Annotated in this window: 46 protein-coding genes and 1 pseudogene (1 of these 47 cut by a window edge); 16 read left to right on the top strand and 31 right to left on the bottom strand. The window is 70.6% G+C overall.

Annotated elements, in window-relative coordinates:
- From ACCP09_RS05855 to ACCP09_RS05870, 4 genes are all read right to left on the bottom strand, one after another.
- Positions 1-1,081 carry the 5' portion of an FtsX-like permease family protein gene (locus ACCP09_RS05855; RefSeq protein ID WP_433743660.1) on the bottom strand. It extends 1,154 nt beyond the left edge of the window, so the window shows 1,081 of its 2,235 coding nt (coding positions 1-1,081); it begins with the start codon at positions 1,079-1,081; the stop codon falls past the left edge of the window.
- Complete coding sequence (locus ACCP09_RS05860) at positions 1,078-1,752, bottom strand: ABC transporter ATP-binding protein (RefSeq protein ID WP_378333797.1); 675 nt, start codon at positions 1,750-1,752, stop codon at positions 1,078-1,080. Before ACCP09_RS05860 ends, ACCP09_RS05855 begins: the two co-directional genes overlap by 4 nt.
- Positions 1,749-2,273, bottom strand: a complete 525-nt coding sequence (locus tag ACCP09_RS05865) for a PadR family transcriptional regulator (protein ID WP_027932819.1) — start codon at positions 2,271-2,273, stop codon at positions 1,749-1,751. The genes ACCP09_RS05860 and ACCP09_RS05865 overlap by 4 nt, the downstream gene beginning before the upstream one ends.
- 250 nt (positions 2,274-2,523) lie before the next feature.
- Entirely contained in the window at positions 2,524-2,883 is a 360-nt protein-coding gene (locus tag ACCP09_RS05870) for a VOC family protein (RefSeq protein WP_027932820.1), read from the bottom strand.
- 104 nt (positions 2,884-2,987) lie between these two features.
- Here ACCP09_RS05870 and ACCP09_RS05875 point away from each other — a divergent pair, with 104 nt between their 5' ends.
- Entirely contained in the window at positions 2,988-3,443 is a 456-nt protein-coding gene (locus ACCP09_RS05875; protein WP_123684131.1) for a CGNR zinc finger domain-containing protein, read from the top strand.
- 251 nt (positions 3,444-3,694) lie between these two features.
- Here the strand turns inward: ACCP09_RS05875 and ACCP09_RS05880 are convergent, their stop codons facing one another.
- Positions 3,695-4,981 carry a DUF445 domain-containing protein gene (locus ACCP09_RS05880; RefSeq protein WP_433743666.1) on the bottom strand — a complete coding sequence of 429 codons (1,287 nt, stop codon included), beginning with the start codon at positions 4,979-4,981 and terminating at the stop codon, positions 3,695-3,697.
- Positions 4,982-5,010: 29 nt separating this feature from the next.
- Between ACCP09_RS05880 and ACCP09_RS05885 the strand changes: the two genes are divergently transcribed.
- On the top strand, positions 5,011-6,177 hold the full coding sequence (locus tag ACCP09_RS05885) for a pyridoxal phosphate-dependent aminotransferase (RefSeq protein WP_433743669.1): 1,167 nt from the start codon (positions 5,011-5,013) through the stop codon (positions 6,175-6,177).
- A 1,225-nt stretch (positions 6,178-7,402) separates the two neighbouring features.
- Here the strand turns inward: ACCP09_RS05885 and ACCP09_RS05890 are convergent.
- The gene (locus ACCP09_RS05890) at positions 7,403-7,945 is read right to left on the bottom strand and encodes an RNA polymerase sigma factor (protein WP_027932824.1); all 543 of its coding nucleotides are present in this window, start codon (positions 7,943-7,945) and stop codon (positions 7,403-7,405) included.
- A gap of 288 nt (positions 7,946-8,233) precedes the next feature.
- On the opposite strand from ACCP09_RS05890, the gene ACCP09_RS05895 reads away from it, so the two are divergent.
- Complete coding sequence (locus ACCP09_RS05895; protein WP_433743672.1) at positions 8,234-9,028, top strand: hypothetical protein; 795 nt, start codon at positions 8,234-8,236, stop codon at positions 9,026-9,028.
- A 411-nt stretch (positions 9,029-9,439) separates the two neighbouring features.
- Here ACCP09_RS05895 and ACCP09_RS05900 read toward each other — a convergent pair whose 3' ends face one another.
- A complete protein-coding gene (locus ACCP09_RS05900) occupies positions 9,440-10,861 on the bottom strand; it encodes a PLP-dependent aminotransferase family protein (protein ID WP_433743675.1) in 1,422 nt (473 codons plus the stop codon).
- Between the two features lie 62 nt (positions 10,862-10,923).
- Here ACCP09_RS05900 and ACCP09_RS05905 point away from each other — a divergent pair, with 62 nt between their 5' ends.
- On the top strand, positions 10,924-11,547 hold the full coding sequence (locus ACCP09_RS05905) for a YczE/YyaS/YitT family protein (RefSeq protein WP_167499040.1): 624 nt from the start codon (positions 10,924-10,926) through the stop codon (positions 11,545-11,547).
- Here ACCP09_RS05905 and ACCP09_RS05910 read toward each other — a convergent pair.
- Together ACCP09_RS05910 and ACCP09_RS05915 are read right to left on the bottom strand one after the other, a co-directional pair.
- Positions 11,539-12,066 (bottom strand): Clp protease N-terminal domain-containing protein, encoded by a 528-nt coding sequence (locus ACCP09_RS05910; RefSeq protein ID WP_017986344.1) that lies wholly within the window; start codon positions 12,064-12,066, stop codon positions 11,539-11,541. The two genes, ACCP09_RS05905 and ACCP09_RS05910, sit on opposite strands and share 9 nt — an antisense overlap.
- Entirely contained in the window at positions 12,066-12,275 is a 210-nt protein-coding gene (locus ACCP09_RS05915; RefSeq protein ID WP_020419540.1) for a helix-turn-helix domain-containing protein, read from the bottom strand. Before ACCP09_RS05915 ends, ACCP09_RS05910 begins: the two co-directional genes overlap by 1 nt.
- A gap of 62 nt (positions 12,276-12,337) precedes the next feature.
- Between ACCP09_RS05915 and ACCP09_RS05920 the strand changes: the two genes are divergently transcribed.
- From ACCP09_RS05920 to ACCP09_RS05930, 3 genes are all read left to right on the top strand, one after another.
- Positions 12,338-13,084 (top strand): hypothetical protein, encoded by a 747-nt coding sequence (locus ACCP09_RS05920; RefSeq protein ID WP_433743680.1) that lies wholly within the window; start codon positions 12,338-12,340, stop codon positions 13,082-13,084.
- Between the two features lie 59 nt (positions 13,085-13,143).
- Positions 13,144-13,770 (top strand): DUF998 domain-containing protein, encoded by a 627-nt coding sequence (locus tag ACCP09_RS05925; protein WP_378362591.1) that lies wholly within the window; start codon positions 13,144-13,146, stop codon positions 13,768-13,770.
- Positions 13,771-13,845: 75 nt separating this feature from the next.
- Complete coding sequence (locus ACCP09_RS05930) at positions 13,846-15,705, top strand: multicopper oxidase family protein (protein WP_433743683.1); 1,860 nt, start codon at positions 13,846-13,848, stop codon at positions 15,703-15,705.
- A 50-nt stretch (positions 15,706-15,755) separates the two neighbouring features.
- Here ACCP09_RS05930 and ACCP09_RS05935 read toward each other — a convergent pair.
- Together ACCP09_RS05935 and ACCP09_RS05940 are read right to left on the bottom strand one after the other, a co-directional pair.
- Positions 15,756-16,507: pseudogene (locus ACCP09_RS05935) on the bottom strand (SDR family NAD(P)-dependent oxidoreductase).
- Between the two features lie 56 nt (positions 16,508-16,563).
- A complete protein-coding gene (locus ACCP09_RS05940; protein WP_378333786.1) occupies positions 16,564-17,109 on the bottom strand; it encodes a CGNR zinc finger domain-containing protein in 546 nt (181 codons plus the stop codon).
- A 44-nt stretch (positions 17,110-17,153) separates the two neighbouring features.
- Here ACCP09_RS05940 and ACCP09_RS05945 point away from each other — a divergent pair, with 44 nt between their 5' ends.
- A complete protein-coding gene (locus ACCP09_RS05945; protein ID WP_433743687.1) occupies positions 17,154-17,990 on the top strand; it encodes an alpha/beta fold hydrolase in 837 nt (278 codons plus the stop codon).
- Here ACCP09_RS05945 and ACCP09_RS05950 read toward each other — a convergent pair.
- On the bottom strand, positions 17,974-18,417 hold the full coding sequence (locus tag ACCP09_RS05950; RefSeq protein WP_027932832.1) for a nitroreductase family deazaflavin-dependent oxidoreductase: 444 nt from the start codon (positions 18,415-18,417) through the stop codon (positions 17,974-17,976). The genes ACCP09_RS05945 and ACCP09_RS05950 overlap by 17 nt on opposite strands.
- A gap of 124 nt (positions 18,418-18,541) precedes the next feature.
- Here ACCP09_RS05950 and ACCP09_RS05955 point away from each other — a divergent pair, with 124 nt between their 5' ends.
- Entirely contained in the window at positions 18,542-19,222 is a 681-nt protein-coding gene (locus ACCP09_RS05955) for a TetR/AcrR family transcriptional regulator (RefSeq protein ID WP_433743691.1), read from the top strand.
- A 30-nt stretch (positions 19,223-19,252) separates the two neighbouring features.
- Positions 19,253-20,095 (top strand): SAM-dependent methyltransferase, encoded by an 843-nt coding sequence (locus ACCP09_RS05960; protein ID WP_433743694.1) that lies wholly within the window; start codon positions 19,253-19,255, stop codon positions 20,093-20,095.
- Here ACCP09_RS05960 and ACCP09_RS05965 read toward each other — a convergent pair.
- The 3 genes from ACCP09_RS05965 to ACCP09_RS05975 are packed head-to-tail and all read right to left on the bottom strand — an operon-like array spanning position 20,092 to position 21,663.
- Positions 20,092-20,709, bottom strand: coding sequence for a dienelactone hydrolase family protein (locus tag ACCP09_RS05965; protein ID WP_433743697.1), 618 nt, complete (start codon positions 20,707-20,709; stop codon positions 20,092-20,094). The two genes, ACCP09_RS05960 and ACCP09_RS05965, sit on opposite strands and share 4 nt — an antisense overlap.
- Positions 20,706-21,347 (bottom strand): phosphoribosyltransferase, encoded by a 642-nt coding sequence (locus tag ACCP09_RS05970; protein ID WP_378362585.1) that lies wholly within the window; start codon positions 21,345-21,347, stop codon positions 20,706-20,708. Before ACCP09_RS05970 ends, ACCP09_RS05965 begins: the two co-directional genes overlap by 4 nt.
- Before the next feature lie 28 nt (positions 21,348-21,375).
- Positions 21,376-21,663 carry a DUF6343 family protein gene (locus tag ACCP09_RS05975; RefSeq protein WP_433743701.1) on the bottom strand — a complete coding sequence of 96 codons (288 nt, stop codon included), beginning with the start codon at positions 21,661-21,663 and terminating at the stop codon, positions 21,376-21,378.
- 138 nt (positions 21,664-21,801) lie between these two features.
- Between ACCP09_RS05975 and ACCP09_RS05980 the strand changes: the two genes are divergently transcribed.
- Positions 21,802-22,965, top strand: coding sequence for a glycoside hydrolase family 3 N-terminal domain-containing protein (locus ACCP09_RS05980; RefSeq protein ID WP_378333778.1), 1,164 nt, complete (start codon positions 21,802-21,804; stop codon positions 22,963-22,965).
- Between the two features lie 143 nt (positions 22,966-23,108).
- On the opposite strand, the gene tsrT is transcribed toward ACCP09_RS05980, so the two are convergent.
- From tsrT to ACCP09_RS06000, 4 genes are all read right to left on the bottom strand, one after another.
- On the bottom strand, positions 23,109-24,761 hold the full coding sequence (gene tsrT / locus ACCP09_RS05985; protein WP_433743705.1) for a tryptophan 2-C-methyltransferase: 1,653 nt from the start codon (positions 24,759-24,761) through the stop codon (positions 23,109-23,111).
- An 85-nt stretch (positions 24,762-24,846) separates the two neighbouring features.
- Positions 24,847-25,131: a helix-turn-helix domain-containing protein gene (locus tag ACCP09_RS05990; RefSeq protein WP_020419524.1), complete on the bottom strand. Its 285-nt coding sequence runs from the start codon at positions 25,129-25,131 to the stop codon at positions 24,847-24,849.
- 63 nt (positions 25,132-25,194) lie between these two features.
- Positions 25,195-26,211, bottom strand: a complete 1,017-nt coding sequence (locus ACCP09_RS05995) for an AraC family transcriptional regulator (protein ID WP_037322696.1) — start codon at positions 26,209-26,211, stop codon at positions 25,195-25,197.
- 164 nt (positions 26,212-26,375) lie between these two features.
- Positions 26,376-27,746 (bottom strand): tryptophanase, encoded by a 1,371-nt coding sequence (locus ACCP09_RS06000; RefSeq protein WP_378362611.1) that lies wholly within the window; start codon positions 27,744-27,746, stop codon positions 26,376-26,378.
- 153 nt (positions 27,747-27,899) lie between these two features.
- Between ACCP09_RS06000 and ACCP09_RS06005 the strand changes: the two genes are divergently transcribed.
- From ACCP09_RS06005 to ACCP09_RS06015, 3 genes are all read left to right on the top strand, one after another.
- Entirely contained in the window at positions 27,900-29,594 is a 1,695-nt protein-coding gene (locus ACCP09_RS06005; RefSeq protein ID WP_123684149.1) for a GGDEF domain-containing protein, read from the top strand.
- A 199-nt stretch (positions 29,595-29,793) separates the two neighbouring features.
- Positions 29,794-30,069: a winged helix-turn-helix domain-containing protein gene (locus ACCP09_RS06010; protein ID WP_433743711.1), complete on the top strand. Its 276-nt coding sequence runs from the start codon at positions 29,794-29,796 to the stop codon at positions 30,067-30,069.
- 150 nt (positions 30,070-30,219) lie between these two features.
- Positions 30,220-30,870: a hypothetical protein gene (locus ACCP09_RS06015; protein ID WP_027932844.1), complete on the top strand. Its 651-nt coding sequence runs from the start codon at positions 30,220-30,222 to the stop codon at positions 30,868-30,870.
- Positions 30,871-30,873: 3 nt separating this feature from the next.
- Here ACCP09_RS06015 and ACCP09_RS06020 read toward each other — a convergent pair whose 3' ends face one another.
- The 9 genes from ACCP09_RS06020 to ACCP09_RS06060 all read right to left on the bottom strand — a co-directional run bounded on the left by ACCP09_RS06020 (position 30,874) and on the right by ACCP09_RS06060 (position 40,662).
- Positions 30,874-32,136, bottom strand: a complete 1,263-nt coding sequence (locus tag ACCP09_RS06020) for an amino acid deaminase (RefSeq protein ID WP_433743714.1) — start codon at positions 32,134-32,136, stop codon at positions 30,874-30,876.
- 3 nt (positions 32,137-32,139) lie between these two features.
- Positions 32,140-33,090 carry a helix-turn-helix domain-containing protein gene (locus ACCP09_RS06025; RefSeq protein WP_433743717.1) on the bottom strand — a complete coding sequence of 317 codons (951 nt, stop codon included), beginning with the start codon at positions 33,088-33,090 and terminating at the stop codon, positions 32,140-32,142.
- 37 nt (positions 33,091-33,127) lie between these two features.
- Positions 33,128-34,102: a helix-turn-helix domain-containing protein gene (locus ACCP09_RS06030; protein ID WP_433743720.1), complete on the bottom strand. Its 975-nt coding sequence runs from the start codon at positions 34,100-34,102 to the stop codon at positions 33,128-33,130.
- Between the two features lie 104 nt (positions 34,103-34,206).
- Positions 34,207-35,301 carry a (Fe-S)-binding protein gene (locus ACCP09_RS06035; RefSeq protein WP_433743723.1) on the bottom strand — a complete coding sequence of 365 codons (1,095 nt, stop codon included), beginning with the start codon at positions 35,299-35,301 and terminating at the stop codon, positions 34,207-34,209.
- Positions 35,298-36,680 carry an FAD-binding oxidoreductase gene (locus ACCP09_RS06040; RefSeq protein WP_433743726.1) on the bottom strand — a complete coding sequence of 461 codons (1,383 nt, stop codon included), beginning with the start codon at positions 36,678-36,680 and terminating at the stop codon, positions 35,298-35,300. The genes ACCP09_RS06035 and ACCP09_RS06040 overlap by 4 nt, the downstream gene beginning before the upstream one ends.
- A complete protein-coding gene (locus ACCP09_RS06045; protein WP_433743728.1) occupies positions 36,680-37,528 on the bottom strand; it encodes a fumarylacetoacetate hydrolase family protein in 849 nt (282 codons plus the stop codon). The genes ACCP09_RS06040 and ACCP09_RS06045 overlap by 1 nt, the downstream gene beginning before the upstream one ends.
- Positions 37,529-37,532: 4 nt before the next feature.
- Positions 37,533-39,017, bottom strand: a complete 1,485-nt coding sequence (locus ACCP09_RS06050) for a M81 family metallopeptidase (protein ID WP_433743731.1) — start codon at positions 39,015-39,017, stop codon at positions 37,533-37,535.
- The gene (locus ACCP09_RS06055; RefSeq protein WP_433743734.1) at positions 39,014-39,385 is read right to left on the bottom strand and encodes a RidA family protein; all 372 of its coding nucleotides are present in this window, start codon (positions 39,383-39,385) and stop codon (positions 39,014-39,016) included. The genes ACCP09_RS06050 and ACCP09_RS06055 overlap by 4 nt, the downstream gene beginning before the upstream one ends.
- On the bottom strand, positions 39,382-40,662 hold the full coding sequence (locus tag ACCP09_RS06060) for an aspartate aminotransferase family protein (RefSeq protein WP_433743737.1): 1,281 nt from the start codon (positions 40,660-40,662) through the stop codon (positions 39,382-39,384). The genes ACCP09_RS06055 and ACCP09_RS06060 overlap by 4 nt, the downstream gene beginning before the upstream one ends.
- 230 nt (positions 40,663-40,892) lie before the next feature.
- Between ACCP09_RS06060 and ACCP09_RS06065 the strand changes: the two genes are divergently transcribed.
- Positions 40,893-41,720 (top strand): IclR family transcriptional regulator, encoded by an 828-nt coding sequence (locus ACCP09_RS06065; RefSeq protein ID WP_400980772.1) that lies wholly within the window; start codon positions 40,893-40,895, stop codon positions 41,718-41,720.
- Between the two features lie 18 nt (positions 41,721-41,738).
- Here the strand turns inward: ACCP09_RS06065 and ACCP09_RS06070 are convergent, their stop codons facing one another.
- The 3 genes from ACCP09_RS06070 to ACCP09_RS06080 form a co-directional block, all read right to left on the bottom strand.
- The gene (locus tag ACCP09_RS06070; protein ID WP_433743740.1) at positions 41,739-43,328 is read right to left on the bottom strand and encodes an N-acyl-D-amino-acid deacylase family protein; all 1,590 of its coding nucleotides are present in this window, start codon (positions 43,326-43,328) and stop codon (positions 41,739-41,741) included.
- A 16-nt stretch (positions 43,329-43,344) separates the two neighbouring features.
- The gene (locus ACCP09_RS06075; protein WP_433743743.1) at positions 43,345-45,375 is read right to left on the bottom strand and encodes a family 20 glycosylhydrolase; all 2,031 of its coding nucleotides are present in this window, start codon (positions 45,373-45,375) and stop codon (positions 43,345-43,347) included.
- Between the two features lie 186 nt (positions 45,376-45,561).
- Complete coding sequence (locus ACCP09_RS06080) at positions 45,562-46,356, bottom strand: SDR family NAD(P)-dependent oxidoreductase (RefSeq protein ID WP_433743746.1); 795 nt, start codon at positions 46,354-46,356, stop codon at positions 45,562-45,564.
- Between the two features lie 301 nt (positions 46,357-46,657).
- Here ACCP09_RS06080 and ACCP09_RS06085 point away from each other — a divergent pair, with 301 nt between their 5' ends.
- A complete protein-coding gene (locus tag ACCP09_RS06085) occupies positions 46,658-47,719 on the top strand; it encodes an NAD-dependent epimerase/dehydratase family protein (RefSeq protein ID WP_433743749.1) in 1,062 nt (353 codons plus the stop codon).
- Positions 47,720-47,864 lie beyond the last annotated feature (145 nt).

The raw sequence follows: 47,864 nt of genomic DNA on the forward strand, positions 1-47,864 counted from the left end.
CGAGCAGGAACGGCAGGGTGCTACCCGGACGGGACGACACCCCCAGGAGCTTGTCCGGCAGCAGCAGCACGACGCCGAGCGCGATCAGGACCAGCCGCCACCACAGCCGTCTGCGCTCCGGCTTCGCGTTGCGCAGCACCGCGAGCGGTTCGACGACGAGCCGCCTCAACCCGAACCACGCCGGTCCGACCGCGAGCACGGGGACGAGCAGGGCCACCACCACCCCCAGTGGCCAGCCCGGCACGAAGTCCGGGCGGAAGACGGTGATCCCTTCGAACTCCAGCCCCGCGGCCGACCCGCGCACCGCGAGGTAGATGGCCACACCCAGCGCACCGCCGGCCAAGGCGCCGGCCAGTGACTCACCGGCGGCGATCCGGTGCACCTGCCCGCGTCGCGCGCCCGCGAGGCGGAGCGTGGACAGCCGGCGCTCGCGCTCCGCACCGCCGATCCGACCCGCGGCGCTGAGCAGGACGAGCATCGGGATGAGCAGCACGACGACGCCGACCATCAGCAGGAAGATCAGCTGCGGGGACGAGGCGTCCGGTGCCGGGTCCGCCCCGAAACCGGCGACCGCGACTCCCCCGTTCGCGGCTCGGATGCCGGTGGCGCCGACGTAGGCGAACAACTCGTCCGGCCCGGCGAGCCCGTCCGGCGCGATGGCACCGACCACCCGCCCTGGGAACCGCTGCTGCAGCAACGGATCCACCGCGAGCCGCTCCGCGAGCGCCGGCGACAGCACTGCTTCATCGGCTTGCGGAAGCGTGCCCAGACCGGGCGGAACCGGCGCATCCGGGCCGACAGGTTCCAGCCAGGTGATCGTCAACGTCCGGTCTCCCACCGGGGTGACGTCGGAGGACAGGTACAGCGACGCGGGCCCGTCCACGGTCGCCGGTTCGCGCCCGGCGATGCGATCGCTCCGCTCGCCCAAGGCTTTGGTGGTGCTCGCGAGCAGCAGGAGCATCGCCACCGACAGACCGATGCCGATCGTGGTCAGCACCAGGCGGGGCAAGTTGGCACGGAACGTCCGGCCGCCCCCGACGGCCAGCCGGAAGCCCAGTGCGAAGTCGTTGAGCCAGCTCACGGAACGGCCACCCGCTCCGGTGTCCGGCCGTCCCGGACGATGACCTCGCGGTCGGAGTACGCCGCGACCCGAACGTCGTGCGTGACCAGCACTACCGCGGTGCTCAGCTCCTTCGCCGCCGCCACGAGCAGGCGCATCACGCGTTCGCCGTTGAGGGAGTCCAGCGCTCCCGTCGGCTCGTCGGCGAAGACGACCTTCGGCGTGGTGATCAAGGCCCGTGCGATCGCCACCCGCTGCCCCTGGCCGCCGGACAGCTCACCGGGCCGCTTGCCGGCGAGGTCGCCGAGCTCGAACCGGTCGAGAGCCGTCCGCGCCGACGCCTCGGCCGGTTTGCGCTTCATCCCGCCCAGACGCAGCGGCAGCGCGACGTTCTCCAGGCACGACAGCTCGGGAACGAGCTGCCCGAACTGGAAGACGAATCCGAACTCGCTGCGGCGCAACGAAGACCGGTCTGCGTCGGACAGGCTTGCGAGGTCGCGCTCGCGGTAGACGACCTGGCCGTCGTCCGGCGGCATGATCCCGGCCAGGCAGTGCAGGAGCGTGGACTTGCCGGACCCGGACGGTCCCATCACCGCGACGATCTCCCCCGCGTCGATCTCGAAGTCGGCGCCCCGCAGCGCCTCGGTGGGCCCGAACGACTTGCGCAGCCCGGTGGCGCTGAGCAGGCTCATGCCCGCACCTGCCGGGCGAGCTCGTCGAGACGGGCCGCGGTCAGTTCGAGCCAGCGCAGGTCCGCTTCCAGGTGGAACAGCGCGTGGTCGCAGATCAGCGTGTCCGCGAGGTCGCCCTCAGCCTTGCGGCGGGTCAGCTCGCGCATGACCTTCAGGTGCGCGGCGCGCTGGGTGTCGAGCACCGTCGCCGCGTCCCGGCCGGACATCAACGCGAGCACGACCTTGGTGTACAGGGTGTTCTGCAGGTACGCCTCCGGCTTCTCCGGAGTGCTCAGCCACTGCTCGACGTCGGTGATCCCGGCATCGGTGATCGCGTAGCTCTTGCGCTCCGGACCACCGCCCGGCTCGACCCCGCTCTCGGTCACCAGCCCGTTGCGGAGCAGACGCGCCAGCGTGGCGTACACCTGCCCGTAGTGCAACGGCCGGTCATGCCCGAAACGCGCGTCGTAGGCGCGTTTGAGCTCGTAGCCGTGGCGCGGGCCCGCCTCGAGCAGGCCGAGAAGTGTTTGTCCGATCGCCATGGACAGGACTATACACACGGTGTACAGTCGCTGTCTATACACCCCGTGTATAGCAAGAACCCCCAGCGTGAGCGGAGGTGACACAGGCTGAGGGTTCGAGCGGACGATCCGGCGGTCGCCTCTCGGCGGAAGGTGCGACACGACTCCAGCCGGACTGGTGTTCCGTGACGGCGATGAGGTGAGGCCCGGGGAACACGGACCGGATCGGCCACCCGGTCCAACAGAACCCCTCGACTAGATATTCAGGAGGTCAGCACGCACAGAGACAGAACGGGTGACCGGCCGGATCGGCGTAGACCCGGAACGTCGACGCCTGGTCGAGCATTTTCGCCCCCAGTGACAAGGCGCGACTGTGAGCCGCTTCGAGATCCGTGACGTCCAGGTCGAGGTGAAGCTGCTGCGGAACATCCTGCCCCGGCCACGCGGGCGCACGGTAGGACTCGACGCGCTGGAAGGAGACCCGGACTCCGTCCAGACCGTCGAGATCCACCCAGCTGTCGTCGTCCGCTTTCGGCTGCGGCAGGTCCAGCAACCGCGCGTAGAACCCGGCCAGTTCCACCGGATCCGGGCAGTCGAGAACGATCGCGCCCAGTTTCGGAACGGCACCCATGCGATTCCTCCCAGCATTCGAAGACCAGCAGGCGAATAACCAGTGAAAGGAGTATGCAAGTTACGCGACACGTCCGCAACCACCGTCCGGCTTACACTGGTGACGTGAGCTCGACGGACGTGTCCCTCGTGGTGGATTTCCTCAACACCCTCGACGTGGAGGACGACACTGATGTGCTCACGAACGCAGCCACCTGGCGCGCCTGGAGTCACGAACGCGGGCTGGAAGCAAGCCCGGTGTCCGCGGCGCGGTCCGCCCGCACAGCCCTACGTGCTGCGGTCGGCGACACCGTGGACCCGCCGCCACTGGCGGTACCGGTCACGATCGAACTGACGTCCGGTGGGCCGGCTCTGGTCACGCACGACGCGGTCGGTGCCGTGATGGCCGCGGCCGCCAGGTTGGCGGTGCTCGGGCAGTGGGCGCGGGTGAAGATCTGCCCGGCCGACGACTGCCGCTGGGCGTTCTACGACGAGTCCCGCAACCGCTCACGCACCTGGTGCTCCATGCAGGTGTGTGGCAACCGGGAGAAGGCGCGCAGCTGGCGCCAACGCCGGGCCTGAACACCCAGTGGAGTTGCCCACAGCAGGCCTGTGGACAACTGGTCCACCTGTGGACAACCCAGAAAGGTGCAGGTCAGCGCTTAGCCGAACGGCAACGCCACACGATTAGGGGCACCTGCTGTTCAGTTCCGCCTGCCGGTCAGGCCTCCACAGCCCTGGGGCGGCAGCCGGACGCGCTCGGATGCCACCAACGGCCGCTTTGCTCAGCGTCGCGCGTGCGCGTGGGGCGGAACCTTCGGAACGCGATGGGGTCAGAACAGCAGCTGGGCCACGGTGTAGATCACCAGGCCGGCGAGCGCGCCGACCACGGTGCCGTTGATGCGGATGAACTGGAGGTCCCGGCCGACCTGCAGCTCGACCTTCCGCGAGGTCTCCTCCGCGTCCCAGCGCTCGACCGTGTCGGTGATGATGGTGGTGATCTCGGTGGAGTAGTTGCGCACCACGTAGGCAGCGGCGCCCTGGACCCAACCGTCCACCTTGCCGCCGAGGCCCTCATCGGACACCAGGCGCTCGCCCAGGTGTCGCAGGCCCTCGCGGACCCGGCGGCGCAGCTCGCTGGACGGGTCCTCGGCCGCGTTGAGCAGCATGCCCTTCGCGGTGCTCCACGCCGACCCGATCAGCTTCTGCACGTCGGGGTGGTCGAGGATCTGCTGCTTGACCTGCTCGGCGCGAGCCATGGTCTCCGCGTCGTTCTGCAGGTCCTGGGCGAACTCGCCGAGGAACTTGTCCAGGGCCAAGCGCATCGGGTGGTTGACGTCGGTCTTCACGGCCCACGCGAACGACAGCACCTCGCCGTACACCTTGTCGGCCAGCATCGCGTCGACGAACTTGGGCGACCAGCTCGGGGCACGGTCGGAAACCACGCGCAGCACGGTCGCGTGGTTGTCACGCACCCACTCGTACGCGCGGTCGCACATCAGGTCCACGAGCTTGTAGTGCGCGCCGTCGGCGAAGACCTGCTCCAGCAGCTTGCCCAGCGGCGGGCCCCACGGCTGCTCGACGACCCGCCGCACCACCGCCTGCTCCATGACGGCCTGCACGTCCTCGTCCTTGAGCACCGTCACGACACCCCGCACGACGGTGGCGAGTTCGGACGTGACCCGCTCGGCGTTCTCCGGCTTGGCCAGCCACTCGCCGAACCGCCGGGAGACCTGGACGCGCTGCAGCTTGTCGCGGACCACCTGCTCGGACAGGAAGTTCGTGCCAACGAACTCGCCGAGGCTGCTGCCGATCATGTTCTTCTTGCTGGGGATGATCGCCGTGTGCGGGATCGGCAAGCCGAGCGGTCGCCGGAACAGCGCGGTCACGGCGAACCAGTCCGCCAGCGCGCCGACCATGCCGGCCTCGGCGGCGGCCCGCACGTAGCCGACCCAGCCCGGCCAGCCTGCCGACTGCGCCCACGTCGTCAACACGAAGATCACGGTCGCGCCGAGCAGGAAGGCGAGCGCCACCAGCTTCATCCGGCGCAGCGCCCGCCGCTTGCCCTCCTGGTCCGGGACCGGGGGAAGGCCGATGTCAGCGGGGGTCAGTTGCTCCACGACCCCATTGTCCGTGAGGATCGGCCATTATGCGCGAACCAGCTCTCGTACCCCGGCTGCGGCCGTTCACGTCGACCATCTTCGCGGAGATGACCGCACTCGCCGTGCGCACCGAAGCGGTCAACCTCGGCCAGGGCTTCCCGGACACCGATGGACCGTCCGGAATGCTCGACGCCGCGAAGAACGCGCTGTTCGGCGGCGCGAACCAGTACCCGCCGGGGCCAGGGCGGCCGGAGCTGCGGGCGGCGATCGCACGTCACCGGGCCCGCTACGGGCTGTCCTACGACCCGGACAACGAGATCCTCGTCACCGCCGGTGCCACCGAAGCCATCTCCGCGGCGCTGCTGGCGCTGACCGAGCCCGGCGACGAGGTCATCGTGATCGAGCCGTACTACGACTCGTACGCGGCGGCGGTCGCGATGGCGGGAGCGACCCGGCGGGTGGTCTCGCTCGTCGAGGGGGCGGACGGGCGGTTCGCGCTCGACCTCGACGCGCTGCGCGCCGCGGTGACCCCGGCGACGCGGGCCATCCTGGTGAACTCGCCGCACAACCCGACGGGAACCGTTTTCACGCGCGAGGAGCTGTCGGCGATCGCCGACCTGTGCCGCGAACGAGACCTGATCGCGGTCACCGACGAGGTGTACGAGCACCTGGTCTTCGACGACGCCGAGCATGTGCCGCTGGCCGCGTTCCCCGGGATGCGCGACCGGACGGTGTCGATCTCCAGCGCGGGCAAGACGTTCAACTGCACCGGCTGGAAGATCGGCTGGGTGTGCAGCAGCCCGGAACTGGTGGCCGCGGTGCGGGCGGCGAAGCAGTTCATGACGTTCGTGTCCGGCGGGCCGCTGCAGCCGGCCGTCGCGCACGCGCTCGACCACGAACTGGCGTGGGTGGAGTCGCTGCGCACCTCGCTGGAGGCCAAACGCGACCGGTTGTCGGCGGGCCTCGCGGCGGCGGGCTTCGCGGTGCGGCCGAGCCTCGGCACGTACTTCGTGTGCGCGGACGTGCGGCCGCTGGGCTTCACGGATGCCGCCGAACTGGCGTGGCAACTTCCGGAGCGGGTCGGGGTGGCGGCCGTGCCGGTGAGTGTGTTCACCGACAACCCGGCGGAGTGGCGGCACGTGCTGAGGTTCGCGTTCTGCAAGCGGGACGAGGTGCTGGACGAGGCGATCGAGCGGCTGCACAAGCTGGCCTGACCGCGGTTCGGTGGAACGGGGGCGGCGCATCGGCGCGAACGCCGAGGCCGGGGGCGAAAAGGCGAGCCCTGGTGCGATCGGAGGCGGGTGGGTGCACCGCGAGGTTGCGGCCGGGCGCGCTGATGGCGCACCGAGGCCGGGCGGCTGGAGCGCTGGGGGTCGGGAGGCTGGAGCGCTGGGTGGCCCGCACAACCGGAAGGTTGCAGGGCACCGCAGCGCCGGGAGGCCGCCGCAGGGAAGCCGGAGAGCGGGAGGCCACAGCGCCGGGAGGCCACAGCGCGCAGAGCCGAGAGGCCCCTGAGCCGAGAGGCCGGAGCGCCGGGAGCTGCGGTGCCGGGAGCTGGGGCGTCGGGCTGCAACACCGAGACCCGGACTGCCAGGAGGCGCAGCATCCAGGAGCCGGAGCGCCGAACGGCGGCAGCACCCAAAGCCGGCCCGCCGAGTGGCGGCACCGCCGGGAAGCAGCAGCGCCCAGAGGCGGGAGCGCCGAAAGGCGGCAGCACCCAGAGCCGGCCCGCGAAGGGCCGCAGCGCTGGGAGGCCCAGCGCCCCGGAGCCAGAGGGCCGAACGGCGGCAACGCCCAAAGCTGGCCCGCCGAGTGGCGGCACCGCCGGGAAGCAGCAGCGCCCAGAGGCGGGAGCGCCGAAAGGCGGCAGCCACCAGAGCCAGCCCGCCGAGCGGTCGCAGAGGCCTCAGCGCACGGGAGCCAGAGCGCCGAATGGCGACAGCGCCCAGAGCCGGAGAGCCGGGCGCACCGGAAGGCAGCAGCACCCGTAGCGCCGGAAGCCCGCAGTGCGGGGAGCCCGCAGCGTCCTGAGGTCAGAGCGCCGCAGCGTCGGGAGGGCGGAGCGTCCGAAACCGAAACGCCGGAGAGCCGGCCGGGCCAGCGCGCCGGAGCCGGAGTGCCGGAGCCGGGGAGCTGGCCGGGCCAGCGCGCCGGAGCTGGAGTGCCAGCCGAGTCAGCGCGCGAAGCTGGAGTGCCGGAGCCGGAGTGCCGGCCGAGCCAGAGTGCCGGAGCCGGAGTGCCGGCCGGGCCAGAATGCCGAAGCCGGAGAGCCGGCCGAGCCAGCGAGCCGAAGCCGGAGAGCCGGAGCCAGCGCGGCGAAGCCGGAGCCGGAGAGCCGGTCGGCTGAACGCTGGGCTCCGGCACCTGGCGGCCGGAGTCCAGTGCGCCGCCGGGCCCAGCGAGCCGGCTCGGGCCCAGCGAGTCGGCTCGGGCCCGCGCTCAGGCGTGGTCGTAGCCGTGGGCTTCCAGGTAGCGGCGGAGGCGGTCGAGGGCTCGGCGGCGGGTCGGGCCGACGCTGCCGATCGCGATGCCCAGCTCGGCGGCTATTTCGGCGTGCGTCGCGGGTGGGTCTTGCATCAGGAGTTCCACCAGGCGCCTCTGGGGGGCCGGTAGCTGGGCCACCGCCCGGCGCAGCAGCGCGTCCCGTTCGCCGGTCAGCACTTGGCGCTCCGGGGTGAGCTCGTCGGCCCGGTCGCACTCCGCCGGGATCTCCCGCCGCCTCGACTCCAGCACCCTCAGCGCCTGCCGCCGGGCCGTCGTCGCCAGCCAGGCGGGTAGGCGGGCCGGCTCCCGCAGCTCCCGCAGCTGCGCCAGCGACACCCACGTGTTCTGACAGACGTCGAACGCGTCGGCGTCACCGAGCCGGTGCGCCCGCGCCACGCGCAGCACCACCACCGACAACCCGCGCACCAACGCGGACCACGCACTCTGGTCGCCGCGCCACGCCCGGGCCAGCAACTCGATCAGTTCGATTTCGGTCATTGCACCCCTCGCGATCACCGGTCGCGATTCAGATGGCCCAGCCCGCGCGAAAGCTCCCGAAAACCGCTGGTAGGCGAGAAGTTGAGTAAAACTACGCACACGTTGCGTGATCACCCAACCAACAGACACTCGGAAGGCGGAATCAGGGTTCCGCCGTACGGGGCTGGATCGATCGCTTTCGAGGTGAAACACTCGCCACCGGCAGGAGAAATCAGGCTGGGATCAGCACACCTGATGACCAGGCCGGGAGAAACTTTCCGTAGTCGTTCGTGGACGGTGGTGGTGGCGATGCGCGACGCGATCAGCGCGCGCCACTCCGCGCGACCACTTCCGGTCGAACTCAAGCTGCTGCTCGCGGGCGGATTCGTGCTCGCGGGCTGGCTGCTCACCGCGGTACTGGGCGCGCCGTCGGCCGCGGCCGACGAGGCGCCGTCCGAACCGGACACCGTCGCCACGCAACAGCAGCCGAACCTCCTCGGCACGGTGACCGGACTCGTCGACGTCGTCACCGACACGGTGAACACCACACTTTCGGCCGTCACCGACACGGCGGAATCGACACTGACGACCGTCACCGAAACGGCCGACCAAGCGACGCAGCCGATCACCGGAATCGTCGACGAGACCGTCCAGACGATCACCCCCGGGACACCCGACCGGTCCGAACCGGCCGAGACCGGAGCGGTGGACAGCGAGCCGGCCGTCACCGACCCGGCGCCCGCGTCCCCGGCTCCGGCCGAACCTCCCGCCCATGCCCCCGCCGAACCGGCCCCCGCGCCCGTGCACGCCGTCACGCACCACGCTCCCGCCGTCAAGCAGGCAGAGGCGCCGGTTCAGGACCAGAACATTCCGGACCCGTCGCGCGCAGACAACGCCCCGCCGGCTCCGGCACCCACCGACCCGGGTGATCCCGGTGTCGTCATCACCGTGTCCCACGACCCCGGCAACGGCGGTCGCGACCTGCTGGCCGTCCTCGGCCCACGTGCCTCCGCCGACCCGGTTCAGCCGATCGTGGGAGCGCTGACCAGCGGTTTCGTGGGTATGGGCACGGTAGCGGGCCTGCCGCCCACCTCGCCCGACTGACGCGAAACCCGTTCACACAGGCGACCCGCGTCCACAACAAGATCAACTACCGGGTCCACCCGGGGCACACCTCTGCCGCCCGAGGGCCGAATCCCAGACTTCCCGACCGGCCAACCGCGCCTGGCCGGATCGGGCGCTGGTCCCGGCGTCGCGATGCCCCCGCGACGCCGGGGCCCCACCGGGCACGTGTCGAGAGCTTCCGCTCACCGCGCCGAGCAGAAGCCCGATGCGCGCCTAGCCGCGATGACCCGCCGGCACGTCGAGGGGCGGTGCCGGCGGGTCACCGTGGAGCCCGGCCCGGAGCGATCCGGGCCGGGCGTCCCGCAGCCGGTGCGCTGGACGTCTCCGCCGAACTTCCTCCCTGGAGCGGCGGACGGACGACCAGCGCACCGGCTGTTCTTCCGGACCTCGTCACGCCACCGGCAGATCGTCGGCGGGCTGGACGCGCACCGAGGCGGCCGCCAGCGCCAGCCGCGTGACGGCGTCGGCGAGGCGGTCCGCCGGCTGTGCGAACGGGATCCGCAGCCAGTGCTCCAGCCCGCCCTGGGCACTGAACCTCGAACCGGGCGTGATCTGCACACCGTGGTTGGCCGCGGCGATCGCGAGCCGGGTGCTCATCGGTTCCGGCAGGCGGCACCACAACGACAAGCCGCCGGACGGCACGCGGAACCGCCAGTCCGGCAGCTCCCGCCGCAGGGCCTCGGTCAGCGCGTCCCGCTGGGAACGCAGGACGGCCCGGCGCGCGGCCGGATCCGGGTCGCCCGCGTCGAACAGCTCCGCCAGCACCAGCTGCTCGAACACCGGCGACCCCAGGTCCGACGCGAACCGCGCCGAGGTCAGGCGCGTCACCAGGTCCTCCGGCGCCCGGATCCAGCCGATCCGCAGCCCGCCCCAGTGCGACTTGGACACCGTGCCGACCGTGATCGCCCAGTCCCCGGCGAACGCGGCCAGCGGCGGCGGCCCGTCATCACCCTCCAGGTCCAGCTCGACGAACGTCTCGTCCACCACCGCATGCGTTTGCGTGCGGGCCAGCAGCGCCCCCAGTTCCGCCCGCCCGGACGCGTCGAGGCGGTAGCCAGTCGGGTTGTGGAAGTCGACGATCAGGTACGCGAGCCGGGGCGCGGTCTGGCGCACCGCGGCCTCCACCCCCGCCAGGTCCCACCCGTGCTCGCCGAGCGCCACCGGCACCGGCGTCGTGTGCGCGGCGCGGATCGCGTCCAGGGCGTTCGGGTACGTCGGCTGCTCCACCAGCACCCGGTCGCCGGGGTGGGTCAGCATCCGCAGCACCAGGACGAACGCGTGGTGCGCGCCGTTGGTGATCAGGATCTGCCCTGGCGAGGTGGGCAGGCCGCGCGCGGTGTACCGGGCGGCGATGCGCTCACGCAGGGACGGGAGGCCGGTGCCGGTGTAGCCGTGCCGCCCCAGCTCGTCGACCAGCAGCAGCCGGGCGCGGTCGACCGCGGCCAGCACCCCCGGGGCCGCCGGCGTCGCCGCCCGGACGAGGTCGATCGCCTGCGGCACGTCCGGCGACACGGGCTCCGGCGCCCTCCCCCGCGGCTTGGTGATCCACGAGCCCGCGCCCCGCCTGCTGGCCACGAGTCCCGCGTCGCGCAGGCGGTCCAGCGCGGCCGCCACGAGGGTGCGACTGACGTCCAGCGCCTCGGCGAGCTCCCGCTCCGAAGGCAGCCGGGTGCCGACGGGCAACTGGCCGTCCAGCACGCCCAGCTCGATCGCCGCCGCGAGGTCCGCCGCCCCGTGACGCGAACCACTGCGACGCCACATGCCCAGCACAAGGGCCAATCTGCGGGCCGAAATCCGGCCGATGGGGTCCATGACAGCCAATTATCGCGGATTGGCTCTGGTTATCCAGTCCAACTGGCCGCAAAGTGGTCGCCGTGACTGCAATCGATCTTCGGCCGGTGCGCGTCTCCGTCAGCCCCGCGCGCCGGCTCACCCAGCTGATGGGCGGTCTCGCCCTCTACGGCACGAGCATGGCGATGATGACGCGCGCCGGGCTCGGCCTGTCCCCGTGGGACGTCCTGCACGAGGGACTGGCCGCACGCACCGGGCTCAGCTTCGGCACCGTCGTCGCCATCGCCTCGGTCGGTGTGCTCGCGCTGTGGATCCCCCTCCGGCAGCGCCCCGGCCTTGGCACCGTGATGAACGTGCTGGTCATCTCGGTGACCGTCGACCTGGTGCGAGCCGTCCTGCCCGACCAGCACGCGCTGGGCTGGCAGATCGCGCTGCTGCTCGGCGGGGTCGTGCTCAACGCCGTGGCGACCGCGGTGTACGTCGGCGCCCGGCTCGGCCCCGGCCCGCGCGACGGGCTGATGACCGGGCTCGCCGCCCGCAACACCTGGTCCGTCCGGACGGTGCGCACCTGCATCGAACTCACCGTGCTGGCGGCGGGATGGTTCCTCGGCGGCACGGTGGGCGCCGGCACCGTGCTCTACGCGCTCGCGATCGGGCCCCTCACGCAGGCGCTCCTCCCCCACGTCACCTGGCGCGAGTCACGCTAGCGCCTGCCGGACCCGCCGCGCGTCCACATCGAACCTGGCGAGCACGTCGGCGGCGGGTCCGCGCAGCGCGGTGAGCGCGAGCAGGATGTGCTCGCTCCCGAGTTCCTTGCCCCCCAGCGAAATCACCTCCTTCAGGCACACCTGGAGCACCTTCTTCGACTCGTCGGCGAACGGGATGTGCCGCCGCTTCCGCCCACCGGCGCCACCGGCGAGCGCGTTCGGTCCGTGCGCCTGCTCGACGCGGTCGAGGATCGCGTCGACGTCGATGCCGAACTCGCCGAGCGCTTCGGCGTCGGCCTCGGTGATCCCGCCCCGGCGGCGGACGCGCGCGGTTTCGGCGGCGACGTCGTCCAGCGCCACGCCGAACCCGGTCAGCAGGCGGGCGGCCTTGCTCTCCGGGAAGTGCAGCAGCGCGACCAGCAGGTGCAGCGGGTCGATCCGCTCCGAATCCAAGCGGATCGCGTCCTGCTGCGCCTCGACGACCACCTCGCGGGCGTCCGCGGTGAACTTCTCGAACATCACTGCCTCCCGTACTTCTTGTGCACGGCCTGCCTGCTCACGCCCAGCTCGGCCGCGATGTCCTGCCACGACCAGCCCTGCGCCCGCGCGCTGCGCACCTGCACGGCTTCGAGCTGTTCGAGCAGCCGCCGCAGTGCGGCCACGGCACGCAGGCCGACCTGGGGATCGCGGTCGCCCGCGCGGGCGGCCAGATCGGTTGCCTTCGTCATGACGTCAACCTACGTTGACACCACCACTCTGTCAACCACGGTTGACGGCTAGGGTCAGACTGGTGATCCACGTGGCCGAACGGCCCGGCGTCGGCCTCGACGGCCGCCCGCGCCCCACCGAGGACCGCGTCGTGGTGCTCGACCGGGCCGTCGCGGTGCTCGACGGCGCGACTTCGGCCGACCCGGAGCAGCCCTCCGGCGGCTGGTACGCCGAACGCCTCGCGGCGCAGCTCGAACGGGAACTGCCCGGCGATCTCCGTCCCGCTTTGGCACGAGCGATCGCCACTGTGGCAAGGGAACACGGCCTGCGCCCCGGATCGTCCCCGTCCAGCACCGTGGCGATGCTGCGCTGGGACGACGACCGGGTGGACGCCCTGGTGCTGGCGGACAGCCCGATCGTCGCCTTTGGACAGTCGGCCGACGTGCTCGCCGACGACCGGCTGACCACCCTGCGCCGTGCGGGGCGGTTGCGGACGCAGCAGGCCGTGCGGGCGCTGCGCAACCGGCCCGGCGGGTTCTGGGTCGCCGAAGCCGATCCGTCGGCCGCGGACCACGCGCTGACCCGCAGCTGGCCGCGTGCCGCGCTGGACGCCGTCCTGCTCGCCACCGACGGGGTGTCCTGCGGTGTCGACGAATACGGCTTGTTCACCTGGCCCGAAGCCCTGCGGCTGGCCCGCGCCCGCGGTGTGGACGCGGTGCTCGACAGCGTCCGCGCGGCCGAGGACGGCGATCCGGACGGGACGCGGTGGCCGCGGGCCAAGCGCCACGACGACCAGGCGCTGGTGCTCGTCGAGTTCGGGCGACCCTAGGGGAAAGATCGGGGACTTCTCCGGATCTTCCGCGGGCCGCGCGGCGGAAAGCTGCTTCCATGGGGATTTCCGAAAGAGCCCGGCCCTGGCTGCTCGCGGCGAACGTGGCGATCGGCTGGGGACTGTTCACCGCCTTCATCCTGCACGTGGTCAGCGGCCGCAACCCCGTGTCGGACACACTGTCCAGTTACGCGCTCGCCGAAGGCGGGGTCGGCCTGCTCGGCGCGAGCATGATCGCGATCGCCGTCGGGTCCGTCGCACTGCTGGCCGCGCTCAAGGCGGCGGGCCACCGGCTGAGCCGGACCACCCAGGTGCTGTTCTGGGCCTGGTCCACCGGGCTCGTCGCGGCCGCGTTCTTCCCCGCCAGCTACCCGGAAAGGTTCGACCCGGTGAGCGGGCAGATCCACGAATACGCCTGCGCCACCGCGTTCCTGAGCCTCGCCGCACTGGGCTGGACCCTGCCCGCCGGCCTGCGCAACCACCCCGCGGTCGTGCGGCTGACGCTGCTGACGCTCGGCGGTGTGCTGCTGTTCGGGGTGAGCTACCTGGTTCCGGGCGTGCTGCCCGTCGGGCTGAGCCAGCGGCTCGCGCTCGCCGCGGACGTCGGCCTGCTGATCACGATCGCCCGCGCGGTCGCGGTTCCGGCGCCGGTTCCGGCGAAACCGCGGGAGCGTGTATCCAGCTGACCCCCGGCGCCCTCTGTTCCAGCAAGGGCCGGGATGGTCCGGCCGAACTGGGGGCTTTCTGGGGGGAAAGACTTCATGACCGACGTCATCACGCAACCAGGAGCGACGCTCACCGGGCCGGGATTCGGCCTCACGAAGTTCGCCGACCCGCTGCGGGTGCCGCCGTTGATCCGGCCGCACTCCTGGTGGCACCAGGACGAAATCACCGTCAACATGGTCCGCTCGCGGGTCCGGCTGCACAGCCAGCTGCCGGAAACCGAGGTGTGGGCCTACGAGGGCCAGTTCCCCGGCCCGACGGTGGAAGTGCGCAGCGGCAAGCAGTTGCGGGTCAGCTGGAGCAACGACATCGACGGCGCCATCCCGGTGGTCGCCGTCCAGCAGCACGCCGAACTCGCCGACATCACCGCGCCGGTGCGCACACCCGGCTGGCGCAACCCGGACGGCACACCGCAGCCGGGCGCCGAGATCATCGACGGCGTGTCCGCGCTGCCCGCGTGGACCGTGGTGCACCTCCACGGCGCGCGCACCGGCGGCGGCAACGACGGCTGGGCGCACAACGCGGTGCTGCGCGGCGCGTCCCAGCTCGCCGAGTACCCGAACGGCCAGCAGTCGGCCACGCTCTGGTACCACGACCACGCGATGGCGGTGACCCGCTTCAACGTGTTCGCCGGGCTCTCCGGGATGTACCTGATCCGCGACGGCGAGGAGGACGCGCTCGGCCTGCCCGCGGGCGACCGCGAGATCCCGCTGATCATCGCCGACCGCAACCTGGACACCGATCCGGCCACCGGCGCGCTGACCGGGCAGCTGCTCTTCAAGATCCCGTTCATCACGCCGGCCGGGCCCGACGGGCCGACGGTGCCGATCCCGTTCACCGGGCCGTTCACGCTGGTCAACGGGGTCATCTGGCCGTACCTCGACGTCGACGCGCGCTGGTACCGGTTCCGGCTGCTGAACGCGTCGAACTCGCGGTTCTACCGTCTCAACCTCATCGACGAGACCGGCGCGGTGAACAACGACGGCGTCCGGATCATCGGCACCGACGGCGGTCTGCTGCCCGCGCCGGCCGCGTTCCCGGCGGCGGGCCTGGTGCTGGCGCCCGCGGAACGCGCGGACGTGCTGATCGACTTCAGCCGGTACCAGGGGCAGAACCTGATCCTGCGAGACACGCTGGCCGACCGGACCGAGCCGGACGTCATGCAGTTCCGGGTCGAGAACCGGGAACGGCACGACCAGTTCACGCTGCCCGAGGTCGTTTCGCGGTCGTACGTGCGGCTGCACCACGGGACGACGGTGCCGGAGGACCACGACCACGTCTTCGTCGCGCTGGTCCCGCCCGGCACCGCGGGCGAGCCGCACCCGCAGATGTGGGAACTGCAGGAGGTCACCGACCCGGCGGAGCTGCCTGCGCGGTTCCCCGCCGAGGGGTTCATCCAGCTCACCGATGCCGCGGACGGCGCGGTGCGCACCTTCCGGATGGTGGCGAGCCTGTTCGACGACACCGCCACGTTCTTCATCGACCACGACCGGTGGGCGATCTGGAACTTCGTCAACCTGGGCGGCCCGACCCACCCGATGCACATCCACCTGGCCGAGTTCCAGGTCCTGACCCGCCGCGCCTACCCGCTGGACGCGGCCGGGAACGTGATCGGGTTCGACACGGCCGCCGGCGGGACGCCCGCGCCGCTGCCGGTGCCCGGTGCAGGCAGGCCGCTGGAGAAGTACGAAGAGGGCTGGAAGGACACGTTCCAAATCCAGGCTGGCGAATGGGTGAGCGTGGCCGGGCACCACACCGGGGCGACCGGCGAGTTCATGTACCACTGCCACATCCTCGACCACGAGGACGAAGGCATGATGCGGCCGTTCGTCGTGCACCCGCCCGAGGTGGCGCGGTTCCACGTCCACCCCGGGGCATCTCATGGGGGCGGTCACTGAGGTGACCGGCCGGCGGCGTCCCTGGGTGCGGGGCGCCGCCGGTTGCCGCGTCAGAACGCGGTGCGCCCGCCGTCGACGACGATCGTCGTGCCGGTGACGTAGCGGGCCTCGGACGAGACCACCCAGGCCACGAGGCCGGCGACGTCCGCCGGTTCCCCGGCGAAGCCGAGCGGGGTTTCCTTCACCAGCCCGACGGCGGCGGTGTAGTCCGGGCTGCGGCTGGTTCCGGTGGCGATGTCGCCCGGTGCGACGCCGACCACGCGGACCCCGTCCGGGCGAGGTCGCAGGCCAGCGCCCTGGTCAGGCCGCCGAGCCCGGCCTTGCTGGCCACGTACGCCGGCACGTCGCGCTGGGCCTGGAACTCCGCGATCGAGCTGATGTTGACGATCACGCCCTGGTTCAGGACGAGCTGGGCGAACGCCTCGCGGGCCAGGCGCAGCGGCGCCTTGAGGTTGGTGTCGACGATCCGGTCGATCAGGTCGTCGCTCGCGCTTTCCACCGGCCCGAAGGCCGCGTAGCCGCTGATACCGGCGTTGTTCACCAGGACGTCGAGCCGTCCGAAGTGGCGCACGCACTCGGCCACCGCGTCCCGGCAGCCGCCGCCGGTGGCGAGGTCGTGCGCGCCGACCTGGATCAGCTCGGCGAACGGGTGCTCCGCGAAGAGTTTCCGGCCTTCGCTCGCGTCCTCTTCGGTCCGCTGGACCACGAAGACGGTCATCCGCTCGGCCGCCAGCCGGGAGGTGATCTCGGCGCCGATGCCGGTGGCGCCACCGGTCACCAGCGCGGTCCGTTGCGCACCCATCCGCCACCACCTCTCTGAAACGTGCGTTTCAAACTACAAGGAGGGATGGAGGAGCGTCAACGGCCGCGGGTGCGGGCGTAGTGGGCGCGTGCCTTCGCCCGGTTTCCGCAGCGCGCCATGGAGCACCACTGACGGTTGCGCTTCGGCGAGGTGTCCGCGAACCGCAGCCCGCAGTCGTCGTAGGCGCAGATCCGGACGTCGGCCTCGCCGGTCGCCAGGTCGATCGCGTCGACCGCCAGCGTGCCGAACGCGCCTGCGACGGGGTCCGGCGCGTCGAACCGCCGGTGCGCGACGCCGTTGCCGTCGATACGCAACTGCGGCACCGGCGCGTTGCGCGCGTGCCGGTTCAGCAGGCGGACATCGGCGGGCCGGCCCGCGCCCCGCGCGACGCGGTCGACCGCTTCCCGCAGCGCGATCGCCGCCGCGAGCGAGTCCGCCGACGCGGTCACCGGCCGGGGCAGCAGACCGGCGAGCACCAGCCACTCGACCAGCGCGGACGGCGAGGTCAGCAGCTCACGGCCGCCGCGGTGCCGGTCCCGGAGCGTGTTCACCAGGTCCAGACACGGGCGGCCACCGTCGAAAACCCACTGCGCCTTCACCACGTCCAGCGTACTCTAACCGTCATAACCGGTTAGGAAGGTGAAACATGGACTCGCACATGGCGACCGTCAACGGCATCCGCATGCACTACCGGCGGGCCGGCGAGGGTCCACCGGTCGTCCTGCTGCACGGCTGGCCCCAGACCTCCTACTGCTGGCACCGGATCTTCGACACGCTCGCGCGGGAGCGCACCGTCATCGCGCCGGACCTGCGCGGCTACGGGCTCACCGACAAGCCGCGGACGGGCTTCGACAAGCGCACCATGGCCGCGGACGTCTCCGCACTGCTGCACGAGCTGGGCTTCGCGTCGGCGAGCGTGGTCGGGCACGACCGCGGCGGACGGGTCGCGCACCGGTGGGCGCTGGACCGCCCGGACGAGGTGGAGCGCCTGGCCGTCCTCGACATCATCCCGACCCGCGAGATGTGGCGGCGGCTCGACGCCGGTGTCGGCCGCGGCTACTGGCACTGGCTGTTCCACCTGCAACCCGACCTGCCGGAACTGCTGGCGGGCAAGGACATCGCGGCCTATCTGGGGTACTTCTTCGAACGCTGGACCTACCAGCGGCAGGGCCTCGACCCGGAGGCGATCGCCGAGTACGTCCGCGCGTTCTCCGCCCCGGGCGCCCTGCGCGCCGGTTTCGACGACTACCGCGCGTCCTTCCCGGACGACGCCGAACACGACGACGCCGACGCCGGGCGCAAGCTCACGATGCCGGTGCTCGCGTTGTGGGGACAGGCCGGACTGCTCGGCTCACTGCCCACTTTGGACATCTGGCGGGAGTACGCCGAGGACGTCACGGGCGAGGGACTGCCCGAGTGCGGCCACTTCCTCGCCGAGGAACAACCGGAGGCGCTGCTCGCGCACCTCAAGCGCTTTCTGTGATCCGGAAGACCGGGAAACCGGGCGCGATGCCGCGCAGCACCTCGTCCGGCGACTGGTGGTCGACGCCCTCGAAGAACCGGCCGACCTCCCACGCCCACTTCTTGAGGTAGGCGCGCAGGATCACCGGCTTCTCCTCGTCGGCCAGTTCGGCGAACCGGAACGTCTCGACCCGGCGCCCCACCTGGAGCTGCCCCTCGCCCGCCGCGCGCAGGTTGCGCACCCACTGCGTCTGCCCGCGCGGTGCGACGAGGTAGCGCTGCCCGCCGACCTTCAGCAGGTTCACCGGCGTCGACCGGATCTCCCCCGACTTGCGGCCGCGGACCAGCAGCACACGGCTGCCTGCCAGGCTCACGCCCAGCTTGGTCAGGAACTGCACGGCCACGTTGAAGACGCCGTCGCCCTTGCCCGGCTTGAGGTAGCGGTCCATCTGGGTCTCCCTTCGGCGAGAGCGGCGCTCTCTGTTGAGATCAGTGAACACCCAAGCGGCTCCGCTGTCAAGAGCGGTGCTCTCTAATTTGTTCGCCGCTCTCGGTCGTGGCACACTCGACGGCATGCCAGCCAGCAAGACCGCGCGCGAACGGGCCCGCGCCGAACTGACCCGCGAGATCAAGGACGAGGCACGCCGCCAGCTCGGCGAGGTCGGCCCGCACGGGCTGTCGCTGCGGGCCGTCGCCCGTGAGCTGGGCATGGTCTCCTCCGCGCTCTACCGCTACTTCCCGAGCCGCGACCACCTGCTGACCGAGCTGATCATCGACGCCTACAACGAGATCGGCGAAGCGGCCGAACGCGCCGACGACCCGTCCGCCGCGCCCCGCGACCGCTGGCTGCACATCTGGGCCGCCACCCGCGACTGGGCGAAGCGGAACCCGCACGAGTACTCGCTGATCTACGGCTCGCCGGTGCCCGGCTACCAGGCGCCGCAGGACACGATCACGCCCGCCGGCCGCGTGGCGCAGGCGCTGGTCCGCGTCATGGAGTCCGCCGACCTCGCGCCCGCGATGCCCGGTCCGCCGCTGCCGGCCGAGCTCGCCGACCAGGCACGCAAGGTCCAGACCGCGCTCGGGACGTCGCTCCCGGAGGCGGACCTGGTCCGGCTGATGACCGCGTGGACCCACCTCTTCGGCGCGATCAGCTTCGAGCTGTTCGGCCAGTACGCCAACACGGCGGATCCCGCGGACGCCTATTTCGCCTACACGGCAGGGCAATCGGCCGCTTTCGTCGGCCTGCCGTGAACCGTTTACACGTTGTGGCAGACTCGTCGCATGGCGGCGGATGACGAGGTGCTGCGGGCCGTCGAGGGAAGCCTCGACCGGCCGTCGGCGGCGCGGGTGTACGACTACTTCATCGGTGGGAACCACAACTACGCGATCGACCGCGCGTTCGGCGACAAGGTCCGCGCGCGGCTCCCCCTGATCCCCGACTCCGCGGTGGCGTGCCGGCAGTTCCTCGGCCGCGCCGTGCGGTACGCGTCGAAGTCGGGGATCCACCAGTTCGTCGACATCGGCTCCGGCCTGCCGACGGCGGGCAACGTGCACGAGGTCGCCGACGAGGCCCGCCCGGAGCACGACACCACGGTCGTCTACATCGACAACGAGCCGATCGCGCTGGCGCACTCGCAGCTGCTGCTCGCCGACACCGCGGACCCGGACCGCCACCAGGCGATCGCGGGTGACCTGCTGGAGCCGATCGACCTGTGGGAGCGGGTCGGCGAGACCGGCGTCATCGACTTCGAGCAGCCGGTCGCGCTGGTGATCAACGCGGTGCTGCACTTCATCAAGGACGAGCAGCAGCCGCACCAGGCGCTGGACTTCTACCGCGACCAGCTCGCGCCGGGGTCGTTCCTGATCATGTGCCAGCTCACCGACGAGAACCCGGCCGACGACGAGGAGCGCCGGGCGCTGGACGACCTCAAGGCCTACTACGAGACCACCACGAACCCCGGGCAGTACCGCTCGCGGGAGGAGTTCCTGAAGTTCTACGGCGACTTCGAACTGGTCGAGCCGGGGCTGGTCTACGCCCCCGAATGGCACCCCGACGAGAAGGCGTTGTTCGCCGACGCGCCCTCGAAGTCACGCATCCTCGCCGCGGTGGCCCGCAAGCCCTAAACGAGGTACTCGCTGAACCAGGACGCGGCGAGCTGGGCGACCCGCTCCAGCGCGCCCGGTTCCTTGAACAGGTGTGTCGCCTTCGCGACGATCTCGATGTCGTGCCGTCCGCCCAGCTTGGCGGCGGCCGACTGGTTCAGGCGCAGCACGTCCTCGTCCCGCGCGCCGACGATCAGCAGGGTCGGGCTCCGCACCTGGCCCAGCGCGTCGCCGGCCAGGTCGGGGCGGCCGCCGCGGGACACGACCGCGCGCACGCGCTCCGGTTCGGCCGCCGCGGCCCGCAGTGCGGCGGCCGCGCCGGTGCTGGCCCCGAACAGTCCCAGCGGCAACCCGGCCGTCTCCGCTCGCCGGGCCAGCTCGGCCATCGCGGCGCGCAGGCGTTCGGTCAGCAGGTCGATGTCGAACCGCCGGTCGCCGTGGTCCTCGTCCGGGCTGAGCAGGTCGAACAGCAGCGTGGCGAACCGGTTGTCCTGCAGTTCGCGCGCCACCGCGATGTTGCGGGCGCTGTGCCGGGAACTGCCCGAACCGTGGGCGAACACGACGACCCCGATCGCGTCGGACGGGACCGTCAGGTCGCCCTGGAGGCCGGGGTCGACGGTGAGCGGAACGGTCATGACCTCTCCAGCAGTTCGATGACCTCGTCGTCGCCGGTCTGTCGGAAGTCGGCGTACCACTGCCCGACCGAGCGGAAACCGTGCGGCGCCAGCAGGCACAGCACCTCGTCCGCGTCGCTCTTCAACGCCGCCGCGGCGTCCGGCGCGCACACCGGCGCGGCGAAGACGAGGCTGTGCGGCCGGTCCGCGCGCAACGCCCGCAACGCGGCCCGCGCGGTCACGCCGGTCGCCAGCCCATCGTCGACCACCAGCACGTCCCGTCCGGCGCGCGGCTGCGGCGGACGTCCGCGCTGGTAGACCACGGCGCGACGGCGGGCCTCGGCGCGTTCGGCCCGGCAGGCGTCCGCCAGCTGCGCGGGCCGCAGCCCGAGCATCGACAGCGAGCGCTCGTCGTAGCAGGGCGGGCCGTCCGGGGTGACCGCGCCGACGCCGAACTCCGGCTGGCCGGGCGCGCCGATCTTGCGCGCGACCGCCACGTCCAGCGGCGCGCCGAGCACACTGGCCACCGCGTGACCGACGACCACCCCGCCACGCGCCAGCCCCAGCACCAGCGGGTCACGCCACTCGCGTTCGGCGAGCAGCTCGCCCAGCCGCAGGCCCGCCTCGTGGCGGTCGCGGTACTCGTGTCGCCGCCTCATGCCACAGGTCTACCCCTGCCGGAGATCGTCAACCAGGCTCGCCGCGGCGCTTGCGGTGCACGACCCAGGCCAGGTCGAGCACCAGCCCCACCACCACCAGGCCCATCAGCACCGTCACCCACCACATCTCGATCGTGGCGAACAGGAAACCGGCCCCGGCGGCGAGGAGGATGCCGATGGCGGCGAGCCAGATCCGCAGCGTCAGCGCGCTGTACGCCGGCGCGGCGCCACCGAAACCGGCGGTCGGATCGTGGTAGTCCGGCAGGCCCCGCTGGTACTCCTCGCGGCTGCGAGGCCGCTCACGCGGGATTCGCATGCTTCCCGGATACCCGCCGGACGTGCCCCGGACACGTGGCCGCACTCACCCGGTCCGGCGACGAGCCGTTTGACCCGCCAGGCGCTGGGTTACCGTGGCCGCGAACCCCATTCCGCCAGGAAGGAACACCCAACGCCGATGAGGCCGGCCAAGCACCTGACCCGGCGACTGCTGCTCGTACTGGCCGCCGGAGCCCTGCTCGCCGCGGTGGTCGTCTACGCCGGCGGCGACGAGGCCGAGCAGCAGCCCCCGGCCGCCGCTCCGACCACCGCGCCGCCGCCGCAGCCGCGCATCGCCGCCGCCGCGGGGCCGGACGCGTGCGCCACCGTGATCGGCGAGCTCACGCCCCGCCAGCGGCTCGCGCAGCTGGTGGTCGTCGGGGTCGACGCGTCCGACCCGCAGGGCGCGGCCGACCTCGTGCGCAGCGAGCAGGTCGGCGGGATCTTCCTCGGCGGCAACGCCACCGCGCTGCTGGAGAACAAGGCGCTCGACCAGGTCCAGCAGGCCGGGCGGCTGCCGGTGTCCGTCGCGGTCGACGACGAGGGCGGCCGCGTCCAGCGGCTCGACGACCTGGACGGGTCGATCCCCAGCGCCCGCAAGATGGCCGCCACGATGACCACCGGCGAGGTCCGCGAACTCGCGCGGGAGCGCGGCCGGGCGATGGCCGCGCGCGGGGTGACAGTCGACTACGCGCCGGTGCTCGACCTCACCGACGGCGCCGCCGGCGACGTCATCGGCGACCGCTCCTTCAGCGCCGACCCGGACACCGCCCGCCGCTACGCGCAGGCCTTCGCCGCCGGCCTGGAGGACGCCGGGATCCAGCCGGTGCTCAAGCACTTCCCCGGCCACGGGCACGCGACCGGCGACTCGCACAAGGGCTCGGTGACCACGCCGCCGCTGGACGAACTGCGCGAGAACGACCTGATGCCCTACCGCAACCTCGCCGACTTCGGGTCCGCCGCCGTCATGGTCGGCCACCTCGACGTGCCGGGCCTGACCGGCGGTGAGCCCGCGTCGCTGTCCCCGGCGGCCTACCAGCTGCTGCGTGGCGAGTTCGGGTTCGACGGCCCGGTCCTGACCGACGACCTCGGCGCGATGAAGGCGGTGACCCAGCGCTACCCGTTGCCGCAGGCCGTGGTGAAGGCCGTGCAGTCCGGCGCGGACCAGGCGTTGTGGTCCTCGGGCGGCCGGGTGTCGACCGTGCTGGACGCGATGGAGAAGGCGACCGCCGACGGGACGCTGCCGGCCGAGCGGGTGACCGACGCGCTCACCACGGTCCTGCGCGCCAAGCACGCGTGCTGAGAAGTGGGGCGGCTGCGCCGGCCGGCTTCTCGACGCTGAGGAACCGGCCGGCGCAGCGGGATCTGGGGCGTGTCGCCGCGGCAAAGTCTACGTAACGTTCGCGGCGGCTCAAGGTCTCGTGTTCGGATCGAAATAGTCCCTGGTCAGACGCCCTGCATGATCTCGTGTCGCTGCGGCCAGTGCGACCAGAACGCCCCCGTGTAACCGAGCTCGATCAGCTTGAGCAGGAACGGGTTGTCCGCGTAGTTGTTGTCGTCCTCGGTGATGCCGGGCAGGGTCGGCAGCATCACGCGGTGGTACTCCGACGCCGGCACCAGGTCCCACAGCATCTGCACGCTGTTCACCCACCGGCCGTTCGGCGACGCGATCGTCGCCGGGTCCTCCGGCAGGTCCGGCGACAGGAAGTAGACCGGCCGGAACCGCCCGTCGTCGTCGAAGGCGAACTGGCGCTCGTACTCGACGACCGAATCGCACATCGCCCGCGGCCGGAGCACGATCGGCTCCACCGCCGAGTCCGACTGCAGACCGGGCAGCGTGCGGCGGCCGGCGCACTGCTCCGCCATCCGGATCCCCAGCGGTGAGTAGGGAAACGCCCGGATGCCGAGGCTGTAACCGGCGACCGCGACGTCCAGGTCGAGCGTGCGGCGGACCGCCTCGGTCATCGTCACCGCCGTCTCGCCCGGCATGCCGAGCAGGACCTCGACCATCACCGGCAGCTCGACCTTGGCGATCTTGGCGCACAACGCGCGCACGTCGTCGAAGGTGTAGAACCGGCGGCCGCCGCCGGAGACCTTCCAGCCGTCCAGTACGTCGTCGCGCACGTGGTCGGGCGCGAGGTTGATGCCCGCGCACCCGGCCCGCACCAGCAGGTCGAGCAGCTCGTCGTCGAACGGCGTCGGCTGCGCGTAGATCCACAGCTTCAGGTTGTGCAGCGGCGTGGAGTGGTCGGTGTCGCGGCGCCGGATGATCTCCCGCAGCACGTTCTTGCTGTGCGCGATGACGAGGTTGAACTCGCTGTCGGTCGTGTGCAGGTCGTACACGCCCTGCGCGGTCAGCGCCTCCATCTCGTCGACCACGCACTCCACCGCGCGGCGCGTGAAGTGCGTGCCCTTCGCGTCCGGCTCCACGCAGTGCGCGCACGAGTAGGCGCAGCCGTTCTTGGTGAGGATGTTGCCGAGCCCGCCGCCGCGGTAGTAACGCAGGTTGTCCACCTTCCACGGCTCCCCGGACCGGCGGGTGTAGCTCGTGGTCGTGTTGAGCGGCGAGGACAACGGGCGGCCGCGGCGGCCGAGCTCCGGCGCGACCTTCTCCACGCGCCCGCCACCGCGGTTGACCAGCAACCCGGGCACGCTGTCCGGCGGTTCCCCGGACCACAGCGCATTCGCCAGGCCGACGATGATTCCCTCACCCGGGCCCTTCACCCCGAATGGGATGCCGAAATAGTCGACCAACGCGAACGGCATCGAGGAAAAACCGACGCCGCCCGCGATGATCGGGGCCGCGCTGCGCATTTTGATCTCGTCGATGACGGCGCGGTGGTCGCCGAGGAAACCGCGTTGCTGTTGCGCGTAGATCGTGTCGGTGTTGCGCACCGTCACCCCGACCAGCATCGGCGTGTGGCTCGCGAAGTACTCGCGCAGCACGGCCCACCAGTCGTCCCGCCGGAACGTGAGGTCCACGACGTCCACATCGAACCCGTCGGCCTCCAGCGAGGTCGTCAGGATGTCCAGCGCGTACGGCGTGATCGGGGGATGGACGAGATTCGGGTTGACCAGTGTGACCAAAGACTTTCCCATGGGACTCCCACTCCTGCGCGAAAAAAGAGCAAAACTTTCGCTGCAAAAATGGCAAAAGCGGGATGGGGAAATCAGGGGTTGTGTTTCACTGGCGCCGTCGCCACTGCTTCGCCGTGCGCGCGGCGGCGCGCAACTCGTCCGGGGGCACCTCCAGCACCCGGCTCAGGTGGCTCTGCCAGTACGGGCCGGGCACGCGCTTGCCCCGCTCCCAGCGCGAGACCTCGCCACGGCCCAGGCTCTCGTTGCCCGAGACCGTGACGAGTTCGTCCGCGAGCTGGTACTGGGTCAGCCCGCGCTCGTGCCGCGCGGACCGGATCAGCCGGCCGATCGGCATCGAGTCGCGGGCGGCCACGGCGGCGTCGGCGCTCATGACGCGGAAGCTACGAGCGCCGCCCAGCCGGCACGATCCGTTCGGCGCACGGTTTTGTCCTCATCACGCACGATTCGCCCCTTCACACTCCAGTAGACGTCCAGACCGTCTGTGCAACGTCGCGTTGGGTGACTCACCGAACCGCTCCCGGTAGGCCGCAGCGAAGCGGCCGTGGTGCATCAGCCCGTACTTGCTCGCGATTTCCCCGACTGTCGTGACCTCGACCTGGGCGGCCGACAACTCGTCGCGCACCCGCTGCAGCCGCACACCGCGCAGGTACTCGCTGGGCGAGCTGCCCAGCTGCTCCCGGAAGGCCTTCTGCAGCGCCCGCACACTCACCCCGGCCTGGTGGGCCAGGCTGCCCGGCGTGTGCGGGGCCTCCGGATGGCTGTGGATCAGATCGAGCGCCGCCCGCAGCGACCGCGAGGGCACCGGACGGTCCCGGCCCTCGATCATCGCCGTGTAGTTGTGCGGCTGCGCGAGCAGCAACCCGGTGATCAGGTTGCGCTCGAACTGCTCGACGGCTGCCGGGTGCGAGAGCATCGTGTCCGGCTGGTCCAGCTCAGAGACGCCGTAGGCCAGCTCCCGGTACCAGCTGCGGCCGTAACCGCGGGTGATGTCCATGCCCAGCCGGAACCGCACGGGCTCCGACACCGAACCGTCGATGAGCTCGGCCAGGCGCGCCTCCAGCGCAGGCCGCTCGATCCGGATGACGAACTGGGCGCAGTCGTCGGACAGCCGCATCCGCAGCGGGTCGTCCGTGCCGACCACGCCGGCCGTGTCCGGCGCGGAGTTGATCTGCTCACGTCCGCACTGGACCATGCCCCGGCCGATCACCGGAGCCAGAACCACGTAGAAGGAGCCGAGCTCGCCGGGTTCGACGCGCACGTCGGTGCCGTAGGCGACCACCGCGATCGCCACGTTCTCCAGGCGGCGGCAGTTGACCTTGGTGTTCAGCCGCGGGTTGCGGCCGACGGTGTTCATCGAGTGTGGGCAGAACAGGCGCCCCACCCGCTCGCGGGTCTCGTCAACATCTCGCGAGTGGAAGAGCCGGTACTTGTCCAACGGCAGTACTGTCATGTCCCGGGCAGTCGAAAAGATCAACGTACGGTGGCGCCGACTCCCATACACCTCCAATGCACCACTGTCCGTTGTTTGGCGTTCAATTGCTACCGACGAACGGGCGAATTTGCTATGTGCAATTTGCATCCGACGCGTCGGACCCCGGTTGATCAGGGGTTTTACTATTCGGCGGCCGGTCGCAAGACCGCCGTGAACTGTCGAAGGGCACCTCCCTGCTCGACGATGCGATAGCCGGTCAGCTGGCCCGCCTTCGACCAGACGCCCTCGGCCACGTCGACGACGTGTTCCAAGTGGCTCAGGGTGTAGACCCGGCGCGGCAACGTGAACCGCACCAGCTCGCGCGGCGCGGGCACGTCCGGCCCGCCGCCGGGGTCCCGCCTGCCGAAGACGAGCGTCCCCAGCTCGGTCACCCGCACCCCGCCCGCCAGGTAGAGCGCGTTGGCGAAGGCGGTCGCGGGCAGCTGCTGCGGCGGGATGTGCGGCAGCATCGCGCCCGCGTCCACGTACACCGCGTGGCAGCCGGTCGGCTGCAGCACCGGCAGGCCGGCCAGGCCCAGCTGCTCGCCGAACCAGCGCGCGCACTCGGCGCGGTACCGCAGGTAGTCCGGCTCGACGACCTCCAGCAGCCCCTCCGCGAGCGCTTCCAGATCGCGCCCGGCGAGCCCACCGTAGGTCGGGAACCCCTCGAACGCGATGAGCTGCTCGCGGGCGCGCGCGGCGAGACCGGCGTCGCGCAACGCGATGAGCCCGCCGATGTTGGCCATGCCGTCCTTCTTGAGGCTGGCCCAGCAGCCGTCCGCGAGCTCGAAGACCACGCGGGCCACCTCGCGCGGCGACAGGTGCCCGTAGCCGTCCTCGCGTTCGGTCACCAGGTACGCGTTCTCGGCGAAGCGCGACGCGTCCAGGTACAGCGGAACGCCGTGGGCGTCGCAGAGCTGGCGCACCTCCTTGACATTGCGCACCGAGACCGGCTGGCCGCCGCCCGCGTTGTTGGTGATGGTGAGAACGACGCACTTCACGCGGTCGGCCGAGGCGCGCAGCAGGTCCCGCAGCCTGCCGGTGTCGAGGTCGCCGCCGAACGGGTTCAGCTCCCCCGGCGCGACCGGCACCGGCAGGTCGACCGCCTGCGCGCCGGCCGCTTCCACACTGGCGCGCGTGCTGTCGAAGTGCGTGTTGCTGACCGAGATGTCGCCGGGTCGCAGCAGCAGGCCGAGCAGGATCCGCTCGGCCGCGCGTCCCTGGTGGACCGGCAGGACCTCGCCGTAGCCGGTCAGGTCCCGCACGACGGCCTCGAACCGCTCGAACGAACGCGCGCCGGCGTAGGACTCGTCGCCCCGCATGAGCGCGGACCACTGCGCGGCCGACATCGCCGCCGTGCCGGAATCGGTCAGCAGGTCGATGGTGATGGCACGGGCAGGCACGCGGAAGAGGTTCCACCCGGCCGCAACGAGCGCGTCGCGGCGCTCCTCCGCCGTGGGGAACGGGATCGGTTCGACCGCCTTGATCCGGAACGGCTCCATGAAGGGCGGCACGTGCGGCTCCTCGCTGGTCAGTTCGGACAACCAGACCAGCCTGGAGTGACCGCCGGGCGCGGCGGTAGGGGCCAGTTCGCGTCCCGTGGTGAGCTGGGACACAATCGGCGCGCGAACGGGCCACCCGGCCCGGCGACGGCGGAGGATTCACGTGTGGAAGCAGCGGCCGACGACGTAGGCTTCGCCTTTCAACCGCTCTACAGCCTGAACACCGGCGGCGTCGTCGGTGTCGAAGCCCTCGCCCGGCCGGCCACCGGACGGATCCACGACCTCCTGCGCGCCGCCCAGCGCCGCGGCCGGCTGGTCCACGTCGACGCCGGCCTCGCCGCGCAGGCGGTCCTCGCCGAGGCCACCCACGAGACGCTGCTCCCCCTGCACCTGAACCTGACCGCGCTGTCGGCCGCGGCGCCGCAGCTGGTGCTCGACCCGCTGCTCGAATCGCTCGGGCGCACCGGTCGCCGTCCACGTGAGATCGTGCTGGAGATCGGCGCGCCGTTCCACGGCGTCTCGCCGAAGGCGCTGCTCGCCGGCCTGGAGCGGTTCGCCGAGCTGGGCTTCCGCCTCGCCTTCGACGGGCTCGGGTCGGGCGACCTGCCGCTGAACCTGCTCGCCGAGGCAGGCGTCGACCTCGTCAAGCTCGACCGCACGACGCTGCGGCGGCTGCCCGGCGAGGCCGCGGCGGTCGCGCTCGTCGAGTCGCTCGTGCACTTCACCTCGCGGACCGGCATCCGGCTGGTGGCGACCGGAATCGAGGCCGAGGAACAGCTGTCGGCGGTGCGGCGGCTCGGGGTGCGGATCGTGCAGGGTAACCTCTTCGCCCCGGCCCGCGCCAACGCGATGCCGTCCGGTTTGGTCACGGCGCCGCCCGAGCCCGTGGCGCCCGTGCCGCTGACCAGGGCGGCGGCGCCGCGCGTGGACGACTTCCGGCACCCCGCGACGACGCTGCCCGACGACGCGACGTGCGACGACGTCCGGCGGGTGCTGCTGAACCACGACGCGCCGAGCGGAATCGTCGGGATCGACCGCGCCGGACGGCCGCGGTGGTCGATCGACCGGGCCCGGTTCCTGCTGGACCTGACCGGCCCGTACGGGCACGCGCTGCACGCGAACAAGGCGGCCGCGCGGCTGGCCGACCCGCCGCGCACCATCCGCACCGGCGCGGGCGCGCTGGAGCTGCTCGACCTGGTCGCCGACGCCGACCTGACCCGCACCGGCGACGACATCATCGTGGTCGGCGCGGACGGCGAGTGCCTCGGCGTGGTGTTCGTGACCGAGATCGTGCGCGCGATGGCCGAGGCGAAGATCGAGGAGGCGGCCGCGCTGAACCCGCTGACCCGGCTGCCGGGCAGCGACACCGTCGCGCGCGAGGTGGACCGACGGATCGCCGCGGGGCGGCCGCTCGTCGTGGCGTGGCTGGACGTCGACTCGTTCAAGCGCATCAACGACACGGTGGGCTTCGCGGCCGGCGACGACCTGATCCGGGCGCTGGGGCGGACGCTGACGGACCTGGCGGCGAAGCTGCGCAGCGTCACGGTGAGCCACGTCGGCGGCGACGACTTCCTGATCGCCTGCGGCATCGACGAGATCCCGGCCGTCGCGGACACCCTGCTGGGCACCCCGTGGACGGCCGAGCACCTGTCGGTCACGGTCTCGCTGGCGACGGTCGTGTGCGCCGGCACGGCGGCGAAGTCCTACCGCGAGGTTTCCCGGCTGCTGGCGCCGCTGAAGAAGCGCGCGAAGGACGTGCCGGGGTCGAGCTGGGTGAACAGCTGGCCGGGCACCGACCGTTTCGAGATACTGCGTGGACAGGGCCACGACTCATTGCGCGTCCCGAATCAAGTCCGCTGACAATTGTGCGCCCGTTCTGGCTAACCCGCTCGGGTGACGACAGTGAACAACTGACGAATTCGGCAACCGTTTCGCATTTCGCCACCCGGTAGGGTGACAGTACAGGTGTCTTCGTGATCAACCCCGTCATAGCGCGCACAGGCGCATCTTGGAGCAACCGTGAAATCCGCCCCTTTTAACGCCGTTCTACCTTCCTCCCGTGACCGTCCCAGAGTTCGATCCCACCGCGAAGCCGGGGTACATCTACGAGATGATGGCGGACCACCTGGAGGCCCGCATCGAGGCCGGTGAGCTGCGCCCGAACACGCCGCTGCCGGCGGAACGACGGCTGGCCACCGAGTACGGCGTCTCACTCGGCACGGCGCGCCACGCAACCCAGATCCTCCGCGAACGCGGCCTGGTGTTCACCATCCGCTCAAAGGGCACCTTCATCGCCGACGAGGCCCGCAGAAGAGCAAACGGGGGGGATTCGTGAACGCCTTTCACCCGTTGTCCGGGCGGAAATCGCGCACGATACCGGAAAAGGACGGCTTCCGCTCATCCCACCCCGGCAGCATTTCCCGCCGCCGTCATCTAGAGTGCGGTTGCACGTGCATCAGCATTCGCATGACGCCGAGGAGGGGTCGTGGTTCCTGATCTGCCGGCGAACCCTCTGTCGATCGAACTCGAGCTGAAACACCGACGATTCTGGTGGCAGATCGACGACGAGGACGAGCAGCCGGAACAATGGGACGCCAGAGCGGAGGTGTCGGAACTCGACGTGTGCCCGGACGAGCTCCGGCACGTCGGCGACATCGCACTCGTCATCGCCGATCTGACCAAGGAACGGAATCTGCTGGATTCGGTCGTGCTCGGCGAATGGGCGCTGGAGTTCATCGCGGAAACGGTGATCGACCCGGACCAGGGCAAGCTGCACCCCGAACTGGACGCGCGCATCAGCCAGGGCCCGCCGCGCATGGTGATCCTGAGGCGCATCGAGCTGACCGAGCCGTGGCGCGGGCACGGCCTCGGCGCCGCGTTGATCGCGAGCGCGCTGCGGATCCTGTCGCCGAACGCGCGCCTGGCCGCCTGCCGGGTCTCCCCGCTGGACTTCGCCCTCCCCGGCGCCGACCGCATCACCGCGGAGCTGTCGAGCCTGCGCGCCGGCGCGATGCTGGAGAGCATCGGATTCCAGCGCTGGCGGGGAGTCCACCTGGTCGACCTGAGAAACCCCGCACTGGTCGACGCGCGCATGGAGCTGCTCGACCAGTGGTGGCCCGGCCAGGACGAGGATTAGGCGTCAGAACAGGGTTTGCGCGACCCCGGTGAGCACATACCTCTCGTCGACGATCGGCACCACCCGCCACTTGTCCCACGTCGTGCAGGGGTGCGAGATGCCGAACCCGATGCGGTCGCCCACCGCCAGATCGTTCTCGCCGCGGAAGTAGGCGTGCTGGTCGTTCATCGCCACCACCTCGCCGGGCGGCGGCGCCTCCAGGGACGTCCCGCCACGGCGGATCCGATGCAGCGGCACCGGAAAGCCCGAGTCCATCCCGGTGTCCCGCTTGCCGAAGTCCACAATGGCCAGATTCGGTTCCGGTGTGGACAGCACTCGCGCCCACAGTTCCAGACTGGACCGCAACGGCATCACGGCATACTCCGTCGCCAGCAACCGCCGGTACTGCTCGTAGCCCAGCGCGTCGTGCGTGACGTAGCACCCGCTCCGCAGGACGACGCGGATCGCACGGCCGTTCCGCCAGCTCCGGCTCAGCTCGGCGGCGACCAGCTCGGGGTACTGCGTGCCCCCTGCGGTCACGACGAACTCACCGGCCACGTCGTGCCGCGCCAGCACCCGGTCCGCCAGTCCCGCCAGTTCCCGGAGCCAGGCACGCACGTCGCCGAGCAACCGCGCGCCGAACGAACCGGGAACGACACCCTCGAACCCGCCCACACCGGCCAGCTCCAGGTGGGACGAAGCCACCACCCGATCCGCGACCGCGAGGGCCGCGCCGGCGCCACGGGCGCCGGTCCGCCCGCCGGGCACGCCGAGCTCCACGATCACGGGCAACGGGCGGGTGCGCGACGCCCTGGCGATCTCCTTCTCCAGCACCTCCACGCCCTCGATCGAGTCGGCGTAGCAGTAGCAGGTGAACGCCGGGTCTTCGTCCAGCTCGCCGCTGAGCCACTCGATGGCCGCCGGGTCGCACAGCTCGTTGGCCAGCAGCAGCCGATCCGCGCCCAGCCCGCGGAACGCGGCCAGCTGGGTGGGAGTGGCGAGGGTGAGCGCCCAGGCGCCGTGCTCGATCTGCGCCTGCGCGATCTCCGGGGACATCGTGGTCTTCACGTGCGGCGAGAGCGACAGCGCGTGCTGCTCGCAGAACTGCTGCATCGCCGCGAGGTTGTGGTCGAGCTCCGGCTGCCTGAGCACGAGCAGCGGGGTGGGGAAATCCGCGCCAAGCACCTCACGCCCACGCAGGTCATCGACCCGCGATCCCGCGGTGGACGGCGGGAAACCCTTGTGGTGGCGGGCGATGACGACATCGGGCACCCGAAGCGGCCGCAACAGTCACTCCGATCGGTAGAGGGTGTCGAGCGGGGTCTCGCCGAACCGCCGGGTGTAGTGCAGACGGAACCGTTCGTCGTCCCGGAAACCGCAACGCCGGGCGGCGTAGCCGACGCTCACCAGCGGCGGGCGTCCCACCAGCAGAATCCGCCTGGCCTGCTCCAGGCGCAGCCCCAGCCGGAAGTCCTGCGGCCGGCAGCCCTCGTGGTGGCGGAAGACCCGCACGAACTCCACCTCGGTGAGCCCGGAGGCACGGGCCAGCTCGGTCACGCTCACCTCCTTGACCGGGTCTGTCGCCCGCAGCAGCACCTTCCCGAAGTCGCTGGCGAGCGGGCCGACCTCGGCGGCGCGCGGGCCGATCGACTCGCTGTACTCGTGCGGCTGGTGCCGCAGCAGCCAGTTCACGAAGATCTCGTCGGAATGGCGCGCGAACCGCGACTTGGACCGGCCGAAGAACTGCTCCGCGCTGGTGATGAGGGGCTGGCCGCGGCCGCTGAGCCGGGTGATGACCGGGTGGAACCGGATCGGGGAGCTCGGCCACCTGCCGGTGATCCGCGCCAGCCGGACGTGCATCGCCCGCTGCTCCACGCGCACGAGCTTCAGGTAGCAGTTCGCCCCGGCCTGGAAGCCGAAGGCGTCGGCGGGGGACGCGGTGACGACGTCGCCGGTGGCCGCCTCGAGGTAAGTGGAGCCGATCCGGAACACGCAGCGGCCGCTCACCACCATGGTGGTCGTGTACGCGGTGCGCGGAACACCGAGGCGCACCACGACGTCGCGGCCGTAGGTGACGGTGGCCGAGGTCAGCTGGTCGCCCTCGTGCCGGTGCATCCGGAGGTCCATCTCCCGCGGACCGCCCTCCGGCAGGAGTTCGTGCAGTCCGAGGACCGGCTCGGCCGCTTCGACGGCGAGGGCGGGGTCGGCGGTGCGGATGTAGGCGAAGTGGTAGCCGCTCATTGCTCGGGGTCTCCGTTCGGGATATGGCGGCGGGACGTCATCGGCGGAGAGTCTGGTCGGGAGTCTCTCCGAATGTCGCGGTGTACTTGCTGGCGAAGCGGTACTGGTCGCGGAAGCCCCAGCACCGGGCCACGTCGCTCAGGCGGATCTCCCCCGGGTGCCCGTCCTGCAGCAGGTGGTAGACGGCACGCAGGCGCTCGCGGAAGAGGAAGTCCGTCACGGGCAGGCCGCGGTACCGCTGGAAGCCGGATTCCAGCCGTCCGGGCTCCACCCCGAGTGCCGCGGCGACGGAGCACGACGTCCACTCCGCCTGCGGATCGGCGCGCACCAGCTCGGTCGCCCGCGTGACCAGCCGGGCGGGCGCGGGGTGGGCGGCGATCCGGGACAGCCGTGCCGAGTAGTTGTTGTACTGCAGCACGAGCAGCTTGGTGACGAGCCATTCCTCGAACTGCGCCGACCACGGGCTCGCGGTCCACTGCCCGTGCTTGCCGAGGGACCCGATCTCCTGGATCAGCGTCCGGTACCAGTACCGCGGCGCCCCGCCGACCACGTCCATGCCCAGTTCGAACCTGATGGGGCGGTCGGGCTCGGCACCGAGCAGCTCCCGCAGGATCCGCTCGACCAGCCCGGTGCCGATCTTGACGAGGACGAGCTCGGTGTCGCGGGTCAGCGACATCCGCAGCGCTTCTTCCGGGGAGCTCACGACGATGCGGTTCGAGCTCGCGGCGATCTGTTCGCGGCCGGACCGGACGACGCCGCTTCCCCGCAGGTGCGCCTGCACCACGAAGAAGTCGCGCGTGCGGCCGGGATCGACGAGTACCGGCGCGCCGTATTCCACGTAGTTGAGGAGAACCTCGCTCAGGCGTGTCGAATTCATCCGCGCGTCGAGCTGGGCGGTCGGATCGAGCACGTCGAGGTAGTGCTCGCACAGCACCCGGGACATCAGGTCGCGGGTTTGGTCGATGTCGTGGGAACGGAAGATCTCGTACTGCTCCAAGGGTCGGGTCAACATGATCTACGTTTCGTCGCCGGGTTCAATGGTCGACACCACGGGCCCGTGGGGAGATCCGGATGTCGCAGAAACTGAAACCTTCGTTTCAGCGTCGCCCATAGTACTCAGGAGCCGCTTTCAGACAAGTCTGTCTGCCGATCCGGCCGAACCTGTTTCGAGGCGATCACGAGCAGTTCGGCCAGGTGCACGGCCTCCACCCGCGAGCGCCGTTTCCGCAGGCCGGCGCGCAGTTGCCGGAGACAGCCGGGATTCACGGCGACCACGTAGTCCACCCCGGCCGCCTCGATTTCGTCGATTTTCGCCGCCAGAATCCTCGCGCTGTCACGCGGCCGCAAGATCGAGTAGGTGCCCGCCGCGCCGCAGCACGCGGCCGCCGACGGCAGCTCCACGTACTCCGCCACCGCCCGGATCAGCTCGCGCGGCTGGCGCCACACGCCGAGCCCGTTGCGCAGGTGACACGAGTCCTGCAAGGCCACGCGCGCCGGGCGGCCGTCGACCGACAGCGAACCCAGCGGCAGGACATCGGCTTCGACGAAGAACTCGCTCGCTTCGCGGACCCGCGGACGGCCGAGGTGTGCGGCCAGGTGCGCGGCGCAGCCACCGGACGTCGTCACGATCGTGCCGGGGAGGGTTTTGCCGAGCTCCTTCGCCATCCGCTCGCCCGCGGCGGAATCGCCGTTGTGCGCGTGCAGCGCACCGCAGCAGCCCTGCCGCGGCGGCACGGCCAGCCCGGGCACCAGCGTGCGCACAGCGCGCGAAACCCGTGGGAACAAAGCACGTTCCGCACACCCGAGCATCAGCGACGGCCCGCCCGCGCTCGCCGCTGTCCGCGCGTGCCTGCGTACCAGGCCCGGCAACCGGAGCAGCCACGGGCGCGCCACGGCCGCCATCAGCAACCGCGCCCGCAGCGGCCGCTGTCCGCCGCGCCACTGGTGGTCCCGCCACTGCTCCAGCAGGTTCCCGTACTCGACGCCTGCCGGGCACACCGGTTCGCACGCCCGGCAGCCCAGGCAGAACGACGCCTGTTCGGCGAGCGTGCCGTCGTCCTCCGGCAGTTCCCCCGTCTCCAGCGCGCGCATCAGCGAAATCCGCCCGCGCGGCGAGGACGCCTCCTCCCCCGTCATCGCGTACGTCGGGCACGCCGGCAGGCAGTACCCGCAGGAGATGCACCGGTCCAGCAACGGTTTCGAGAAGATCATGAACCGAGCTTCCCGGGGTTGAGCACGCCGGCCGGGTCGAACGCGCTCTTGATCCGGCGCAGCAACCCGAGCTGGGCCGAGCCGAGCCGCTCGGCGAGAAACGGCAGTTTCGCCGCGCCCACGCCGTGCTCGCCGGTGATCGTGCCGTCCAGCCGGATCGCGGTGCGGAAGACCTCGGCGAACGCCTTGTGCGCTCGCTCCACCGCGGCCTCGTCATCCGGGTCCAGGACGCACGTCGGGTGCAGGTTGCCGTCGCCCGCGTGCCCGAACGTCGCGATCTGCAGGTCGAACCGCTCGGCGATCTCATCGATCCGGCCGACCATCTCGGGCATCCGCGGCCGCGGGACCGTGACGTCCTCCAGGATCGTGAGCGAGCCGAGCCGGGACAGCGCCGGCAGCGAACACCGGCGCGCGGTCAGCAGCGCCTCGGCACGCGCGACGTCCGCCGCCACCGTCACTTCGAGCGCCCCGGACTCGGCGCAGATCTTGCGCATCCGCACCATGTTCCCGGCGACGACCTCGAGCGGGCCGTCCTCGCCGAACAGCAGCAGCGCGCCGGCGTCCAGCCGCAGCCCGAGCCCGGCGTACTCCTCCACCACGGCGACGCACTTGCGGTCCAGGAACTCCAGGGTGGCCGGCACGATGCCGGACGAGATGATGGCGCCGACCGCTCTGGACGCGTCCGCGAGCGACTCGAAGTAGGCCACGCCGGTGTTGCTCTCGGCCGGTGCGGGCAGCAGGGCCACCGTGGCTTCGGTGATGACCGCGAGCGTGCCCTCGGACCCGGTGAGCAGCCGCGTCAGGTCGTACCCGGCGACGTCCTTCCACAGCCGTCCGCCGGTCCGCACTACCTCGCCGGTCGGCAGCACCGCCTCCAGGCCGAGCACGTAGTTGCGGGTCACGCCGTACTTCAGGCCGCGCAGACCGCCGGCGCAGGTGGCGATGTTGCCGCCCACCGTCGCGGTCGTCCGGCTGCCCGGATCGGGCGCGTACAACAGGTTCCGGGCCGCGGCGGCGTCGGCGAGCCGGGCCGTCGTCACGCCCGGCTGCACGCGTGCGAGCAACTCCTCGGAGCTGACCTCCAGAATCTGCGTCATCCGTGTCAGCGCGAGGATGATCCCGCCGCGCAGCGGGACGGTGGCGGCGCAGAGGTTCGAGCCGGATCCCCTCGGCACGACCGGGACGCGGTACGCGGTGGCCAGCTGCAGGACGCGGGAGACCTGGTCGGTGGTGGCCGGGAACACGACCGCGTCCGGCGGGTGGTGGAACAGTGGCGTGGCGTCGCGCGCGTAGACCGCGAGGTCGCCGGGCGACTGGCGGACGTGGTCGGGGCCGACCACCTCGGTCAGGGCGGCGGCGAAGTCGCGGTCCAGTCCCATCAGGCCTGCCCGCACACGTTGCGCTGGCGGCCGAGCCCGACCACCTCGGTCTCCACGACGTCGCCCGGCCGCAGGTAGCCGAACCGCCCGGACAGGGCGACGCCCTCCGGGGTGCCGGTGTTCACCAGGTCGCCGGGCTCGAGCACGAGGAACTGGCTGAGGTGCCAGATGATCTCGCCGACCGTGAAGACCATGTCGGAGGTCTTGGAGTCCTGGCGCGGCCTGCCGTTGACCCACGACCGGAGTTCGAGCACCTGCGGGTCCGGCACCTCGTCGGCGGGGACCAGCCACGGCCCGAGCGGGTTGAACGTTTCGCACGACTTGCCCTTGGACCACTGCCCGCCGGGCCTGCCGAGCTGGAAGGCGCGTTCCGAGACGTCGTCGGAGGTGACGTACCCGGCGATGCAGTCCCGCGCGTCGCCGAGCGTTTCGAGGTAGCGGGCGCGCTTGCCGATGACGACGCCGAGTTCCACCTCCCAGTCGGTGCGTTCCGAACCGCGCGGGATCAGCACCTCGTCGTACGGACCGACCACCGTGTTCGGCGACTTGTGGAAGAGGATCGGCTCCGCGGGCGGCGGGTCCCCTGTCTCGGCCGCGTGGGCGGCGTAGTTCTGCCCGATGCACAGGACGGCGCCCGGCCGGGCGATCGGCGAGCCGATCCGCATGCCGACGATGTCGTTCTCGTACAGGACGCCGTCGTCGAGCGCCTCCCGCACCCGGTGCAGCCCGCCCCGCTCCAGGAAGGCGCCGTCGATGGCGTGGGTCAGCGGGGACAGGTCGTAGTGGCGACCGTCTTCCAGCACCACGGGACGCTCCCGGCCGGGAGCGCCCACCTGCATCAGTTTCATCCGTCTACTCCGGGAATTCCGCTGCTTCGAAGGGGTACAACGGCTTGCGCCGGTGCCGGTAGGTGAAGCGGTCGAGGTTCATCGCGGTGACGCCGTCGGTGTCCACGACGAGCATCAGCCGCGCGATGGCCCCGTACGCCGCGCGCGGCGAGTTCACGCCCTTGGCCACGACGATGTGGTAGCGCGCCGGGTCGACGCCGACGCTGAGCAGCTGCTGCAGGCTGGAGTTCATGACCGCCTTGGAGCCGATCACGAGCGTGTGCCCGTCGACGGTGTCCAGGACGGCCGTCGGGCCCTGGTCGAAGAAGCGGAACCCGCCGTGCGTGGCGGTGGGCTCCTCGAAGCGGCCGTCGGACACGGTGCGGACCGTCCCGTGCACCGGCACCGGCCGCCCGGCGGAGTGCACGTGCTTCGCCCCCACGCGAAGGTGCACCTCGGCGCCCTCCCCGGCCTCGATGCACTGCCGCGCCGAGTCCGGATCCCACAAGGTCTGCACGAGCGGCGGAGCCCCTCGCCGCAGGGCCGCGTCGAGGATGACGGTGGAGTCCCCTGGCGCCCCGCCACCGATGTTGTCCCCGACGTCCAGCAGTACGACCGGCCCACGCGACTCCTCGCAAGCCAGGTCGAGCGCCTCGGCCACCGGGTGACCCCGCGCCTGCAGACCGGACCGCCGCTTCCACACCTGGTTGGCCAGCTCCTGCGCGGCCACGGTCGCCTCGAACTCGTCGCCGTCGTGGATCGCGATGCACGACATCCCCATCTGCGGGACGTCGGCATACGGAAACCCCTCCACCACGCTGGCCGACAGCATGCCGGGCCAGCCGGCCACCTCCCGCGCCTTCGCCATCAGCTCCGCCATCGGCTCCTCGGCAGTGTCCTGCCGAGCGATGTTCACCACGAGCGGGAGCGGGACGAGCGACTGCACGGGCCGGATCTCGCCGCGTGCCGCGGCCGCGATCAACTCGGTGCAGTCGATCCCGCGTTCCTTCGCGTCCACGTGCGGGTTGGTCTGGTACACGAGCGTCACGGTGAGCGCGTCCACCAGTTTCCTCGACACGTTCGCGTGCAGGTCCAGCACCGCTCCGACGGGCACGTTCGGGCCGACCAACCGACGCACGCGCGCGGCGATCTCGCCGTCGGCGTCGTGCAGGTGCTCGGCCACGGCCGCACCGTGCAGGTTCAGGAGCACGCCGTCCCACGGCCCCCTGGCCTCGAGTTCGGCGAGCATCTCGCCCACCAGCGATTCGAAGGCGTCCTCGGTGATCGCGCCGATCGGGGTGACGAACGCGAAGAGGATCGGTTCGATCCCGATGCCCAGTCGCCGCGCCGCCGTGAAGTAGCCGCCGAGGGTCGTCGCCGATTCCGCGTAGTCGCGGATGATCTCCGAGTTCCGCACCACACCGCCGCCGGCGAACAGCCTGCGGTCGGCCTTCAGCGGCGAGAACGTGTTCGCCTCGTGGTAGAGCCCGAGCGTCGCGAAGCGCATCATCTGTCTCCCGCGTGGGCGACGACGTCCACCTCGAACCGGATGCTCGCAGGCAGGCAGCCGGTGATCGTGGTCCGCGCGGGCAGCGGATCCGCGAAGTATTCGGTGTACAGCCGGTTGAACTCGGGCAGGTCGCCCGCGTCCCGGATGTAGGCGCCGACTTTGACCACATCGGACAGTTCAAGTCCGGCGTCCGCCAGCACCCGGATGACGTTCGTGAGCGACCGGTGCATCTCCTCGGCGAACGTGCCCGGCACGATCGTGCCGTTCTCGTCCACCGAAGCCTGGCCGGAGACGAAGACCAGGTCGCCCGCTCGCACGAACGCCGAGAACTTCGCCGTGTTGCCGTCCCGGTCGACCGTTCCCGTCATCGTCCCGCCCCGTCGTGCAGCGCCTTCTCGAACCGGGTCAGCGCGGCGTCGAGCTCCTCCTCGCCGTGGCAGGCGGAGACATACCAGACCCCGCGGCCGGTCACCCACAGGCCGTGCTCGACGAGCACCCGGGACAGCCGCTCGTACCGGGCCAGGTCGAGTCGCTGCAGGGTCCGGTAGTCGCGGACCTCGGCCTCGCCGAACGAGACGTGGAACGCGGCGGGGAGCCCCTCGACTCGCAGCGGCAGGCCGTGCTCGACGGCCAGGTCCCGCAGCCCCACCATGAGGGTCTTGCCGTGCTTGGCGACGCGCTCGTACGGCGGATCCTCCAGCAGGCTCGTCACTGTCGCGGCCACCGCCGCGGTGGCCATCACCGAGCCGTTGAAGGTCCCGGAGTGGTTGACCTCGCCGGTGCCGAACCGGTCCATCAGCTCGGCCCGGCCGACGAGGGCGGCGACCGGGAAACCGCCGGCGATCGCCTTCCCGTAGGTGGCGAGATCGGGCTGGACGCCGTAGCGTTCGGCGCCGCCGCCGAGGCCGAGGCGGAAGCCCGAGATCACCTCGTCGAAGATCAGCACCACGCCGTGCCGGTCGCACAGCTGCCGCACCGCCTCGAGGAAGCCCGGCACCGGTTCGATGACGCCGGCGTTGATCATCACCGGCTCCATGATCACCGCGGCGACCTCGTCACCGCGACGTTCGAGCACGTCCGCGACCTGGTCCGCGTCGTTCCAGGGCAGCACGATGAAGTCCTCCAGGTGACCGGCGACCTGCCCCTTGGAGGCCGCGCCCCAGCGGCCGTCGGTCGCCGCGGTCAGGACGTTGTCGAGCCAGCCGTGGTAGTGCCCCTCGAACCGGATCACCTTGGTGCGGCCCGTGGTGGCGCGGGCCAGTCGCAGCGCTCCCTGCACAACCTCGGTCCCGGACACGCCGAAGCGGATCTTGTCGGCCCAGCCGACCGCGCGGCACACAAGTTCGGAGGCGCGGACCTCGAGCTCGTGCTGGCCGCCGAAGATGACGCCGTGCCGGCAGGCTTCGAACACCGCGTCGATCACGTGGTCGGGTGCGTGCCCGAGGAAGTTCGGCCCCTGCCCCAGCAGGTAGTCGACGTAGTCCCGCCCGTCGACGCTGTACAGCCACGCTCCCTTGGCGTGCTCGATGAACTCCTGCGCACCGGTCAGGCGGACGTTGGAGTGGACCCCACCCGGGGTCCGGGCGACAGCGCGCCGCCTGAGCTCCGCCGACCGCGGGCCGAGCCGGGTCGAATCGTTGGGCATGCAGATCCCTCCCACAGCCCGGCAGCGGCCAGGGCCGACGTTCCAGGGCTTCGCCGAGTTTCATCTAATGAAACGAAAAGTCTAAGATTCGATTCACCGTACGACCGTGATGACCACGCAGTCAAGGGGGCGTGTTCGGCCTCGACCTGGGCCTTGGCCCCCTGACACCCTTCTTCATGCGGGACTAAGATCTGAAACACCGAACTTGCCCGCCGAAACGAGGAGGAGCCGTGGCACGGCGCCGTAAGCAGGACCCCGACGATGTCAACCCGTCCGACAACGGCTCGGCGGAAGAGGAACGCGACTACTCGGTGCGCGCGGTCGAACGGGTCTGCCTGATCCTCAACCTGCTCCAGGAATCGGTCGACGGCATCACCCTCAACGAGGTCGCGCAGACCACCGGGCTGCCCAAGTCCTCGGCGTTCCGCTACCTCTGGACACTGGAGAACCACCGGTACGTCGAGCGCGACGACGAGCGTGGCCTGTTCCGGCTCGGCCTCGGGTTCGTCGGCATGCAGTCCCGGCACCTGGAGATCCTGCGTGAGCGCGCCCGGCCCTCGCTGGAGTCGCTGCGCGACGAGTTCGGCGAGACCGCGAACCTCGGCCTGCTGGACGGCGACCACATCATCTACATCGAGATCGTGGAGAGCCGCCGCGGCGTCCGCCTCGCCGCGTCCCGGGGCGACCGGGACCCGCTGCACTCGACGGCGCTGGGCAAGGCCATCGCCGCGCACCTGCCCGAGGACCGCGTCCGGAACCTGCTCGAGTCCACCGGACTGCCCGCGCGCACGGCGAACACGATCACCTCGATCGACGACTACCTGGACGAGCTGGCGAAGGTCCGCCGGATGGGCTACGCGGTCGACAACGGCGAAAACGAGGAGGACGGCCGATGCGTGGCCGCCCCGCTCCTCGCGACGCACCTCCCCGCCGCGATCAGTGTCAGCGGCCCGGCGTCCCGCTTCACGATGCAGGACGTGAAGCGGGCCGCCAAGACGCTCATCGAGGTGGCCGCGGGCATCGCGACGAACCCGCAGCCGCAGGAGGCCAACGACTGAGCACGCGCAACCTGTGCCTCACCGCCTCAGCACCTGGCCCGGACATGCCCCGGTGAGCGCACCGACCGAAACGACCGCGGTCCCGTTGATCCAGACGTCCCGCACACCACGCGCCTGCCGGCACGGATCGGTCCAGGTGCCGACCTCCCGCACGTTCGGCAGGTCGAGCACCACGACATCGGCCATCGTGCCGCGAGCGAGGCGTCCGCGGTCGGGCACATCCAGCCGCTCGGCGGCGGCCAATGTGCTTTTGTGGACGGCCTCCGGCAGGCTCAACAGCTGGTCGTCGACCACATACCGCTGCAACAACCGCGCGTGCGCGCCGAAGTTGCGCGGGTGTGGCCGCCCTGGCGCGGACTCCGGCAGGGCGCTGCCATCGCTCCCGAGGATGGCCATCCGGTGTCGGAGGAACGCCCGCACATCGTCTTCGCTGCGATAGAACAGGACGACCTGCGCGCGATTGCCGTGCCGTGCGCACAACCGCAGGCACAGGTCTTCCGGCGTCACCGACTCGCGATCCGCGGCTTCCTTCACAGTGCGGCCCTCCATGTCCTCGTCACCGGGGCCGGTGAGCGAAAGGAGGACCCGGCTCCAGTCCCAGGGAATGCTCCCGAACAAGCCGGCTGACAATTCCGCGCGAGCACGCTCGTGCAGTTCCGCATCGTTGAGGTGTGCGGCTATCGCCTCCTCCCCGTCCGCCTGCAACCAGGCTGGCAGGTACTGGGTCAACGACGAGGCTGAAGCGTCATAGGGGTAAACGTCGAACCGGATGTCGACCCCCTCGCATTCGACCTTTTCGAAGCGTTCGAGGACGTCTCCCGCTTTCCCCCAGCTACGTGGATCGTTCAGCGACACATGGGAGAACTGCACGCGTGCTCCCGTACGCCTGCCGAACTCGAAGGCCTCCTCGAACGCGTCGAACCCCTCGGTCACACGGGCGTGTGTGGCGTACAGCGCCCCCGAATCGGCCACCACACGTCCAAGCGCATGGAGCTCATCGGGTGTGGCAAAGGAGGACGGAACGTAGGTCAGCCCGGTCGACAGCCCGAACGCGCCCTGCTCGAGAGCGGTCCGCAGCAAGATCGCCATCCTGTCGCGCGCCTCCGCGGTCGAGTCGGTGTCTCCCATCCCCATCGCCGCTATCCGCAGGGCGCCGTGTCCGACCAACGCAGCGGTGTTCATGACGGGACGAGCGCCGGCCACGGCCTGAGCGTAGCCCTCGAAGTCGACCCATGCCGTCTCGAGCCGGGGTATCCCCAGCCCTTTGAGGAACTCCTCGAGCAAGGCCCGCCTGTCGGGATCCACCGGAAACGCGGAGAACCCGCAGTTGCCTACCACCTCGGTGGTGACGCCTTGCATGACCTTGCTCGGTGCCGTGTGGTTCAGGAGGAAACTGGCGTCGGAATGGGTGTGGATGTCGATGAAACCGGGCGTCACCACCATCCCCCGGCAATCGACGTCGCGTCCCGCCGTCCCGTGCGGGATACCGCCGGGGACCACGTCGATGATCCGCTCCGCTCGGATGCCGACGTCTCCCTCGACCGGCGGCCCACCGCTCCCGTCGACTATCAGACCACCGCGCAACCAGACTTCGTCCTCAGCGGACATGCAACTCCAATCTCACTCACACGATCCAGGGATGCCAGGAAGTACGCCGACCAGCACCAAGTTCCGCTCGGAGCCGCCGTACGGCCGGGCTGATCTCCCTCACGAACAGCCAGTGCTCGCGCAGTGCGGCCGGAGCCAGATACGCCGGCTTCGAGCGGCTGACGTGTTGCAACAGGGCCTCCGCCTGCCGGACAACAGACGCAGTCGCTGCGCAATCCTCTCCGGCTCGACACGCGAGTGCGAGCACGCCGGTGAACAACTCGAGGGACGCTGCTGTCCGCCTTGCCTCATTGCGCCACTGTTCGACCGGATTCGGCCAGAACCGGACGTCCCTCCCGGGGGGCATGAGGCTGATCGCCTCGCGCAGCGTGGCAGCGATCTGCCGCAGCGCGTCGGCGAGAGGTGGCCGCGTGACCGCGAACGCCCGGAGCTGGTCGTCCGGGTAACGGGTTCCCGGCACTCCGGCGTCCGCGAAGTAGGGAAGGACCTGGTCGACGAGGTACATCATCGACGGGTAGGAAGCCGTGACTGTGTGCGCCAGCGAATACGCCTGCTCAGCCGTGGCGGACGAGTCCGGCGACACGTATTCGGCCCAGCGACGCCGGAAACCGGTCGCGCCGGACGGGCTCGAGTTCCACGCCAGATCGGCCAGGCAGGCGACATTCTGGTGGTCCGCCGGATCAGGGATCCAATAGGCGAGAACACCGGAAGCACCCGCGGCCTTTCCCTTGCGAAGTGTGGTGGACACGTTCTCCGTGAAGTCCTGGGAGAACAAGTGCGGGAAGAGGCCTGTCGTCGGCGCCACCCAGGTCTCGGTTCCCTCCGTCCGTGGCTCCGGAACCGGATCGTTGTACTTCCACCACACGATCACCGGACGAGGCAGGCCCTGTTCGACCGCCCGGTCGAGGTACTCGTCCAGCACACCTTCCCTGACGAGCGTGTCCTGCCAATGCACCATCTCGATGCCGGCGTCCGCCAGCACGGTGCCGACGAGGATCAAGTATTCGACGAGGAGTCGGCCGGGTGACAGGTTCCGGCATCCCTCGCACGCGCAGTAAGGGCTCACCACACGTTGCCGGTCTCCTGGGTCGACATTGCTGATCGGGTAGTACTCGTCTCCGGCGACATGAAGACGGCGAAGACCGTTCGGCCGCAGGTGCTGGTCGATCAGGTTGCGAATCAGGCGGACCAGTGCATGCCGCGCTGCCGGCCGCGAGACGCAGTACCCGTAACCGGTTCGAGCACCGGCCGGATCCACGGCGGACAGCTCGCTTACGACACGCGGGATCAAGGTGGAATGCCCAGGACCACCGAGGTGCGGGATCAGCTCGACACCGCGGGCAGTGGCGTAGGCGCAGATGTCCGAAAACAGGTCCTTCTCGAAAATCACCGGTACGTACTCAAGCTCTGTCTCGCCGCGATCCAACGGGTCCCAGGTGGTGATCCGAGAGCTCGACACGAGGTCCGGAAAGTCTCTCAGCGGAACGAACATGTACTCGGCGGGCCGCTCGCCGTGCCGGATGTCCCAGCAGCCGTAGATGGACAGCCCCAACGTGTTCAACTTGAGATGCGCCAGGCGGTCGATGAGGTTCTGCCAGTCAGGAAGGTTCATGAGGTCTGTACCTGTGAAGGACTCCACGAAGACTCCGCGCGTGGCAAGATCTGGTCCGTCCTCGATGTCGAGGACGGGCAATGCTGATCGTTCGTATCCGTCCCAGAGATCCACCAGGGTGCGGACGGCGTGCAGCGCACCACGTGCGTCGGCGAACTCCGCTCGTATCTGATCCTCGCGAATTCGAAGCCGATAATGCTCGGCAGGTAGCCTCACCGGAGTGAATTCGACGGGCAGCGAAGTACCACCCGGCACTTCGACCCCGTCGAGGATCTCACAAATCTGTTGAGCACAAGATTTGAGACTGTCCGGCAAATCCAAGCTGCTGAAGGCTGCACACGGAAACGCCGGCCTGTCGCTCGGGGCGTCGATTGTTCTCGGCCGTGGGATGAGTTCGGGAATCGTCGTGGCGTGGGCGTCACTTTCGCCTGGCATCGTTGGAAATCCTCGTCGCGAATGCACGTCGACGGGTCGATGTTCAGCAACAAGGACACTCAGGCACTTCCCGCTGCCACTTCCCGCCAAGCGCGCTGAACCATGAGTGCCGGATCGTGACACTACAAGTGATCGCGACGCCTTGTCGAAGGCAGCGGTTTTCACCGTGAACGCCAGGGAGAACACTCACACCATCGTCCAGCCGGCATCGACACGGATCGCCTGACCGGTGAGAAAAGAACTGTCGGCGCCGGCCAGGAAGCTGACGACGTTCGCGACGTCCTCCGGCACGCCGCGCCGTTGCAGGATCTGGTGCTCGAGCACCGCGCGGTCCAGCTCCTGCTCGTCGAACGACTCCCGCTCCTCCTCGGTCTTGATGGCCCCGGGCAACAGGCAGTTGACTCGGACGCCCGAGGGCCCCAGCTCCCGCGCGAGGGATCGGGTGAACCCGAGCAGGCCGGCTTTCGTGGTGCCGTAGTGCAGTGCGTTCGGTGCGCCGGTTTCCGCCAGAACACTGCTGACCACCACCACACTGGCTGCGCGCGGAAGGCGGCCGCGGAACGCACGTCGGCAACACAGGAAACCCGCGGTCAGGTTGACAGCCAAGATCTCATTCCACTCCCTGAGGCTGATCTCCGCCCAGGAGTGCCGAACAGTGCTCGCGGCGTTCAACACCAGCGTCGCGACCGGGCCGAACTCGGCCTCGCATTGGTCGAACATGGCCTCGACCTGGCCAGGGTCGGTGACATCAGCGGGCAGCACCAGGGCCTGACCACCGGCTTCCTGAACCTCCTCGGCCACCTGCTTCGCGAGGCTGATCATGGGTTCACTGGGAAAGCTGTTGACGACAACCGCCATCCCGTCGACCGCCAGCCGGCGGGCGGTTGCCGCTCCGATTCCACGTGAGGCCCCGGTCACGAGAGCGACCGGCGTTGCGGAACCGCGAACCGGTTCCACCCGCCCCGGTCTCGGACTGTCCATCCCGAACACCTCCGTCGCTCCAGCCCCCCGACACAGGCATTTCACCAGACAAACCGACTTCTTCACAAGGCGAACCGTGGAACTATCGGTGCACGGGACACCGTCGGGTACGCCTTGGTTACGAGATGCAGCACACGCCGCGGCCGCCACTTGACAGCTTCACCCACACGATTCACGCTGTGTTCCATCAGGCGGCATGTGAATTTCATATCTGCCTACCGGGCGAAGAGGCTGCGAGGTGCGCAGCTCCCGGCCAACGTCTCGACCAGGTAACCATCACACAACTTTGACGAGGTGGCTCGTGACACAGATTCTCATCACCGGCGCGTCCGGCCGGGTCGGTTCGACGCTCGCGAAGGCGGCACTCGCTCGTGGGTTCGCCGTCCGGGGCATGGTCTTGCCCGGTGAGCGGTTGCCGGTGTCGGGTGTGGAGGTGGTGGAGGCGTCGTTGACTGATGCGGTGGCGTTGGCGGGGGCGGTGTCGGGGGTGGATGTGGTGGTGCACCTGGCGGCGCAGATGGTGCTGGGTGAGACGCCGGTGGAGCGGTACTACGACATCAACGTGATGGGCACCCTGCGGTTGCTGGAGGCGGCGGTGGCGCAACCGGCGCCGGTGCGCCGGTTCGTCTACGCCAGCACCGACAACACCTACGACCCCGCGCACGCGCCACGGGAACCGATCACCGAGGACCACCCGCAACTGCCCGGGGACTACTACGGCACCTCCAAGGTGCTGTGCGAGCAGCTCGTGCGCAACTACCACAAGCTGCACGGACTCGACTACACCATCCTGCGCTACGGATCGGTGCTGGCGCCCAACGAGGCCGTCGCACTGTTCCGCCTGGACTGGGTCCGCGGATTCCTGGCCACCCACACCGCCGCCGGGCGCCGCAGCAACCTCTGGCAACTACTGGCCGGCGGCGAGGACTTCCTCGGCGCGCTCAACGAACAGATCGGCGACCGCGACGACAACCCCGCACTCGCCCTGACCGGCCCCGACGGCCGCCCCTGGGCCATCCACACCACCGACGTCCGCGACACCGTCACCGGCACCCTGGCCGCCATCGACCACCCCAACGCACGCAACCAGGACTTCAACATCGTCGGCCCCCACACCACCACCTTCACCGAAGGCGCCACCGTCATCGCCAAGCACTACAACCTCGAACTCCTCACCGCCCACATGCCCGCCACCTTCGCCTTCGAACTCTCCACCCACAAAGCCACCCGACTCCTCGACTACCACCCCCACCACGACTTCGACTCCACCATCACCACCGCACTCGACCCCACCCCCAACCCCGACTACACCCCCGTCACCCAAGGCTGGATCCCCACAGGCGAAAGGCCGGAACGCCCGTGATGCGCACGATCGAGATCGTGGCTCACGAACCCTCCGGCCCACGTGGTGCCGCTGAAGAGTCAGGTGACCTGCTCGCGCTCGATTTTCTTGATCTCCATCTCGTGCGACGAACGGACCAACTGCCGCACCTACGGATCGAGGTCCC

Source organism: Amycolatopsis sp. 3B14, from assembly GCF_050958625.1.
Lineage (GTDB): Bacteria > Actinomycetota > Actinomycetes > Mycobacteriales > Pseudonocardiaceae > Amycolatopsis_E > Amycolatopsis_E thermoflava.

What these genes read in the sequence shown, in the direction of transcription:
- ACCP09_RS05865 (WP_027932819.1), bottom strand. Translation starts at nt 2,273, where the DNA reads ATGGCGATCGGACAAACACTTCTCGGCCTGCTCGAGGCGGGCCCGCGC.
- ACCP09_RS06055 (WP_433743734.1), bottom strand. Translation starts at nt 39,385, where the DNA reads ATGACGGGAACGGTCGACCGGGACGGCAACACGGCGAAGTTCTCGGCG.
- tsrT (WP_433743705.1), bottom strand. Translation starts at nt 24,761, where the DNA reads ATGGGAAAGTCTTTGGTCACACTGGTCAACCCGAATCTCGTCCATCCC.
- ACCP09_RS06050 (WP_433743731.1), bottom strand. Translation starts at nt 39,017, where the DNA reads ATGATGCGCTTCGCGACGCTCGGGCTCTACCACGAGGCGAACACGTTC.
- ACCP09_RS06070 (WP_433743740.1), bottom strand. Translation starts at nt 43,328, where the DNA reads ATGTCCGCTGAGGACGAAGTCTGGTTGCGCGGTGGTCTGATAGTCGAC.
- ACCP09_RS05925 (WP_378362591.1), top strand. Translation starts at nt 13,144, where the DNA reads ATGGGGATTTCCGAAAGAGCCCGGCCCTGGCTGCTCGCGGCGAACGTG.
- ACCP09_RS05860 (WP_378333797.1), bottom strand. Translation starts at nt 1,752, where the DNA reads ATGAGCCTGCTCAGCGCCACCGGGCTGCGCAAGTCGTTCGGGCCCACC.
- ACCP09_RS05915 (WP_020419540.1), bottom strand. Translation starts at nt 12,275, where the DNA reads ATGACGAAGGCAACCGATCTGGCCGCCCGCGCGGGCGACCGCGATCCC.
- ACCP09_RS05975 (WP_433743701.1), bottom strand. Translation starts at nt 21,663, where the DNA reads ATGCGAATCCCGCGTGAGCGGCCTCGCAGCCGCGAGGAGTACCAGCGG.
- ACCP09_RS05970 (WP_378362585.1), bottom strand. Translation starts at nt 21,347, where the DNA reads ATGAGGCGGCGACACGAGTACCGCGACCGCCACGAGGCGGGCCTGCGG.
- ACCP09_RS05910 (WP_017986344.1), bottom strand. Translation starts at nt 12,066, where the DNA reads ATGTTCGAGAAGTTCACCGCGGACGCCCGCGAGGTGGTCGTCGAGGCG.
- ACCP09_RS05945 (WP_433743687.1), top strand. Translation starts at nt 17,154, where the DNA reads ATGGACTCGCACATGGCGACCGTCAACGGCATCCGCATGCACTACCGG.
- ACCP09_RS06060 (WP_433743737.1), bottom strand. Translation starts at nt 40,662, where the DNA reads ATGCCCAACGATTCGACCCGGCTCGGCCCGCGGTCGGCGGAGCTCAGG.
- ACCP09_RS06040 (WP_433743726.1), bottom strand. Translation starts at nt 36,680, where the DNA reads ATGGGACTGGACCGCGACTTCGCCGCCGCCCTGACCGAGGTGGTCGGC.
- ACCP09_RS05895 (WP_433743672.1), top strand. Translation starts at nt 8,234, where the DNA reads ATGCGCGACGCGATCAGCGCGCGCCACTCCGCGCGACCACTTCCGGTC.
- ACCP09_RS05900 (WP_433743675.1), bottom strand. Translation starts at nt 10,861, where the DNA reads ATGGACCCCATCGGCCGGATTTCGGCCCGCAGATTGGCCCTTGTGCTG.
- ACCP09_RS06035 (WP_433743723.1), bottom strand. Translation starts at nt 35,301, where the DNA reads ATGATCTTCTCGAAACCGTTGCTGGACCGGTGCATCTCCTGCGGGTAC.
- ACCP09_RS05930 (WP_433743683.1), top strand. Translation starts at nt 13,846, where the DNA reads ATGACCGACGTCATCACGCAACCAGGAGCGACGCTCACCGGGCCGGGA.
- ACCP09_RS05870 (WP_027932820.1), bottom strand. Translation starts at nt 2,883, where the DNA reads ATGGGTGCCGTTCCGAAACTGGGCGCGATCGTTCTCGACTGCCCGGAT.
- ACCP09_RS06075 (WP_433743743.1), bottom strand. Translation starts at nt 45,375, where the DNA reads ATGCCAGGCGAAAGTGACGCCCACGCCACGACGATTCCCGAACTCATC.
- ACCP09_RS05950 (WP_027932832.1), bottom strand. Translation starts at nt 18,417, where the DNA reads ATGGACCGCTACCTCAAGCCGGGCAAGGGCGACGGCGTCTTCAACGTG.
- ACCP09_RS05980 (WP_378333778.1), top strand. Translation starts at nt 21,802, where the DNA reads ATGAGGCCGGCCAAGCACCTGACCCGGCGACTGCTGCTCGTACTGGCC.
- ACCP09_RS05960 (WP_433743694.1), top strand. Translation starts at nt 19,253, where the DNA reads ATGGCGGCGGATGACGAGGTGCTGCGGGCCGTCGAGGGAAGCCTCGAC.
- ACCP09_RS05990 (WP_020419524.1), bottom strand. Translation starts at nt 25,131, where the DNA reads ATGAGCGCCGACGCCGCCGTGGCCGCCCGCGACTCGATGCCGATCGGC.
- ACCP09_RS05890 (WP_027932824.1), bottom strand. Translation starts at nt 7,945, where the DNA reads ATGACCGAAATCGAACTGATCGAGTTGCTGGCCCGGGCGTGGCGCGGC.
- ACCP09_RS05955 (WP_433743691.1), top strand. Translation starts at nt 18,542, where the DNA reads ATGCCAGCCAGCAAGACCGCGCGCGAACGGGCCCGCGCCGAACTGACC.
- ACCP09_RS05965 (WP_433743697.1), bottom strand. Translation starts at nt 20,709, where the DNA reads ATGACCGTTCCGCTCACCGTCGACCCCGGCCTCCAGGGCGACCTGACG.
- ACCP09_RS05885 (WP_433743669.1), top strand. Translation starts at nt 5,011, where the DNA reads ATGCGCGAACCAGCTCTCGTACCCCGGCTGCGGCCGTTCACGTCGACC.
- ACCP09_RS06030 (WP_433743720.1), bottom strand. Translation starts at nt 34,102, where the DNA reads ATGTTGACCCGACCCTTGGAGCAGTACGAGATCTTCCGTTCCCACGAC.
- ACCP09_RS06025 (WP_433743717.1), bottom strand. Translation starts at nt 33,090, where the DNA reads ATGAGCGGCTACCACTTCGCCTACATCCGCACCGCCGACCCCGCCCTC.
- ACCP09_RS06080 (WP_433743746.1), bottom strand. Translation starts at nt 46,356, where the DNA reads ATGGACAGTCCGAGACCGGGGCGGGTGGAACCGGTTCGCGGTTCCGCA.
- ACCP09_RS06045 (WP_433743728.1), bottom strand. Translation starts at nt 37,528, where the DNA reads ATGAAACTGATGCAGGTGGGCGCTCCCGGCCGGGAGCGTCCCGTGGTG.
- ACCP09_RS05995 (WP_037322696.1), bottom strand. Translation starts at nt 26,211, where the DNA reads ATGACAGTACTGCCGTTGGACAAGTACCGGCTCTTCCACTCGCGAGAT.